Genomic DNA, 57,671 nt, shown 5'->3' with positions numbered 1-57,671 from the left:
TTTTTTATCTCATCTTTTAACTCTTTTTTTAAAAATCCTTTTTTACTAATTGGTAAAAATGGTCTTGCTGGTATGGTTGTGTTTTTGCCACGACCAGCTTTGTTTGTGCCAAATTGATGAACTAAACCATAAACATAGCCTTTGCTTTTTAAAGCGTTAAATACTCTAACACTTGTATTGGTTGTTTTTATCTCCCATTTATCAGCTAAATCTCCGCTTTTTCTTAATACATTTGAACTATAGCCTTTTTTATCTTTATATTTTTTAGTGCTCTCTTTTAAGGCTTTCCATTGTTTGCCAAAAGGCGAGCTTTGTTTTTCAAAACTATCCTCTATTTCATTTCTTAAAATTTCACCAGTATCTGCTAAAAATGGTTCAATGTCTCCACCTAAATGGCTTAATTTATGTAGTTTGTCTTGAACCTCTTTAAGTCCTTTTACTTTTATAGACATCTTATCTCCTTTTGACAAAATAAAGGTTATTTGGTATAATATGGGTAAATTCGTTAGTTGATGATCGCAATGTAGTAGCGATAGCTGGCAGTCATTAACTGCTTGCTATATTGTAGGTGCAACTCCTACCGCTAACGGATTTTAATATATTCACTTTTATCATTTTCTATTCTTCCAACTTTCCCAACTGTAACCATATAATTAGTTAAACTCATTTTTTTGACTTTAAACTCTGTTTTTGGTAAAATAATAAAAACAATGAATGAAGATGTGAACCCTTTGCAAAAAGGGAGAGTAACCACAGAGGGCAAATGTCGTCGATGTTGTGGGTTCAAATCCCACCCATTCATTGTTTTATTTTTTGTATTTTTTTTCCTTTTATAAAACCAAAAATATCTTCTTTATCAGCTTTATCCAATGTTATAACATAGTTTTTCATCTTAAACTTTTTATGAAATTTGCTTATTTCAATCGGTATTAAATTTAGCTTTGTTTTATCTTTTTTATCTTCAAAAATAAATACTATATTTTTATGTTTATCTCTTAAATCCACATATGCTCTATTTTCATCATTTAAAACATCTACTATTTCCTTCATCTCTTCAACTCTAAAGGCATGATTATATGCCTCTTTTCTTTGTGGTCTAGCGTGTGAGAGTTCTTTTTTGGTTAGTATCATTCCACCACTTTTAACCTCTTTGTTTAGTAGCTTACTTGCTGTCTCACTTATAAATTTAGATAAAAGCCCAACTTGAACTACATTAAGTGGTGTTTTTTGGTTGTTTTTTACTATAACTTCATCAACCATATCATTAAGTCCTTTTTTCCAAACATACAAATCTTTTTGTTTTGTGAAATTTCCTAAGTCTTTTAAGATAGCATTTACTTCTTTACTAGTTAGCTTTGTATTTAGTTTAAATCTATCTTTTTTCTTGGCTAAAATTTCATCTAATTTATCTGTTTTTCCTGGATTGTAAGCAAAGTCAATATCTGCTATACCATTTATACCATTGCTATCTTCTCTTACCTTTAAACCTCTTCTTTTAGCTTCACTTAAAGTTATAGCCTCCACTTGACATCTACAATTCCAACCATTTGGTGGGTAGTTTGTATCCCAAAAAGGATCCGTTTTTGGCAATACTAGATTATGCATACCTCTATGCTTTGCTCTTGTTAGATTGTCCATAACTGCTGTGTATCTAAAATGAGTTGCACTGCTTAGCATTTGCCCTGTATATCTACTTTTAGCATAGATTGTTCTCATATTTGTATTGTAGATAGTTTTAAGTCTACGAGAGCCTACATATATCTCTTTTTCTTCGCCTGTTTCTCTTTTTACAACTTTTGTTTTACCAAACCAGCCTTTTTTCTTTAAGGTTGGGTTTATTTAGGTATTCTTTATTTTTTCTTAAATCACTAGAAGTAGCCATATATCGTTCCTGCAAAGCAATTTTTCTAGAAATAAATTTAAGCTTAAAGTAAGTGTTTTTAGAAGTTAAAATGTCCTATTTAGGGGAGTTTCGTATAGAAGTGGTGTCCCGTGTTGGATTCGAACCAACGGCCCCCTCCTTAAAAGGGAGATGCTCTACCTGCTGAGCTAACGAGACACTTTAAAAAGATGGCGCGGCGGACGAGACTTGAACTCGCGACCCCCGGCGTGACAGGCCGGTATTCTAACCAACTAAACTACCGCCGCACCAAAAAATGGTGGTCGCTATAAGACTCGAACTTATGACATCCACCTTGTAAGGGTGGCGCTCTACCAACTGAGCTAAGCGACCTTTATCTTTAAAAGAATTAGAATTATACATTATAAAAAATAAAATATTACTTAAATATAGAATAAAAAATGAATTTTTTAATTTTTTTGTATTTACTTAAGAAATATATGTTAAAATTAAATAAAACTAGGAAGAATTTATATGAAATTTAAAATTATTTTTCTGTTAATGTTATTTGTAAAAACAATTTATGCCTATACCTATGAAGAAATCATATATACTATAGCAGATGTAGCAAAAAAACAAGCAGTTTCTTCTGGAATTTTATATACGATTGTCAAAATAGAAAGTAATTTTAATCCTTTTGCTATAAGCTTTTTAACAAATAAAGAAAATGCCATATATTTCAAAAATCTTGAAACAAAAAATATATCAATTAAAGCAAGTCCATATAGTCTAAATAAAAACAAATGGATAGTATCTATAAGCCCTATAAATGAAGAATATGCAAAAGAGATAACAAAACTTTTGGTTAAAAATGGTTTTAATATTGATGTTGGGCTTGGGCAGCTAAATTCTTTTAATTTTAAAGATAATGAAATAGATATGGTCTTTAATCCAACATATAATTTGACAAAATGTGCAAAAGTGCTAAGAAAATGCTACAAAGCAAAAAATAAAGATATTCAAAAAACAATAGAATGCTATAACTATGGTATGAGAAATCGCAACTCAAACCCATACTATAAGAGATTTTATAAACACTATATGGAAGAATTTAAAAAAAGAGCAAAATAAATATAAATTTATTTTGATTTTAAAATATTAATAAGTTCAAAATTTTATTTGATTTTTATTTAATAAAATGTAGAATTAACGCAAGAAATCAGTTTGATTTTACTTTTACTTAGGATTTTTTATGAATAATTTTAAATGGCAAATAATTGCCGGTGGTTCTCTTGGCTTGTTGGCTACTATTTTAGTATATTTTGGAAACCCTGGCAATATGGGAATTTGTGCAGCCTGCTTTTTGCGTGATACAACAGGAGCTTTAGGCTTTCATAGTGCTAGCATTGTTCAATATATAAGACCAGAAATTATAGGTTTAATATTTGGAGGCTTTATAGCTAGTATTTTTTGGACTAAAGAATTTTCAAGCTCAACGGGTTCATCTCCTTTTATACGATTTTTATTAGGTATTTTTGCGATGATTGGATGTCTAGTATTTTTAGGTTGTCCATGGAGGGCTTTTTTAAGGCTTGGAGGTGGAGATATGACTGCTATAGCTGGTTTTTTAGGTATTGCTGCTGGAGTTGGTGTTGGTATGTTTTTTAAAAAAAATGGATATAGCACGACAACAACCATAAAACTACCAGTATCTATAGGGCTTTTGCCGGTATTAATAACCATCTTATTGCTTTTAGCATTAATATTTAATTTAAAACTTGGAGAAAATGCAGCTATATTTACATCTATTAAAGGACCCGGTGCTCAGCATGCTCCTATTTTAATATCACTTGTTTTAAGCATTGCAGTAGGAATGCTTATGCAAAAAAGCAAATTTTGTAGTGTTGGTGCATTTAACAAGCTTTATAGAGGTGATTTTTCTATGTTCGCTGGTATAATTAGCTTAATAGTATTTGCTTCTATTTCAAATTTTGCACTAGATCAATATAAATTTGGTTTTACAGATCAACCAATAGCTCATAATAACTATATTTGGAATTTTTTAGGAATGATGCTTGCTGGACTTTGCTTTAGTTTAAGTGAAGGGTGTCCTGGAAAACATTTAGTTCAAATGGGGTCAGGAAATTTAAACTCCGCAATCTTTATATTAGGTATGATGGCAGGAAGTGCTATAGCACATAACTTTTTACTAGCTAGCTCTCCAAAAGGAATAACTCAGTTTGCACCATATGCAATTTTACTTGGCTTTATATTTGTAATATATATAGGGTTGTTTTATAAACAATATAGATAGTTTTTAAATATGCAGAATTTACTCTGCATATTCTCTCACCACTTTATTTAAAGTAAATTTAATGTATTATTAATATAAAATTAAGAAATATGTTATTATCATAAGATATTTCCAAGATATACTTAGATATTTTAAGTTAAGGGAAGGTCATGAAATTATGCAAACTAAGCTTAATTATAATTTTAAATATCAGTATATGTTCCACTTTGACTGCTAAAGATTCTCTAGCTGAAGCTTTTCAAAATGGAGAGTTAAAAGGTGAATTAAAAGCATGGTATTGGCATAGGGATAATAGTCAAAAATACAATGCCAATGTAACCAATTTTGCAATAGAACTTGGTTATAAAACAGACAATTTTTATGGTTTTTATTTAGGTGCAACATTTCAAGCAAACTCTACTCCTTGGATAAACAACAAAGCAAAAGAACTATTTATTAAAGAACAATACGCCTCTGGAGCTATTCTTTCTGAAGCATATATAGGATATAATTTTTATAAAACAGATATTAAAATAGGTAGACAATACATAGATACCCCTATTGCCTCAGGAAGCCTTACGAGAATTTTCAAAGAGTCTTTTCAAGGAGTTACAATTCAAAGTAACTACTTAGAAAATACTTTATTATATGCTGGTTATATTGATAAATTTCAAGGAAGAACAAGTGCTACATATGATATAACCGATACCGGCGATGCTCCTAAGTTTCATAACTCAATGACTCTTGGTGGCGCTTCAGACAAAACCTATAAATTTAACAATGCTTGGTATGCTGGTATGTCTAATTCTTCACTTCAAAATTTAAAAATTTCAGCTGCATATGGTCGGATTAATAATGTTAAATTTGGAGTAAACAAAAAGTATGATTTAGGGATTTACTATACAGAATTAAACTATGATTTAGCTATAAATGATGTAAAACTTGGCTTTGATTTTTCTTATAGGGGTTCTAATAGCGATTATGAACAATACGATGGTAGTTTATTTGATATAAGAGCTAGATTTAGTTTTTTAAATGGCATTAGTGGTTTAGTGGCTACTACAACAGTTAGCGATAAAGCTTCTGTTATTACAGGCATGGGGCTTGGAGTAAGCACATATACATTTTTACCTATAAGAGGTCCCTTTATATTTTCAACTCAAGCCGGCACAGACACTTATAAATTCCAACTAAATTATGATTTTTCAAAAATTGGTGTTCAAAACTTAAAAACTTCAGCCCAATACGTAACAGCAAAAAGAAAAGATAATTGGAAAAATAATATAGATTATGATGGTTACGCGCTTACAGCGTCATATAAAATACCTAAAGTACAAGGACTAAATTTAAATCTTGTTTTGTCATCTCTTGATATAAAAAATAAAAATCTTCAAAAAAAGACTGAAATTGATGAAATTTGGTTTAAGCTCGGCTATAAATTTTAATTAATGTAGTTTTTTACATAGGCAAATCTTGCCTATGTAAATTTAAATAATATTTTCTAATGCTGTTTTTAAGCGTCTTAGTGCTTTTTTTAAATCTCTTGTAGGGCAAGCTATGTTTAATCTAATAAAACCTTCTCCATTTTTTCCAAACATTAATCCTTTGTTTGCAAAAATTTGAGCTTTGTTTATTAAGATATTTTCGATCTCTTCTTCTGATAAATTTAAATTTCTTAAATTTATCCACATAAGATATGTCCCTTCAAGCTTGCAAGCACTAATTTGTGGTATATATTTTTTAAAAAATCTATGCACTTTTTTTTCATTTTTTCCTATGATTTCTATAGCATCATTAAGCCAATCTTCACACTTATTATATGCTGTTTTTGTTGCTATGTAGGCAAATGAATTTAATCCTGTTAAGCCTTGTTTTTTTAATTCATTACTAAATTTTTCTCTTAATTTTTTATTTTTAATAATTAAATTTGAAGCTTGAAGCCCTGCTATATTAAAACTTTTGCTTGGAGCTGTGCATGTTACCGAAATATCAGCAAATTCTTTTGAAATACTACTAAATACAGTATGCTTGTAGTCTTTCATAATCAAATCACAATGAATTTCATCACTAACTACAACAATACCATTTTGCAAACAAATTTTGCCTATCTTTATTAATTCTTCTTTGCTCCAAACTCTTCCTACTGGGTTATGCGGACTACAAAGAATGAGCATTTTATTATTTTTATCCTTTGCTTTTTCTTCTAAATCCTTAAAATCAATTTCATATCTATTATTTTTAAAAATTAATTTGTTTTCAATTATTTTTCTTTCATTCATAGAAATAGAATTATAAAAAGGTGGATATACAGGAGTCATAATAATAACACCATCTCCTTTTTTAGTGTAAGCTCTAACTGCTGAAAAAAGTGCTATAACAATACCTGGGCTTATAAGTATCCACTCTTTTTTTATTTGAAATTCATGTCTTTTTTTAAACCATTTTATAATTGATTTAAAATATTTTTCATCAGGTTTTGTATACCCTAGATGTGGCTTATCTAGGGTATCTTTTAAACTTTTTATTATTTGAGGGGCTATTTTAAACTCCATATCAGCAACAGAAAAGGGAATTATCCCTTTTTCTATATTTTTACCTTTGAGCCTCATTAAATTCCACTTGAAAGAACCTGTATTCGTTTTATCTATATAATTTTTAAAATCATATTTCATCTCTTAACCCATTTCTATAATATCTATTTTGTCTTTAATATCATGCTTATCTGCATATCCTGTCATAGCAAGCGTCAAAGCACCATCTCCTGTAATGTTACAAGCAGTTCCAAAGCTATCTTGAAGTGCAAAAATTGTAAGCATTAAAGCAACCCCTGTCTCATCAAAACCTAAAAATCCTGATATTAATCCAAGCGAAGCCATAACAGTACCTCCTGGAACTCCTGGAGCACCTATGGCAAACACAGCAAGTAAAAAACAAAAAATAATCATCATTGAAAGCGGTGGAATAGCACCATATAAAATTTGAGATACTGCCATTACAAAAAACACCTCTGTTAAAACCGAACCGCACAAATGTATATTAGCAAAAAGTGGAATTCCAAAACTTACCATATCTTTTCTTAAAACTGATGATTTGTTTGCAGAATCAAGTGCAACTGCTAAAGTTGCAGCTGATGACATTGTTCCAACTGCAGTTAAGTAAGCTGGAAGATAATGTTTTATAACCTCTATAGGATTTTTACCTGAATAAACTCCTGCCATGCTATACAATACAAAAAGCCATATAAAATGCCCTATTAGAACTATTGCAATTATCTTTAAAAAGACAAAAAATTGTGTTGTTATGCTTCCCTCATATGAAAGAACCATAAATGTAAGACCTATAAAAAATGGTAATAGTGGTATGATAACTTTAACAACTATTTTTAAAACCATTGCTTGAAATTCATCAAGAAGTTTAGTCATAGCTTCAGCTTTTGTCCAAGCAGCTGAAAGCCCAACTAATATAGATAAAAAAAGTGCACTCATAACAGGCATAATCTGCGGTATACTTAGCTTAAATACCAAATCAGGTAGTTCTTGTAAACCTGCTGGATTTGTTACTATTGAAAGCATTGGAATTATTATATAACCTGCAGTCATTGACAATACAGCTGCTCCAACAGATGATACATAAGCTATACTAACGGCTATAAATAAAACTTTTGAAGCATTTTTACCAAGTTTGGTAATAGATGGTGCTATAAAACCTATAATGATAAGTGGAACACAAAATATAATAATTTGTCCTAAGATATACTTTAATGTGATAGCCACTTTCATCACGGGCTCATCAACAGCCTGCCCTAAAAATATACCCAAAGTTATTGCCAATATTAGCTTAAATGGCAAACTTGTTAAAATTCTACTCATAATTTCTCCTCTAGTGTTATCAAATTATTAAAATCATTATATCAAATCGATAATGAATATAAAATAACTGTTATAAATTTAATTTAAAAATTCATTTTTAATAAAGCTAGCCTGTATTAAATCCCTAAATCTCTAAATCCTAAAGGCATTATATTTAATAAAATATTTTTTCTTGATTATAAATTATAGTTTCAAATTTAATATTTATTTGTTGTTAAAAAATTAAAACAAAATAGTATAAAAATCACTTATATACTTGTAATTTAAAGTAAAATAATTAATTTTAATGTAGAAAAATACGGGAATATTAATTTCCCGTATTGATAAGCTAATCTTTTTTGATTGCGTATTTTCCACTTCCTGCAAAAAAAATGCAAAGCGCACTAGAAAGATATAAATATGCTTCTGCTATAACAAGACCGCCTGTTTTAGGGCTAATCATAAATGTACCATTGCCCCATCTTACCATAAATATGAATATGCAAGTTCCAATGATAAATGCACTAGCTGCTCTACTAAAAAGTCCAATTAATAGCATAATTGGAGCCACAATTTCACCAAGATATGCTAAATAAGCTATAACACCAGGAATTCCAAGAGCTATAAGATCTTCTTGAAGATGACCAACACCATGAGTAAGTTTATGATAGCCATGAAACAAAATAGTAATGGCTAAACCAAGTCTTACAAAAAGCAAAGCCAAATCCTTGTTATCTATCTTTTCAAATAACGCCTCTATTGCTTGCATCCACTCTCCTTTAATATTTTTTAGAAAAAAATTATACTCCTTCTAAAATAAATAAATTTAAAACAAAAAATAAATATATAATTTTTTATATAATACTTATATATTTATATATATGTAATTTCAAAAAAGTATAAAATTGAATATATTTCTAATATAAAATATAAACCTGATTACAAAAATTTTAATGAAATTAATATATTAGATTGCTAACTTATTAAACAGTATTTTGCAATAATCTAAATTTACTATAAATTATTGCAATTATAATGGAGAATATATAGTCTTTTAGATTATTTATAATCTTATGGATTTCTTTTTATAATATATTTTCACTTCCACTAAATGGATATAAAAATATAAATAATTTCTGTCTTAAAACCACCATCGCTAGTAGATTCCAACGAGCTAGATAAAGCATAACTGCACAAATATCAAAAATAGATATATTAGCCATTCTAGTATAATAATTTAAAATCAATGAGGTTAAGGCAGCTAAACTCTTATGCAGATAATAATGGCTTAACAAATATAACTCATAGTGATATAAAAAACAACCAAGATATGATGCAAATTGTTATGAATGGATGGGAGAGTTAGATAGTTTGGCTATAACAAACAACACACTAAAATACTAAGTCTTAATTAGGCTTAATTTCATTCTAATATAAAAGGATATATTATGGAAAAGATAGTTGAAGAAATAAAAGTATTAAATCAAAACATTTGTAAAAATATAGAAAATACTAAATTTTAATTAGTTTGGTGTTGTAGTAAATTTAAATAAAACATCAAGGAATTCTAAACTAAAACTACTTGATAAAACAATTAAATAAATCATATTTTTATATAGTTTTAGCTATAAATCAACTAGCATAAATTTATTATTTATAAGAGATTTTAAGAATATATTTTTATACTTTTTTTATTTAAAACTAAATTTATAATTAATAACCAATCTCAAAACAATACAATTAATTTATAAAAATTTAAAATATACTTATGTAAAATAATCACTAAAATATAATGTGCTAAATTTGTATTTTACTAGGAGATAAAACAATGAAACAAATTTTAACTTTAATTTTTACATTTTTTATATTTGCAAATTTTACTTTTGCAAATGATGTAAATAAAAGCTTAAATAATGAGCAAATTTCTGGTATAAACAAAAACTTAAATCAAGATATAAATTTAACTAAGCAATTTAACGAGCTAAGTAAAGCTATAAATTCAAATGATTATAAAAAGGTAAAAAATATACTTGATAAAAATCCACAATTAATGGATTTAAAAAATAATGAAAATATGAAATTAGTACATTTAGAAGTGGTAAACTCTGAGAATGCAACAAATGAAATACTTAAGCTTATTTTATCTTATGAAAAAGAGCTTGATGTATATTATGGAATAGCAATGTTTGTACCTATTAAAACTCATTTTGGAGACACAGCAGGAGTAGAAATTTCAAAAATGCTTTTTTCTATCCATAGTGATTTGCCAAATGAAATAGATGAAACCTTTAAAGAAAAATATGCATTCTCAGTTTTATTTATTATTTATTTACAAAATAATTTTGAATTATTTAAGCTTTATCTTGAAAGTGGATTTAAAATTTCAAATGAAGATAGCACCATAAATGATATAAGTCATGATATGTTAAAGTTTATCCAAGAAGATAAAGGATATAAACTAGATGTACATTTTATTCCTAGTGAAACTAAAAAGTTTTTACAATCAAGCGAATATCAAACATATAAAAAAGAGAAATTAAAATGGATAAAAGAGATATTAAAGTATAAAAAAATATCGGAATTTAGAAAATTTAACATTGGTTTTTTATATATACTTTTTGATGTTACACAAGATGATGAAATAAAACAATTACTTGATGGAGGTAAGTAATGAAAGATAAATATGGAGATAGTTGTAATAATTTAGCAGCTTTATATAAATATGGCTATGGTGTAAAACAAGATGATAAAAAAGCATTTGAATTGCTTAAAAAAGCTTGTGATAATGGTTCTTTAATTGGTTGTGATAATCTTGGTAATTTATACTATACAAAGCAAGATTATATAAAAGCAGCCACTTCTTATAAAAAAGCTTGCAATAGCAATAATGCATTATCTTGCTTTAATTTAGGTGATTTGTATATGGAAGGGAAAGGTGTAAAACAAGACTTACAAAAAGCAAAAGAATACTTTAATAAAGCTTGTGAATATGGCTATAAAGATAGTTGTAATTTTGATGAAAAATCTTTGGAAAGCAATGCTACAAAATAAATTCAAAAATATCAGATGGTATGATAATTTTTAAAAAGTAAAAAGGAGTTTTGTGAAAAATTTTAAGTGCGTAGAGTGTCAAAATGATATTAGCAAAAAGGACTTTTTTAAAGAAGCCTTTGATATAGATGATTTTTTCTTAAATAAAAATAAAAATTTCATTTGTAAAAATTGTGGTGCTGAGTATGAAATAACTACTTTTTATAAGGTTTTGACAGTTGCTCTTAGGCTTTTTATTTTACTCCCATTTTCATTTTTTTGCAGTTTTATTTGCTTTTTTCTTTCTTATAAGCTCAGCTATTTTAGATAAAATAGGTCTAATGGTTTCTGCTGTTGCTTTAGTATCTAGTTTTATAACACTTTTTGTTTATTTATTACTGTTTTTTGTAATTGTTAAAACAAGAAAATTTGTAAAAACTAATAAAAAAAGGATAAAAAAGTTGGACGTTAAAGAAATCATATATCCAAAGCCATCAGAGCATTTATCTAATTTTCAACTTTTTATAAAAAATAAGTTTAGTAAAAATATTACTAAACTTGAGATTAATCTAATGTATTTATATATTATTTTGGCTGGTATTTTTATCTTGATTTTATCAAATAGCTTTGTTGGTAAATCAGCCTTATCTTATAAATTTGTAAATTTAATGAGCTTTATACCGGCAGTAGAATTTTCATATCAATATATTTCATTACAAAAGGCATTTTTTATATCATCATTTTTATGTATGCTAGTATATTTTTTAATAATAATCAAACAAAGTTTAATAAAAAATTTACATGAATATGGACTTTTTAACATTTACGAATTGCAAGATAAAAAGTTTTATGATAGAGTAGCAATAAGGGGCGAATGGCCTATAATTATATTTGGGCTTCCTATTACTTGGCTTGGTTTTTGCTGGATGTTTTATGACTTTTTCTTTATAGGAGTTTATCTAACACAAGAAGATAGCTTTTTTAAACTCTATATTTATTATATTTTATGTTTTTCAGGTTTTTTATATATTGCAATCCCTTTTATGTTTGGAACATATTTAGTATTAAAAAACAAAATTATTTCAGTTAAAAAGGATAAGTAATAAAACAAATTTTAACTTTAATATTTGCATTATTCATATTTGCAAATTTAATAAAAATTAAATAAAACACTATAGGGGAATATTTGAAAAAGATAGTTTTAGCTATGTTTCTGCTTTTAAATTTAACTTATGCTAAGGAATATAGTTTTGAAAATTTACTAGATGCTATAAGTATGTCTTGCTATACTAGAGATTTCAGCGAAATAAAAGAAATTCTTGATTCTAATGAAAGCTTGATAAATGGGGATTATCTAGGATTTAGAGTTTTAGAATACACCCTTACTTTACATAAACTAAAGCCAGATAAAAAAGATTCTAGGCTGATTCCAAAAGAGTTTTATAAAACTTTAAATAGCATAGATTTTCATCTTTGTCAAACCAAAGTTTTGGATGTTTTACTAGATTATGATATAGAAGTTGAGTATTTGATAAAACCTGATGAAATTTATACACCCTTTAGTGCCTTACTTCCAAATACCTCTTTATCAAATAAAGAAAAGATAGATTTTTCTAAAAAAATGCTTAAAAAGGCTAAAAATCACAAAAAATTAGCAACTATAAATTTGTCAAATATGCCTATAAATGTCGTGGAAGCTTCCTATCTGAGCGATAATTTAGAAATGTTTCGTGCATATCTTGATATGGGGCTTGTTTTTGAGGATACTTTGTTTTATATAATGACTCAGCCATATTTTAAATATCCAAAGATTTTAGATTTCTTTTATGGCAAAGAAATAGATAAAAACTTCTTACTAAAAATTCATAAAGACAAAGATTTTCAAGATAAAAAAGCCTTATCACATCAATATATTTTAGAGTTTATTAAATTTCTGAAGTCAAAAAAAATTTATTTTGATAAAGATAAAATGAGTGCTTATGCTAAAGTGTATGAGTTTATGAAAGCTGTGAAAGATAAAGACAATGTGTATTTATTACAAGTTTTTGTGGCTGATTATATTAAATAAAATGATAAAAAATGAAATAAAATACTACGAGAGAGTAATGCATGGAAAAGATAGTTTTAGCTCTATTTTTAGTTTTTGGTTTTTCTTTTGCAAATTTAGAAAAAAATTCACAAAAAGAGTGTGTTGGAAATAAAAAAATAAATGATTTAACTGATACAATTTACAATGGGAATTTTGATGAATTTGTTAAGATTTTAAACAAATTTCCAAATTTAATAAATTGTAGGGATGTAGGAAATTTAAGACCGCTAGATTGCGCATTAGTTTTTTATATTAAGTCAAATGGCGATAAAACAAAACCATTTTTTGAATTTTTAGTGCAAAATGGTGCTGATTTGAATTATGAAATTGATGATACTTCTCTTACTCCTTTTCAGCGTGCAACCGAGATTATGGATGAAAACTATTTAATGGATTTTTTTAATAAGTATAAAGATAAAATAGATATAAATTTAGATTATAATAATTTTAAAGTAACGCTTTTAACGCAGGCACATGACAACAAATAGAAGCAACTTTTTAAACTTTATTTGGAAAATGGTGCCATTGTAAATGATACTCTTTTAGTAAATATAACTTATGAAATTTTAAAACCATTTTATACTAAAACTAAATATTTTAGCCTTAAAAATGGTAGAGCTACCAATGAACATCTTGAGTTTTTTAAATCAAAAGAATATATGGATATATATATGACAATGAGCTTTATTTTTTGGATTTATCTTTAAAATATTTAAAAGATAAAAATGAAAAAATAGATGATATGTTAAATAGGCTTTTAGCTTTTGCAAAATTAATGAATGATGAAAAATTAATAAATATTTTAAAAAAGGATTAAGGATATAAAAAATAAAATGATTATGCAAATAATCAAATTGATAGCAATAGTAGATATAAAATATCAATAGAAGTAATAGAGTTAGACTACTATAGATAGTGGCGGACAGAGAGGGATTTGAACCCTCGAAGCCCTATTAAGACTTGCACCCTTAGCAGGGGTGTGGTTTCAGCCACTCACCCATCTGTCCAAAAATTGAAGAGTTATTATAACTTTTTTAAGCTGATATGGTGCTTAAATTATCTTATTTTGAAATTTCTCCAACTATATCTCCAAAAAACACAACATCTTTTAAAATAGCTTTAGTAGCATACCCTCTCTCATCAAGAGCAAGATGAAGTTCTCCTCTTTTAGATGAAAATATCTTTTGATTTATATATGCAATGTATGGCTGGGTATCAGTGTTTAATGCCTTTTGAAGCCTCATTTTATCTCTATTTTGTGGAATTTTAATATCGACTCTTCCATCTTCTTTGTTAGCACCAACTGCAATCAATGAAAAATATTCTTTATCTGTTTTAATTTTAAAAAAATTAAAGAACAATGTAAGCAAATCATTATGTGCAAAATAGTGTAAATTTTCAACGCTTGGCTCTTTTTTAGGCTCACCTTCATAGCGTGAAGTACTTATGTACTCTATCTTTTGTTTATAATAGTCAAATTTATAAGTTTTTTCACGTGTATAGCGTTTTCCCTTTCTATCTCTTTCAACTATATGTTTATAAACATCGGGAACAAGCAAATCTTTATAAATTTTTCCTTTACTATAAAAATACTCTCTTCTATCTCCACTTAGCCTATTAGCCATACCAAAAGCTTTTGCGTCCATACTAACTTCATAAGTTTTATTTACCTCATCTCTTACAAGCAAGGCATTGGCTTCACCGATTTTTCCAAAAATACCAAATTTTATATCATACTTTACAGCCAAATCATCTCCAAAAAGAAAAACATTAAAAACAAATATTAAAATAAGTTTTTTCATTTATTCTCTTATTTTTTCACCAAAGCGTCTAAAACTCCATTTACAAATTTAGGACTTGTATCATTGCTCATCTCTTTTGCAAGCTCAATAGCTTCATTTATAATAACCGCATTATCTGTATCTGTATGAAGTATTTCATAAGCTCCAAGTCTTAAAATTGCCCTATCAACGGCTGAAACTTCATCAATTTTATATTCACTTAAATTTTCATTTAAAGACTCATCTATTTTTTCTAAGTTATTTAAAATTCCATTTAATAGGCTATTAGTAAAGTCTCTTTGTCTATTTCTTATCTTTCTATCTTCTAAATATTCATCGCAAAATTCCTGCATTTCGCTACCCATTTCATTAGCATAAAGTAATGAGATAACACTTTGCCTTACTTGATGTCTTGTAGCCATTATTTTAACCCTTAATTTTAGAATAAAGGCTTAAAAGCTCTACAATACCTGTCATAGCTTCAAATCCTTTGTTGCCTGCTTTACTTCCAGCTCTTTCTATGGCTTGTTCTATTGTATCAGTTGTAAGAACACCAAAAGTCACAGGGATATCATATTTTAAAGCTGTGTTTGCAACACCTTTTGTAGTTTCAGCTGCAACATAATCAAAATGAGGAGTTGAGCCACGTATAACTGCACCAACACAACAAACCGCATCATATTTTCCACTTTTTAAAGCTAAATTTAAAGCCATTGGAATTTCAAATGCACCTGGAACTAAGATTAAATCTAAATTTTCATCACTTCCACCATGTCTTAAAAAAGCGTCTTTTGCACCCTCAACCAATCTATCTGTAATAATGTGATTAAATCTTGCATTTATTATAGCAACTCTTTCACTACCGTTTAAACTAAGTTTTCCCTCAATTACTTTCATTTTTATCCTTTTAAAATTTCTTCTATTTTTAATGTTTCTTTAATAACTTTTGATAGCTCTTCTATATTTAGCATATTTGGTCCATCGCAAAGTGCTTCGCAAGGATTAATATGTGTTTCATAGAAAAATCCATCAACCCCAACACTAGCAGCTGCCCTTGCAAGATATGGAACATAAAAACTATCTCCTCCACTTTTACCATTTAAAGTTCCTGGCATTTGAACACTATGAGTTGCATCAAAAATCACAGGTGCATACTCTCGCATTATAGGCAAATTTCTCATATCAACCACTAAATTCCCATAACCAAAAGTAGTTCCTCGCTCGGTTAGCCAAACACCATTTTGTTTAGCAATTTCATATCCATCTTCCGATATTCCTCTTGTTTCTAAAACTTTTTTAACACTATATTTCATATTATCAGCTGACAAAAATTGACCTTTTTTTATATTTACAATAGATTTTGTCTTTGCAGCCCCAACTAATAAATCAGTTTGACGACATAAAAATGCTGGAATTTGCAAAACATCAGCAACCTCAGAAACTGGCTTTGCTTGATAACTTTCATGAATATCTGTTAAAATTTTATAGCCAAATTTCTTTTTAACTTTTTCTAAAATTTCACAACCCCTTTCTAAACCTGGTCCTCTAAATGAATGAATGCTAGTTCTATTTGCTTTATCAAAACTTGATTTAAAATAAAAATCAATCCTTTTATCTTCATTAAATTTAGTTAATTTTTCTGCAACTTGCATTACAATCTCTTCGCTTTCTATAACGCAAGGTCCTGATATTAGTATCATCTTTCTCCTTATTTATTGTCCATAGCAACAGCTATACCACTTATAATAATAAGTATTATACCTAAAGCTCCTAACATATTTGGTAAACTATCGCCTAAAAATAATCCTAAAATCATTGTAAATATAATATCGCTATAACTTATAACAGCAACGGGACCTGCTTTTTTACTAGCTGCAAATGCCTTTGTGAGATATGTTTGATACAATATTCCACAAATTCCCATTAAAATTATTAAAGTCCAAGATGATAGCTTAGGCAAAACAAACTTTGCAGCCATAAAATCAAAATAAGCTGGAATCACAAAAAATTCACTAACTATCATCAACATTAAAGGAGTGACACTACCTATAAGAACAAACGAAAGCACTATAACTTTTGTATCATAATACTTTCTTAAATCATGAACACTAAGATATGCAAGTGCAGCAAAAAAACCATTCAATATCCCCATAACATCAGTTTTTTTAAACCCAAGTTCTGGTTGCATAACAAATATAATTCCAATAAATCCACCTAAAATAGCAAACCATGAAATAAAACTTAGCTTCTCCTTTAAAAACAAAGCCGCTATAAAAGATACAAAAATTGGTGCCGTTTTTGAAAATGTAAAAGCTTCTGCAAGTCCCATATTTGCAATATTATAAAAAAAAGCTAAAATTGATATAGCACCTGCAAATCCCCTAAAAAATAAAAGCCAAGGTTTACCACCTTTTTGCCTAACTGGGTTTTTAAAAATTGCAAAACCTATTAATAAAAGCCCTATAAAATTTCTAAAAAATACAACCTCAACAGATGGTATATCGGCACTTACAACCTTTGCAAAAGCCCCTGTAAAAGCAAACGCAATTGAGGCAAGTAGCATATAGTAGACACCTAAATATCTTACAATAAATCTTTTAATACTCAATTTTTTCCTTTTAATGTATAATTGTAGTGAAATTCAGCTAAATTTTTGTATAATAAAAATTTTTAAAGGATAAAAAAATTGCAAAAAGTTATTTTAATAGGCAGACCAAATGTTGGCAAAAGTTCTCTTTTTAATCGCTTAGCTAGAGAAAGAATCGCTATTACAAGCGATGTAAGCGGAACCACAAGAGATACCAACAAAACAGAGATAGAAATTTTTGATAGAAGCTGCATATTGATAGATAGTGGTGGGCTCGATGAAAGCAATGAACTATTTAAAAATGTTCAAGCAAAAACATTAGAAGAGGCACGTAATTCAGATATTATCTTATTTATGGTAGATGGTAAAATGATGCCACAAGATGAAGATAAGAGAATTTTATACTCTTTAATGAAGCTAGATAAACCAATTGCTTTAATTATAAATAAAGTTGATAATGAAAAAGATGAACTAAGAAGCTTTGAATTTAATGAGTTTGGTATACAAGATATGTTTTTAATCTCCGTAAGTCATAACACAGGAATAGAAGATCTTTTAAAATTTATATATCCTCATTTAAAAGATGAGTTAAAACCTGATGAAGAAGAGACACTTGATGATTTTTTAGAAAATTTAAGTGAAGATGGGGAGTTTAAAGATAATGAAGATTATGAAAACAAACCTATAGAAGTTGGGATTATAGGTCGTGTTAATGTTGGAAAAAGCTCTTTACTAAACGCTTTAGTAAAAGAAAAAAGAAGTGTTGTAAGTAGTATAGCTGGAACTACGATAGATCCTGTAAATGAAAGCTATATTTACGAAGATAGAGTATTTGAGTTTGTAGATACTGCTGGCATTAGAAAAAGAGGAAGAATAGAGGGCATTGAGAGATTTGCACTAAATAGAACTGAAAAGGTTTTAGAAAAATCAGATATTACACTACTTGTATTAGATAGTTCTGAACCACTTACGGAGCTTGATGAAAGGATAGCTGGACTTGCTGACAAATTTAAACTTGGAATAATAATAGTTTTAAACAAATGGGAAAATAAAACAGAACAAGATTATAAAGAGGCTTGCAAGGAGATAAGAGATAAATTTAAATTTCTTAGCTATGCACCAATAATTACAGTTTCTGCACTAATGGGAAAAAGAGTTCATAAAATATATTCTCTTATATTAGAAGTTTATAATAACTACACAAAAAAAATTCAAACTTCAAAACTAAATGAATTTATAAAAGAGGTAACTATAACGCACCCTATTCCGCACGATAAAGGAAAACTTGTTAAGATTTATTATGCGGTACAATTTGGAGTGGCGCCTCCAAAGATTGCTTTAATTATGAATAGACCTAAAACTCTTCATTTTAGTTATAAAAGATATTTAATAAATAAGATAAGAGAGAAATTTAATTTAGAAGGAACGCCTATAGTTGTAATCCCAAAAAATAGAGGAAAAGATGAAGAAGAAAAATAATATAGTTTTAATAGGTTTTATGGGTGTTGGCAAAGGTGCAACCGCCAGAGCCTTAAGAGATGAGCTAAATCTTTTTAATCTTGATTGTGATGATATGATAGAAAGTGCTTATAATATGAAAATCAAAAATATATTTAAAGAATTTGGCGAAAAAAAATTTAGACAGATGGAGCAAAATTTAGCAAAATATTTAGAAAAATCTGTAAATAATTCCATCATATCAACAGGTGGTGGTTTCTATAAAGTAAAAAATTTAAAAAACATAGGAACTATAATATACTTAAAATCATCATTTGAAGGCATTATGGATAGAATCAAACAAAGTCCAAATGCTAATAAAAAAATTGAAAAAAGACCACTGTTAAAAGATATTCAAAAAGCCAAAGAGCTTCATAAAAAAAGAGATAAAGAGTATAAAAAAGTTGCTGATATCATAATAGATGTTGAAAATAAAAAGATAAAAAATATAATAAAAGAGATAAACAAAGAACTTAAAAAGGATAAAAGTTGAGAGTATTAACAGGACTTCAACCTTCTGGAAAACTACACATTGGTAACTACTTTGCTAGTATAAAACCTATGGTAGAAAATCAAAATTCAGGCGACAATGAAATGTTTATTTTCATAGCAAACTATCATGCTATGACATCAAATAGTGATGGTCTAAGTTTAAAAGAGAGTACTTTTGAGGCAGCTTGTGCATTTTTAGCACTTGGGATTGATCCACAAAGAAGTATATTTTGGGTTCAAAGTGATGTTAAAGAGGTATTAGAGTTATATTGGATACTTAGCCAGTTTACACCTATGGGACTACTTGAAAGAGCTCATAGTTATAAAGACAAAGTAAGCAAAGGATTTGAACCATATCATGGGCTTTTTAGCTATCCTGTTTTGATGGCTGCTGATATACTGCTTTATGATTCACAAATTGTTCCTGTCGGAAAAGATCAAATTCAACACATTGAAATTGCACGTGATATTGCAGCTAAATTCAACCACACTTATGGTGAGATATTTACTATGCCAGAATCAAAAACAGAGGAGAATATCGCTACAATTCCGGGAACAGATGGTGCTAAGATGAGTAAAAGTTATAAAAATACTATAGATATTTTTGCTACACAAAAAACTTTAAAAAAACAAACAAGTAAAATTATAACTGATTCAACGCCACTTGAAGAACCTAAAGAGTGGAAAGATTGCAATGTTTTTAATATTGCAAAACTATTTTTAGACCAAAGTGGACAAGAAGAACTTATAAAAAGATATAAAAGTGGCGAAGAGGGATATGGGCATTTTAAAATGTATTTAAAAGATTTAATTTGGGAATATTTCAAAGAACAAAGAGAAAAATTTGACTATTATGTAAATAACAAAAGTGAAGTAGATGAAATTTTACAAGAAGGAGCTGTTAAAGCTAGAAGTATTGCTAAAAAAAATATGTTAAAAATTAGAGAGCTTGTTGGGATATACTAAGTTAAATTTATAAAACTTAGATAGAATGTAAGTTAATTTTAATATAAAAGGAATTAAATATGAGTTCAATATACCCTTACACTCAGATAGTTCATCTATTTGCTTCAGTAATCTTTGTCGGTTATCTATTTTTTGATGTAGTTATTTTAACTATGGCTAAAAAAAACCTTTCAAAAGAGTCAATAAACACTACTGATAATGCTATAAATTCAGTTAGTGTCAAGATAATGCCAGCCTGTTTTCTGATACTTGTTTTATCTGGAGGAATGATGATGAGCACATGGGTAGGAAGTAAATCTGGTGGATATTTTACAAGTGACTTACAAACTCTTTTAGTGATTAAAGCAACTTTAGCACTTATTTTGTTGATTGTGATTATTACAAATTTAGTTTCTAAATATATCTTAAAGAAAAAAGGAATATTTGGTAATATACACCTATTTGCATTAATAACATCTGCGATAATAATATTTCTAGCAAAGTATATGTTTATAGCATAAATTTATGGAGAAAATATGATAAATTTAAAACTTATTGAGACAAATTTTGATGAATTTAATGAGAGATTAATGGCTAAAAAAGTAGACCAAAATGCCTTAAAAGAGTTATTAAATACTTACGAAAAACTAAAAGAAAAAAAGCTTGAATTAGAAAATTTACAAGCCATTCAAAACTCAAAAAGCAAAGAAGTTGGCATAAAAGCTAAAAATAAAGAGGACATAACTATACTAAAAAAAGAGCTTGAAGAAAATAAAAAAAGCATTCAAGAGCTTAATGAAAAAGTTACTATTTTAGAAGATGAGCTTAATCATCTAGCAAGTGTTATACCAAATATCTTGGATAAAGATATTCCTGTTGGAAAAGATGAAAATGAAAACATTGAGCTAAAAAAAATACTAAAGATACCTAAATTTGACTTTACACCAAAACCACACTATGAGCTTGGAGAAGAGCTTGGTTGGCTTGATTTTGAAAGAGGTGTTAAACTAAGCGGTAGTAGATTTACGGCTATTAAAGGAGTTGGAGCAAAACTAAATAGAGCTTTGATAAATTTTATGATAGATTTTAATGAATCTCGTGGGTTTGAACTTGTAAATGTTCCATTTTTAGTTAGACCAGAAATATTATATGGCACTGGGCAACTTCCTAAATTTGAAGATGATTTATATAAAGCTGAAGATGATTTATATTTAATTCCAACAAGCGAAGTTCCTGTAACAAATTTATATAACAACGAAATCATTCCTGCTGAAAACTTACCTTTAAAAATGACTTGCTATAGCCACTGTTTTAGAAAAGAAGCTGGAAGTGCAGGAAAAGATACAAGAGGAATGATAAGACAACATCAGTTTGAAAAGGTTGAGCTTGTTTGCATCACAAAACAAGATGAGAGTGATAAAGTTTTTGAAGATATGGTAAGTTGCGCAAGCGATATGCTTAGTGCTTTAAAACTCCCTCATAGACATATGTTACTTTGTAGTGGTGATACTGGTTTTAGTGCAGCAAAAACGATTGATCTTGAAGTTTGGCTTCCTTCACAAAATAAGTACAGAGAGATAAGTTCAATTAGTAATTGTAGAGATTTTCAAGCAAGAAGGGCAAAAATTCGCTATAAAGATGGCAAAAAAAATATTTTAGCACATACATTAAATGGTTCATCTTTAGCCGTTGGAAGAACCTTAATAGCAATTATGGAAAACTATCAACAAGAAGATGGAACTATAAAAATTCCAGAAGTTTTAAAAAAATATATGTAAAAATATAGTAAATTTAGAAATATCTCTAAATTTACTATACCTACTTTTAATAATACTTTAATAGTTAAAAATAGTATTAAACCTACTTACTTCATTCTTGAAAAAATTGAAGCCAAAATCCCACCTGAAATATTGTGCCATACACTAAATAAAGCCCCAGGAACAGTTGCAAGTGGATAGGCTGCAAAATGCAATAATGCTAGTGATGTAGCAAGTCCTGAATTTTGCATACCAACTTCAATTGTGATGGCTTTTACTTTATCCATATCTTTAGTATCTTTAGCTAAAGTTTTGCCCACAAAATAACCAAAAATAAGCCCTAATATATTGTGCAAAATCACAACTAGAAAAATAACACTTAAATTACTTAGTATCTTTTGTGAGTTTATGCCAACAATCACCGTAACAATTATAATAATTGTCAAAGCAGATATAGATGGAAAAATTTCTTTTAAAGTTTTAGTTAATTTTGGCAAAAACATATGTGTTAAAATTCCAAGTATAATAGGTAAAATTACAATTTTTATAACACTTATAAACATTGCTATTAAATTTATGTCAATTTTTTGACCAATTATTAAATTTACTAAAAATGGAGTAGCAAAAGGCGCAAGAAATGTTGTACAACTAGTTATTGCAACTGAAAGGGCAACATCTCCTTTGCTTAAATATGTTATTACATTTGAAGCTGTCCCACCCGGACTTGCACCAAGCAACACCACTCCTATGGCTAAACCCATAGGAAGATTAAACAAGCTTACTAAAGCCCATGCTAGTAGTGGCATAATTATAAATTGAGCTAACACTCCAGCTATAACAAATTTTGGTTTTATAATTAATTCTTTAAAATCAATTAATTTTACGCTAAGGCCCATACCATACATAATAACACCTAGTAAATATGGTATCCAGCTTGTATTATTAATAACTATATTCATTTTTGGAAAAAATAGACCAAAAACTGCACCAGCTACTATTAAAATAGCCATATATTTAACAACTACTTGACTAATTATTTTAAAAATTTTCATATATTAATAGCCCTTAATTTGTTTAAAATTGAACACTTAAATAGCTGTTTAATGCATTTATATATGCTTTTGCACTTGCTTCTATGGTATCCACATCTAAGCCGTGTCCAATTACTGTTTTATCATTATTAAACTCAACTTTAACAATAACCTTAGCAAGGGCATCTGTGCCTTGACTTACTGCTTTTACATCATAATCTTTAAGCAATCCATTAATTTTAGATATTCTATCAATTGTTTTAAATATCGCATCTATCGCACCATTTCCTAATGCAGAATCACTAATTTTTTTATCTTTATGTTTTATTGTAATACTAGCACTTGAATGTCCATTACTACATGAATTTGCAGCTACAATTTCTAGCTCATAAGCTTTGACAATTTTTATTATTTCATTTGCCACAATAGCTCTTATATCTTCGTCAAATATCTCTTTTTTTCTATCTGCTAGAATTTTAAATTTTTCAAATGCACTATTTAAATTTTTATCATCCAAATTAAAACCAAGAGATAACAATTTATCCTTAAATGCGTGTCTTCCTGAATGTTTTCCAAGTATCATTCCATCTATTTCAAGACCAATATCAGATGGCTTAATTATCTCATATGTTTGTGAATTTTTAAGCATTCCATCTTGATGGATTCCACTTTCATGTGTGAATGCATTTTTACCAACTATAGCTTTATTTGCTTGAGGTTCCATACCTATTATTGAAGCAACTAAACGGCTTGTTGAGTAAATTTCCTTATGAACTATATCTGTATATAGTGGAGCAAAAACATCTTTTCTAGTTCTTATAGCCATAACAATCTCTTCAAGTGCTGCATTTCCTGCTCGTTCCCCTATACCATTTACAGTACATTCAACCTGTCTAGCACCAGCTTGTATGCAAGATAGTGTATTTGCTGTAGCTAAGCCCAAATCATTATGGTTATGAACTGAAATTATTGCTCTACCATTTATAATCTTACTAAGCTCGCTTATCATATAAGCCATCTCATTTGGAAGCCTATATCCAACAGTATCAGGAAGATTTATAGTAGTAGCACCTGCTTTTATAGTTGCATCAACTATCTCTTTTAAAAAACTAATCTCACTTCTTCCTGCATCTTCACAACTAAACTCAACATCATCAACAAGGCTTTTAGCATAACTAACTGCATTTACAGCTCTTTTAATTACTTCATCAGGAGTCATTTTTAATTTATACTCCATATGAATAGGACTTGTAGCTATAAAGGTATGAATTCTTCTGTTTTTAGCCTGTATTAGCGCATCTGCAGCTGCTTTTATATCTCTTTCAACAGCTCTTGAAAGTGAGCAAACTGTTATATTATTAACCTCTTTTGATATCTGAGTAATAGCATCAAAATCCCCAGGACTAGCTGCTGCGAAACCAGCTTCCATAACATCAACCCCTAAGCGATCTAATTGTCTTGCTATTTGAATTTTCTCTTCTGTATTCATAGAAGCACCTGGACTTTGTTCTCCATCTCTTAATGTTGTATCAAATATTATTATTTTATTTTTCATTGTTTTTCCTTTTTTTATGGTAAAAAGCTAAAAATTTAGCAAAGAATTTTGTTTGTTTAGAAGTATTTAGTTGAGTAAATTAAGGAGAGATAGTAAATAAATACTTATATATATTTTTTCTTTATAAACATGAATTGTGTTCATTTTCTCTCCTTTTAAATTTTTAATTTAATTAGCTTTATCTATCTTTTTAAATTTTATTGTGTAAAGATTTAAAACTGCTCTAATAATACCATAAAAAATGTAAATAGTTGTAGCAATTACAAAAAACTCAATTGGTCTAAGATATAATATGGAAAGAATCAAGATAGATATTATCAAAAATTGTCTAAATTTTGTTTGGCTAAAATTTATCTTTTTAAAACTTGGGTATCTAATATTACTAACCATTAATAAAGATAAAACGATAACTCCAACTATGTAAATCCACTCAAATTCTTTTGCAAAATCATAATTAATATAAATTTTAATCCAAACTGATAAAGCTATTGCAGCTGTTGGAAGAGGAAGCCCAATAAATACATTAGGTTCATTTGACTGAGTTGTTATATTAAATCTTGCTAACCTTATAGCAGCAAATACTACAAATATCCCTGTTGCTAAAATTCCAAATTTATTGAAACTATTACCCACTACGGAGTAAAATAGTATTGCTGGTGCAGCACCAAAAGCGATTATATCGGCAAGGGAATCAAACTCGATTCCAAATGCCGATGTTGTTTTTGTCATTCTAGCTACTCTTCCATCAAGCCCATCTAATAAAAGAGATATAAATATATAAATAACTGCTTTTTCATAGTTTCCACCAATGGAAGCAACAATACTTAAAATACCAAAAAAACAACTAGATGCTGTAAATAAATTTGGTATTATATACATAATTTGTGGTGGATTTTTATTTTCCTTCAACTGCTTCTCCTTGAATGCTACTCTTGCGTTTCTGATATATGGCTTTTTGCCTTTTCTATGTCCTCATCTTTTTCATCTTTATCCGGGGTAAGTCTCGACTCTAATCCATTTTCTTTTTCAAAATTTCTTATAATTTCACGAACCTGTTTTCCATCTATTGTCTCTTTTTCATAAAGAGCTTTTACCATACTTTCAATTGCCCCACTATATAATTTTAATGTTTCTAAAACATCTTTATATCTTGTATCTAAAAATTCTTTTACATATGTGTCCACTTTTTGAGACATATTATCACTATAATCTTTAACAGTTTGTCCACCTAAGAAATGGTTGGTTTGCTTTTCCAAAACCATAAGTCCAGCGACATCACTCATACCATACATAGATATCATAGCTTTTATAATATCAGTTGCTCTTTCTAAATCATTGCTAGCGCCTGTTGATATCTCTTTTATAAATACCTCTTCTGCTGCTCTACCTGCTAACAATACATCAACTTCGGCTATAAGTTCATGTTTTTGAGCTAGAAATTTATTCTCTTCGGGTGTATTTAAAGTATACCCCAAAGCCGCTAATCCTCTTGGGATTACTGAAACTTTTGTAACTTTGTGAGCCCCTTTTGTAACCTCTGCTATTAGTGCGTGTCCTGATTCATGATATGTAACGATCTTTTTCTCTTTTGGATTGACTCGGCGAGATTTTTTCTCTAATCCTGCAATACTTCTTTCAACAGCCTCTATCAAATCTTTTTGTCCAACCTCTTTTTTAGAAGCTCTGCCTGCAAGAAGTGCCGCTTCATTAACTATATTTTCTAAATCAGCTCCAGCTAATCCTGTTGTAAGATTTGCTATCTCTTCAACGTTGATATTATCAGCAAATTTAACACCTTTCATATGAATTTTAAGTATCTCCATACGACCTTTAAAATCTGGTCTATCAACTAAAACTTGTCTATCAAAACGCCCTGGTCTAAGTAACGCTTTATCTAAAATTTCAGGTCTATTAGTTGCTGCCATTACTATAACAGGCGATTTATCACTACTAAACCCATCCATTTCAGCTAAAAGTTGGTTTAGAGTTTGCTCTCTTTCGTCGTTGCCACCCATAGGGCTACTTGATCTGCTTTTTCCAATAGCGTCAATTTCATCTATAAAAACAATCGATGGTGCCTCTTTTTTAGCTGTTTCAAATAAATCTCTAACTCTACTTGCACCAACACCAACAAACATCTCAATAAAGCTTGAACCTGAAATTGAAAAAAATGGAACACTGGCCTCACCTGCAACAGCTTTTGCAAGAAGTGTTTTACCTGTTCCTGGAGGCCCTACAAGTAAAATTCCTTTTGGAATTTTAGCACCAAGTATCATATATTTTTCAGGATTTTTAAGATAATCAACTATCTCAACAACCTCATCTTTAGCCTCTTCAACACCTGCAACATCATCAAATTTAACATCTGGTTTTTCTGAATTTACAAGTTTTTTACTGCTACCAACTCCTAAAATTCCACCGCCTGCATTTTTTTGCATTCTGCTAACTAAAAATATCCATATACCAAAGAAAAGAACAAGTGGAAGTACCCAGCTAAAAAGTATATCAGCCATTAAATTTGTCTCATCAATTGCCGAATAAGGAATTTTTTTACTCTCCAGATTTTCAACTAGTCTTGGATCATCAACTTTTCTAGTTTTATAAACTACCGCTCCATCACTTGCTTTTGCTTTTATATTGGCTTGACCTATAAAAACTTTTGATACTTTATTAGCTACTATTAAATCTTTTAATTCTGAATAGGCTATATTTTTTGTAGCACTTGAAAGATTAGCTTCACCAGACAAGCCTCCTTCAACAGAAAAAGTTCTAAAAATAGCTATAACTAAAACTGCAAAAATTGCAAAAACTACAATCGGATTTTTATTAAAAAAATTATTATTGTTGTTATTTCCATTATTTTGTTTGTTTTGATTTTTATTCAAAATACTCTCCTATATTTTTTTAAAGACAAAGCTAAGCCATTCATTTTTTTTCTCAATTTTTATAAGGCTTAACTCTTTAAAATTTTCTTTAATTCTCTCAAGATATTTTTCCAAAACTCCTGAAAGAATTAAAGTCCCTTCATTTTTTACACTTCTAATCAAATCCTTTTGAAGCATAATTATAACATCTGCTATTATATTAGCAACCACTAAGTCATATTGTTCATCATTATCAGCAATGCTTCCTGTCCAAACTCTATTTAAAGAGGTTTTATTTTTTTCAGCATTTTCTTTTGTAGCTAAAATGGCTTGTTCATCTGTATCACAAGCATCAACTTTAAAACCAAATTTTGACAAGCATATACTTAAAATTCCACTGCCACAACCAACATCCAAAGCTGTATTATAGCCGTTTTTATAATTTTGTATAAGTTTTAAGCACATATTAGTACTTTCGTGATGTCCCGAGCCAAAAGCAAGTGCTGGATCTATTACTATATTTATTAAACCTTCTTTTGAACTCTCCCAACTTGGGTGAATGTAGACACTGTCAATCTCTATTGGCTTAACTGCTTTTTGATAGCTTTTAATCCAATCTATATTTTTCTTATCAATAAGCTCTGTTTTTAGATCAATTTCTAAACCTAAAATAGCTTCAAGTCTTTTTTTATACTCATTTATAGCATATAAAATGCCATCTAAATTTTCACTATCTCTAACTATAAAACTATCTTGTTTTTCCTCTATTGCTGTTATTCCAAACTCAAAAACAAAATCTTTAAATAGCTCTAAAGCATTATTACTTTTTATGGTTAACTCAAAAAATATATCATTCATATAAAAATTTTACCTTGTAATTGTAAATATAATCAAGCTAATTTATAATTTTACTATAAATTTATACAAATTTAGCTTAGCTTAAATACTTCTTTTAAATCAATTTTACCCTCATAATATGCTTTTCCAACTATAACACCATAAATTTTACCACTATTTTTTAAAGCTACAATATCGTTTATATCTTTTACACCGCCACTTGCAATTGTTTTTATACCACTTGCTAATGCTATCTCTTTTGTAAATTCTACATTTACGCCACTTAACATTCCATCTTTTTCAATATCTGTGCAAATTATAGCATCAACCCCAGCATTAGCATACTCTTTTGCTAAATCAGTTGCTTTTACTTTGCTAACTTCTGCCCAGCCCTCAACTGCGATCATGCCGCCTTTAGCATCGATGCCAACTGCTATTTTATATTTTTTAGCCATTTCTTTTGTAAAATTTAGATTTTTTAGCGCTATTGAACCTAAAATAAATCTTTCTACTCCAATATTTTGATAATCTTTTATTCTCTGTTCATCTCTTATACCACCACCAACTTCAACCTTTAAATTTGTAGAACTTACTATTTTTTCAATAGCTTTGTAATTTACAGCTTTTCCTGCAAAAGCTCCATCTAAATCAACCAAATGTAGCCATCTTGCTCCCATATCCTCAAATTTCTTAGCAATCTCACTTGGATCTTTTGAATAAATTTTCGCACTTTCCATTAAGCCTTTTTTGAGCCTAACAGCATATCCATTCTTTAAATCAATTGCGGGCAGTATCTCCATCTCATATCTCCATAAAATTTTTAACTATTTTAAGCCCAACTTCTCCACTTTTTTCGGGGTGAGGTTGCAAACCAAATACATTATCTTTTTCAATTGCACTAGTAAATTCATAACCATAAAAAGTTTTTGATAATAAAATATCTTTATTACATTCAATATGATATGAATGAACAAAATACATATATGGTTTATCTTTTAAGTTTTTTGTTAGCTGACTAGTTTTTCTTAACTCTAAAGAATTCCATCCTATATGTGGAATTTTTAGATTTTTATCAAATTTACTTTTATCAAATTTAACAACTTTACCTTTTAAAATACCTAGTCCATTGCTAGTTTCAAATTCCTCACTTGTTTCAAAAAGAAGTTGAAGACCAAGACAAATTCCTAAAAATGGCTTTCCTGTTTTTATAAAATCCTTAATTGCTTCATCTAGATTTATTTTTTTTAAAATTTCCATAGCATCTTTAAAAGCTCCAACACCTGGCAAAACTATCCTATCAAATCTAATAAGTTCATCAGGATCTTTTACTAATTTAATCTTTGCACCAACTGATAAAAAGGCATTTTCTATACTTTTAATGTTTCCAGCACCATAGTCAACTATGCCTATCACTCATGTACCTTTTTTAAAATATACATATAAACACTAAGTGAAACCATAAGTACTGCCACACCTATTATTAAATATACTGCATAAACAATGTGTTCTGGCTCTATAATTGCAAATTTAAACACAAGCATTAATGCCTCAATGGCTAAAGCTATTATAATAGAAGCAATAAACCGAACCATAGTGCTTGAGCCCTGAGACTGGCTATGTGTTCCTAAAATTTCTCCCTCTGCAATAGCTTTTACTAAATCAAAAATGGCAAGTGCTAAGGTTAAAAGAATGGTAGCTTCAAACATCTCTGATACATCCATTTCTACAAAATGGACAAAAAACAGACTTCTTATCGCCATAAAAAACAAAACCGCAGCCACCACAAACAAAGCTGCTGCAAAAAATGTATAAACCAGTCTTGTGAATTTACCAAAAACACCTTCAAATGCGGAAGGGTTAACTATCTTTGATACCTCTTTTAGTGAAATATCCACACAAGCTACATACTGTAATTCCTTTTTTTCATTATATAAAGGCAGAGAAATAGTTACACAAAGTTCACCTGTTAAAGATGAAGGGTATGGATCACTTAAGAAACATCTTCTCTCCTTTACTGCTTGATAATAGTATGCCCTAGTACTTCTATCTATACCATCTCCTACGATAAAATCTTTATTTCCACTTCTATTATTGCTAACTTGAAGTCCATTTTTATCCAAAATATACATAGCATCATAATGAACTATTTCATGCTCTAAATTATCAAAACCACTATTTATCTGTTCTTCTGTAATTTGTGGTAAAAAATTTTGTATATTTCTACTAAAAATATAGCATAAATATGCTCTAATCTTATGCCTTACCTCTATAAATTCCTGAATCTCTTTTATAACCATTGTTTACCTTTTTAATTTATATATTTTTGTATGTCTATTTAAAATTACAGGTTCAAAAAGCTCTGAATCGTAATCTTGAAGGAAAAATAGCTTTACATATGTAGAGTTTAAATAATAATCATCCAACAAAATGAAAAATCCATCATTTATTAAAAATATAATATTTAAATCTCCACTGCTATCAATAACTTGTTTATCTGAAATGTATTTACCGTCTTTATCATAACCTACTTGATAAAAATTTTTAACTTTTATCACCTCTTTTTTGGGTGTAATTATTGTTTTAAAATTATTGTTTAGTAGAATATTTCCATTTAGTATTATGCCATCTTTATCTTTACTTGTTGGATACATTGTAAAAAATACTCCACTATTTTTAATCTTTCCTGTATTTAGGTCTAAATTAGAAAAATAATTAACAGTTGTAAAAATATTCATCATTCTTAAAGGCAAGTAGTAATATATCTCTCTAGTTTTTTTAGGCGGATTAAAATCGTTAAATGAGACATTAAGTAAAAAATCATTTACATTTTTAAATCCATAATCTTTCATCATCCATTTTAAATCTTGCGTAGGCAAATTAGCCTTCTTCTCATCTTCCAAGCTTAATCTTTTTTCAAGATATTCCACAGCTAGCCTTGCCATATTGGCTGAGCTAGTCTGATCTTTAGTTAGTGTAAAACTAACAGGAAAATTTACTTCACCTGAATGAATTGCTCCATCTATTAGAGTGTTTGCATTTGTATAATATCTTATAGGATAACCATAATCCCACCATGCTAAAACATAATCATCTCTAGTTGTTAATGTTTTAAGTTTTTCTAAAATCTCAACCTCACTTTTTGAAAAAACTGTTGAGCTTTTATAATTGTATATGTGCTGCAATGCTGGGATTAAAGAGAGGATTGTCAACAGCGAAATAATAGCTATTTTAATGTATTTATCTATTTTAAAAAAATTAATTAGATAAATATATAAAAACCCAAGCCCTAAGCCCATAATAGGAACTGCATAAATTGTAAATCTAAGTCCCCCTTTTAGAGCTAAAAACCCAAGCCCTATCATAGGAAGTGACAGTAGAAATGATCTATTTTTAAAACATAGCACCACATATCCTGCAATTGATAAAGCAAACAAAACTACATGAGAACTAATTCTTTCCATAAAATATGTTTTATCAATTTGACTAAGCTCTGGAATTGTTTTAGTAACATTAAAAAACATTAAATTATCATCACTTAAAGTAGTTGTTCTAAAAACATAGGAATTTAAATACCCTATTATTGGACCCAAACCTCCATTAAAAATAAAATTTGTAAATACAAAAAAAGCTATAATTTGTATGTATAGTAGTTTAATGTTTTTTAAAAATAATATGTATAAAGCTATGATAATTGCAAAATTTATACTTAAATTTAAATTTGTAGTTGCTGCTAACATCATTATACAAAGCTTATAATTTATTATATTTTTTCTATCAAAAATTATTGTGTAAAAAAATATCATAGATATAAATGCTATATTTAAAGAGTAAGATGCTGGATACCACCAAAAATACAAAAGCATAAATATGGGAGCTATTATAATATCTTTTTCATTTTTACTATTTACAACTCTTATCATTCCCCATAAAACAAACATTGGTAGAACTATAGTAAGCATATCAGTATCATAATACCCATACATAGTCCTATTATAATAACTCATAGCAACCACACTTACCAAAGAGCCAATAAATCCAAATTCTAAAGATTTATATTCTTTTGAAATAAGTAGCATAGGAAATACCAACAGAGAACTAAAAAATCCACTAAGATAAAGTAATATATTTTCAAATTTAAATGGCAAAATTTTATATATAAATGCAGTTACTATAGATAAGCCTTGCTTTGAAGCATTTGAATTTGGGTTTTTATCAACAAAATTATCTAAAATATCTTTAGCGCCTTCTGCAAAATAGTATCCATCATTAGTGTTTATCATAACTGAGCCATTAAATATAAAATCCTCATTTCCACCTGCCCAATATATCCAGTAATATCTACTAACTATTCCAAATACAAAAGCCACTAAGGCATATATAATAAATTTTATTCTTAAATTTTCTTGCATATTTTCCCTAATTTAAATTTCATCTCTTATTCTTAAAAAAACGGCAAATCTAGGAATGCCTTTTTTAGTTAAGTTTTGATATTTATATGTTATAATATCCCCTATTTTAGGAGGATTTTCTCTTATCTCATCATTAAATCCTGTGCCTATTTTAAATCTAACTCCATCTTCTTTTTCACAAGTTATAGAACCCATTTTATCTTTATATTTGCCGTTACCTTTATTTATTGCAACAACTTTGCACTCACTATCTTTAAATTTTTTAAGTTTTAAAATTCTATTACTTCTTGCGTTTTCATATATAAGAGATGGTTCTCGAACTACAACGCCCTCACCACCTTTTGATACAACCTCATCTAAAAACTCAAAAACCTCTTCGTTGTTTTTTACAATTTTTTGTTCAATAAAAACTATATTTTTTGAATTTTTAGAAATTTCTTGCATTTTTTTGTATTTTATATCAAAGCTCTCATTTAAATCAGGTATATCAAAAATGTAAAATTTAATTTCGCTCCAGCCATTGTGCGGGATTAACTGAGAGGTTATTGAACTAATGTTTGCAAAATCCCCTCTTTTTGTAAATAATTCTCCATCCAAAGAAAAACTAGGAAAATCTTTTATAAAATCTTTTGGGGCACTAAATTTATTTCCATTTCTAGAAACAAGCTCTTTGCCATTCCATCTTGCCCTAACACCATCAAGTTTTTCACTCATATACCAGCCACTTAAATTTTCATTATTATACTCATTTAAAAGCATAACATTTGGCTTTTGTGCAAAAAGAGTTAAAAAACTAAAAAATATAGAGATGATAAATCTAAACATCTTTACTTAATCTTGCTATTTCATCTTGTGCAAATTTTGAAAAAATATCAGTATAATTAGAATTGGCTCTTTCTTTTCTTATAAAACTTTGCATATAGTCCAAATAAGAGGCATAATCTTCTATAGTAATATTACCTTTTAATACCTCATATTTTAAAAAAAGAAGATATGTATTTAAAACATCACTTTCACAATACTCATTAATTTTTTCAATCTCACCACTATAGTAAAGCTCTAAAACCTGATCTCCGCTTACATCAAATTTACCAGGAAGTCCTAAAGATAAACATAAACTATCTAGAGTAAAACCCTTTACTGAGCGGTATTCACTTATTTGATCAAGCAAATCTATATGAAATTTATCACTATATCTTTGTCTATAATTTTCCCATTTATTTTTGTTTGTAATTTTATCTTCCATATCATAATATGCAGGGCAACTAAGATTGTATTTCATAGCCCTAATCATAAGCATTGGCAAATCAAAACCTCTTCCATTAAAGCTAATAAGCTTTGGATTAAAAGAGTTTAAAAATGTTAAAAATTTACTAATAATTTCTTTTTCACTACTTGCTTCCATAGTGCTAACACGCAAAAATCTTCCAAACTCATCAGCCACAACAGCACTAATTGCTACAACTTTATGAAAACAAACTGGTAAAAAAGAGCTTCCGGTTTTCTCCTCTTGCTCATTTTGAGCCTTAATAGCAACTTCTAAATCACTACCCTCATAACCAAAAACTTTTCTTAAAGTATCACTATCAGGCACTGTTTCACAATCAAATACAAAAATTAAATTCTTATTCATATCATCTCTTTAGCAGAATTTATAAGTTTTAAAAATGCCTTTGCATCCCAGCTAGCAGTTCCAACCAAAACACCGCTACAATTTTTAATTTTAGAAATCGTAGCTATATTTTTTTCATTTACACTACCACCATATAAAAGCGAAGATTTGCTAAAATTTCTAATATAATTTAACACATCATTAATTATCTCACTACTTGCAGTTTTACCTGTCCCAATAGCCCAAATAGGCTCATACGCAATTATTAAATTTTCATAATCTAAATCAATATTTTCAAGTTGAGATTTTAAAAACTCTTTTGTCTTCCCTTTTTCAAAAATTTCTTCATTTTCGCCTATGCAATAAACTATTTTAAAGCCCTCTTTTTTTGCATACTCAAATTTAGCCTTCAGTTGCTCTTCGCTTTCTCCAATTGCTCTTCTTTCACTATGTCCTATAAGAACTGTTTTTATATCAAACTCATCGAGCATATCTTGTCCGATTTCTCCTGTAAAAGAGCCATTTTTAGCTGGATAGAAATTTTGAGCGGCTTGTTTGAATTTAAAACTACCTTCTAAAAATGCACTACTTGGTGGAAATACAAAAACATTTTCATCTTTTAAACTCTCATCTAAAATTTGAGCATACTCTTCAAAGCTTTTTCTTGTATGGTTGCATTTTAAATTCGCCATAAAAATCAATCTAAATCCTTTTTTAATAGCACTCTAACGCCAGGGAGTTCTTTCCCTTCAATAAGTTCCAAACTTGCACCACCGCCAGTTGATATAAAAGTAATCTCTTCTTGATCTCCAGCCCTTGCTACAACATCAGCCGTATCTCCACCTCCAACAACCGTCATAGCATTACTCTCAGCAACTGCGTGACTTATTCTAAAGCTTCCTCTTGCAAATTTTTCCATCTCAAAAACACCCATTGGACCATTCCACCAAATAGTTTGAGCATCATCAATCGCCTCTTTAAAAAGCGTAACAGTTGCAGGTCCAATATCTAATGCCATCCAATCTTTTGGAATCTCTTGAACGGTAACATATTTCATAACACTATCTTCTGAGAAAACAGGAGCTACAATTGCATCAACAGGAAGATAAATTTTAACTCCAAGCTCTTTGCCTTTTCTTAAGATATTTAAAGCCTCTTCTATCAAATCCTCTTCTAAAAGTGAATTTCCTATCTCATAACCAACAGCTTTTAAAAATGTAAAAGCCATACCCCCACCAATAATTAATTTGTCAACTTTTGGAAGTAAATTTTTAAGTGCTTGAAGCTTTCCACTAACCTTGCTTCCCCCAACTATTGCAACAAATGGACGAATTGGTTTTTTAATTAAATTTCTAGCAAATTCAATCTCTTTTTTTAGTAAAAACCCAGCTGCTTTATGCTCTTCATCAAAATACTTAGTTATAGCATGAACAGAGGCATGAGCCCTATGGCAAACTCCAAAGGCATCATTTATAAAATAATCCCCAAAAGAGGCTAATTTTTGTGCAAACTCATCACTATCTTTTGTCTCACCCTTTTCAAATCTTAAATTGTCTAAAAGTAAAATCTCACCTGGTTTTAACTTACTAACTGCATCTTTTGCAAGTTCGCCAACTATATCTTTTACAAATTTAACATCTCTTTTAATTAAACGAGATAGTCTTTTAGAAACAGGCTCTAGTGATAAACTATCTTCATAACCATTTTTAGGTCTTCCCAAATGACTTGTTAAAATTACACTACAACCCTCATCTAAACAATACCTAATGGTAGCAATGGCTGAGCGAATTCTTCTATCATCAGTAATATTTCTAAACTCATCCATAGGAACATTAAAATCACATCTTATAAATACTTTTGAACCTTTTTTAAGCTCTAAATCTTTAATAAATAAAATTTCATTATCCATACCTAACCCCTATTATTAAGTGCATAAACGGTTAAATCAACAAGTCTTGAGCTATAGCCCCATTCATTGTCATACCACGATAACACTTTAACCATATTTTTCTCAATAATCTGAGTCATATCTTGTGCAACTATGCTTGAGTAAGAACTTCCTATAAAATCACTAGAAACCCTTTTATCATAGTCTAGTAGCAAAATTCCCTTCATAGCCCCATCTTCATACTCTTTAAAAGCAAGGTTAATCTCTTCAAGACTAACATCTTTTTTGAAAGTAGCTGTTAAATCCACCATTGAGACATTTGGCACAGGAACTCTAAGCGCTAATCCATTCATCTTTCCTTTTAAACTAGGAATTACTAAGCTAATCGCCTTTGCTGCACCTGTTGTTGTTGGAATTATATTTTGAGCAGCAGCTCTGCTTTTCCTAAAGTCTTTTGCCTTTACATCTAGTAAATTTTGTGATGCAGTGTATGCATGAACTGTCGTAACAAGTCCTTTTTCTATGCCAAATTTATCATTTAAAACTTTAGCTACTGGAGCAAGACAGTTTGTAGTGCAACTTGCGTTTGAAATAATGTTTTGACCCTTATACTCAGTGTGATTTACCCCAACTACAAAAGTAGGAGTATCATCTTTTGCAGGTGCACTCATTACAACCAAATCAATACCCATATCAATATATGGCTTGCATGCTTCTTGTGTTAAAAATGCTCCGGTGCATTCTATAACCGCTTGTGCTCCACACTCTTTAAATTTCAGCTCTTTTGGATCTCTTGTAGAAAAAACTGGAATTTGTTTGCCATCTATGCTTATATTATTTTCATCAATAACTTCAACTTTTTTATTAAACTCACCATGGACTGTGTCGTATTGCAACAAATATCTAGTTATATCTCTTTTTGCTGTATCATTTATAGCAACAATCTCTATGTCGTCTCTGTTTGAAATAATTCTTGCCACACATCTTCCAATGCGTCCAAAACCATTAATAGCAACTTTTAGTGCCATATTAATCTCCTTTTGGGTATAATTTACTAATTCTACTAAAATTAAGGTTAAAAAAGATTAAAATGAATATAGCGATATTTGGTGGCAGTTTTGACCCACCACACAATGGACACAATGAAATTATAAAAAAGGTTTTAAATACATTGGATATTGATAGACTTTTTATAGTTCCAACTTTTATAAATCCTTTTAAAAATAGCTTTTTTGCTCCACCAAATTTGAGGCTAGAATGGATTAAAACTCTTTGGGCAAATTTAGAAAAAGTTGAAATTTTTGATTATGAAATTAGACAAAATAGAGCAGTTGCTACAATAGAAACAGTTTTACAAATTCATAAGACATATGAAATTTCAAATTTGTTTTTAATAATAGGTGCTGATAATTTGGAAAATTTAGAAAAATGGCATAGGTTTGATGAGTTAAAAAAACTTGTAAAATTTGTTGTAGCAACAAGAGATGCCATAAAAGTTCCATTAAATTTGCAAAAAATAAATTTAAATGTTAATATCTCATCTACAAAAATTAGAAATGGAAATTTTACAGGGATTCCAAATTTAATAAAAAATGATGTAATACAATTTTACAAAAGGAAAAAAATGAACAATAGAGTTGAAAATATAGCTAAAATTTTAGAAGATAAAAAATCTGAAAATGTTGAAGTTATAGATATGAGCGGTGGTGAATATATAGCAAAATTTGTGGTTATTGCTACAACACTTACAGGAAGGCATGCACTTTCATTGGTAGATGATTTAAAAAAATCCTTAAAAGGCGAGGAGTTTTTAAGTATAGAAAATAGCGATGACTGGACTGTTATAGATTTAGGAGATATAATAATTCATCTAATGAGCCAAAGCTATAGAGATAGATATAATATAGAAGATTTTCTATCAAAACTTAAAAAAATATATTAATTTAAAAATTTTAGTAAAAAAGACACTGCTAAATACCCACCAACAAAAAGCCATATAGCAAGCACTAATGCTAGTATAAATGGCTTTTTACCTGCATTCATTAAAACTTTTTTCCTAATTCCCAAACCAAGTGCCAACATTGCCACACTTAATAAAAGCATATCTATGAAATTCATAATTGGTAAAATGCTTTTTCTAATGTATTCTGGTAAAAATGAGCCAAAAACCACAACAACTAAAAACCATATAGCAAAATATGGAATGCTGTTTTTTATCTTTTTACTATGATGTTTACCATCTGCAACCAAAGAGCCGCTAAAAATTGTAAGCATTAATAAAAATGGAACTAACATTAAAACTCTAATCATCTTTATAATTACAGATGTATCTGCTGCATCGCCTCCAACACCAGAACCAGCAGCAACCACATGTGCTACCTCATGAAGTGTTCCGCCTATTAAAAACCCCATCTCAACTCCACTAAAGTCTAAAATACCCCATTTGTAAATCATCGGATATGCAAACATTCCAAAGGTTCCAAAAATTACAACGGTGCAAACTGCAATAGCCGTTTTTTCACCGCCCCCTTTAACTATGCTTTCTGTAGCCAAAACCGCAGCTGCACCACAAATTGAACTTCCAGAGCTAATTAAAATCGAGCTTTTTTTATCAAGCCCTATGAGTTGTCCTATAAATTGTCCTATAAAAAATGTTGAAAAAACCATAAAACAAGCAAAAATTAATCCTGTAATGCCAACATGTGCTATATCATTTAAAGTTATTTTAAAACCATAAAGTACTATCCCTAATCTAAGAATTTCTTTAGTTGCAAATTTAGATATTTTTGTTTTTTCAATAATCTTTGTCTGTTTATGTGCAATATTCCCAAAAAAAGATCCTAAAACTACAGCAATAATTAATGGAGAAATATGTAAAGCTAAAAATGGCTTTACATATGATAAAAAAATGGAAAATAACGCCATTAATATTAAAATTGTCCACGCCTGAAGCCTAATTTTGGTAGATATGGGCTTTTTCTTAAATAATTTTTTTCTAACTTTTGATTTTAATTTTTTCATAAATATCTCTTCTCTTATATGCTTTTTTATATTAAAAATCCGTATTATATCAAAAAGTTTAATAAAAAAGTATAAAAAAATTTTGATATAATTATAAATATAATAAAAATTTATTAAGGAAACAAGATGACATTAAAACAAATAGAATATTTTCTAAAGGTTTGTGAGCTAAAGCAAATCAGTGAATGCTCTGAACATTTTGGAATATCTCAATCAGCAATGTCTATCGCCATAAAAAATCTTGAAAAATCCCTAGGTGGGAATTTATTTGATAGAAAAGGTAAAAGTATCATTATAAACGAAAGAGGAAAAGCATTTTTAAACTCGATTACCCCTATTTACAATAGAGTTTTAGAGATACAAAGGAATATGAGAAATGCCAGCATGTATGATATTTTTATAGCTTCAAGTCAAAATATAGGCAACTACTTGCTTCCTTGGCTTCTTAGTGACTTAATTAAAAATAGCCCTGATACAAATTTAAATGTTAAGATTCAAAATACAGAGGAGATTATTCAATGTATTAAAAATAATGTTTGTGATATAGGTCTTGTAGAAGATGATATCATAGACAAAGATGTAACTTTTACAAAAATTTGCAAAGATGAACTAATCATAGTAACAGGAAACAAAGAGCTTGAAGGAAAAACTTTTAACGTAGAAGAAATTGCTAAAAAAGATTGGATAATTAGAGAAAAAGGCTCTGGAACAAGAAATATACTATTTAAAAATTTACCGAAAAACACACATCTTAATATTGTTTTAGAACTTAGTTCTACTGAGGCTATAAAAAGAAGTGTCAGAAATAACGATCTTTTTACATGTTTACCAAAATTTGCACTAAAATGTGAGCTTGGAAATGGCCTTTATGAAGTTAAACTTAAAGATGTGAGTTTTACTAGAAATTTATATCTTGCACATGCTAAAGATAAAGATAAAAATAGCCGGTTTATGGATATAACAGAAAGTTTATTAAATAAAATAAAAACAAGGTATGACGAACTTACACTATAAGACTTTATAAATTTTATTATATAAACTTAATATTTCTTCTCTTTTAATGATAAAGCTATTTTTATTTGATATTAAATAGGCTGAACTTTCCATGATTGTTTCAGCCACTTTTAATCCATTTTGCTTCATTGTAGCTCCAGTTTCAACTACATCTACTATAGCATCGCTTAGCCCTATTAGAGGAGCTAATTCTATCGAACCATACAACTTTATAACGCTTACAGCTATAGCCTTTGAAGAGAAATAATCTCTTGTTATATTTGGCATTTTAGTTGCTATTTTTAGATCTGGATTTGTGCAATTAAGGCTATCCTCATTCCTAACCCCAACACATACTTTGCATCTTCCTATTTGTAAATCCAAAAGCCTTAAGACATCTGGTCTGTTTTCTTCAAGAACATCAAGTCCAACCACGCCTAAATCAGCAGCACCATTTTTAACATATGTTGGAATATCTTGATTTCTTACAGCTAAAAATTTAAACCCATTCTTTTCCATAACTAATTTTCTATTTTCAAACTCAAAATCTGTTTGAAATATCTTGCCAAAAATCTCAAGAGTATCATCTGCTATCCTACCCTTTGGAAGAGCAATTGTTATCATAATAATTCCTTTTCTTTAATAGCTTTAAGCATTCCTCTAAAAATTAAATTTTTATCATATATACTATTTGTAAAAAATTTTGCAAAAAAACTGCCATCTCCTCCAGTAAAATATAAATTTTTATCTTTTGAAATATTTTGTATAGATAGTATAATTGGTGAAATTATCCCATAATTGATTGCGTCTGAAGTTTTTTGTGGCATTTTATCTAAATTTATTTGTGAGTTAAAATAGGTTTTTAAAATAGGTGAAATATCTTCATAATTTTTTAAAAGCTTACTTATGCCTGGCACTATATAGCCACCTAAATGCATGCCATCTTTCATTATGTCAATAGTTATTGCACTTCCAGCATCAACTACCACACCATCTTTAATTGTGTAACATCCTGCTATTCTATCTACTCCTAATCCTATATAGTTGGTATCAAAATTAAAATAGCTCTCTATATTGATAAATTTTCTACTATTAGGATAAAAATTTTTATTTACATTGATAAAATAAACTTTCTTATCAAAAGCAAGATTATTAAGCTTTTCAAAATCCATACTATAAGCTTTACCATTATCATAAAACTTAGCACTGAAATTTCCTATATCACATAGAAGCATATATAACCCATCCATTTTCTTTTAAAAAATCATAACTTTTTGAACATATTTCAGAAGTAGAAAAAAAGATTTTTCTTCTGCAAATTACTTTAATATCATTTAAAACTACATTAGCCAATCCATCTAAGCTTTCTGCATCTTTTTTAAGAAATTTTGTCTTTGCCTCTCTTGAAAAAACAATTGTATTTCTAGAGTTTAAATCAACTCCAACAATAGAACTTAAACTTCTAGATTTAGTATATCTTTTAAGCTCTATTGTTTGGCTTTTTTTAAAAATTATCTTATTTTTTACTAAAAGCTCTGTTATACTCATTTAAGTTCTAAAGATTTGTTATCGTAGTAAAATCTATCTTTTGTTACAAAACTCTTTTTTGATATTTCATCACTTAATTTAAAAATTTCTGGATTTTGCAAATTTAAATCTGTTTTTATAACATAGCCCATTTTTTCAAAAATATATAAACTATTGCCACTTATAGCAGCATTTGTATAGATTGCAAATTTAAATTTGTTATTAGCTATTTCGTTTAAATCAAGGTCAAATACCTTTATAACACCATCTTTTCTAAATAGGTAAATTCTATCTTGGTACCTAAAGATAATTTTTATATCTTCTAAAATTCTTTTGTTTCCAGATGTTGTTATAAGAACTAAATTTGTATTTGTAGCGACAAATATCTTATGATTTATAGAATCAAGATAGATTATATTGTTAAAAAATGGCTCGGTACTTATAAAAGAGTCTTGTATAACTCTATTTGCATCCTTGTGTACTATCATTAGCCTTCCATTTAATGATGGATATATTATAATATCTTCTATAAATAGAGGTGCTGCAATTCTAGAATCTATAGCGTAAACATCTTCGAGTTTTTCATAAAGTATAATATTTTTTGAGCTTAATGAAATTCTATAAAAAGAATTGTCTGCACAAACAAGAGCCAAATCATTCCCGCTTATGCTAGCTGAAACAATTTGAAAAGGAAATTTTTTCTCAAAAACTAAATTACCATTTGTATCAATTATCTTAAGCTCGCCATTTAAATTAGAATATACTATTTTATCACCATATCTACCTAAAAATTTTTCATTTTTTTCAAGTTTTATACCATTTAAAAAACCATCATTTGTTAAAACCGTACCATCTTTTAGCGTAATGCCATTCAATGTTATGTATTCTATGCTTTGCGGTAGTTTTTCTTCATAAGCTACTTTTGATTTTATATCCTCTTTTTTTGGTGAAAAATACTCTCTTTTAGAGCATCCTGCTAAAATAATAGAAAATATAACAATTCCAATTAAATTAATTTTTTTCATTTTTTATCCCATTATAATGTCTTAAATTTTTTACTATACTTGCAAGTTCTGAATCTGGCGGTATTTTTATAAACTCGCTATTTGCCTCTTTTATCTTGCCCGCTTTTAATAGTTCATATCCATCTAGCAAGGTTTTGTAAGACTCCATTATCTCTCCGCTATCTTTATTTGCGGTAAAACTTATAATGTCTTTTAAAATAGGATCTATTTTACCATTGTTAGATAGTTCGTTTATTTTATTCATATCTTTATTATCAAGAGCTTGCCTAAATTCATACAAAGAAAAAAGATTTTCATTTTTCGAACGCAAAATATCTTTGGCATTTTCATTTTTTGGATTAAGAATTAACTCACTATAAGCTTCATTTGCACTATTAAATTTACTCTCCTTAACATATCCTAAAATTGTATTTAATATAATAAAAACAATTACAGCAAAAACAATAACAATAAGTGGTTTTTTATATTTTTTTATAAAAATTTCACTTTTTATTATACTTTCTAAAAACTGCTCCTCTGAGCTTGCACTATTTTTTATATTTTTTATGTCATCTTTTAAAGCCAAAAAATATCCTTCAAAAATAAATTTTATATGAATTGTAACATAAAATATTTTAAATAACTCCTAATACTAAGATTTTTTGTGTTATAATGCACTAATATTTATTAAAATCTAAAAAGGAACTGCATATGTTGATTGATGACAAACTACTAAATAGCCTCGAAAAACTTAGTGCTTTAAAAATTAATGACAACAAAAAAGATACTATAAAAAAACAGCTTAGTGAAATAGTTAGCTTTGTAGAAATATTAAATGATCTTGATTTTGAAAAAAATAATATAACTTTAAATAGCACAAAAAATGGAGTTACGCCTCTTAGAGAAGATATTCCTAGCCAAAATAAAGAGGTAGTGGAAATAATTTTGAAAAATACACCCTATAAAGAAAATCACTCTTTTGTTGTTCCAAAAATCATAGAGTAAGGACTAATCATGGAAGAAAATAATTTTAAAAATGTAAGTATACAATCTCTTTTAAAAGCAGTTGTTCAAAATGATGCTAGTGACTTACATCTAGTCTCTAGAAGTGCGCCTCAAGTTAGAATAGATGGAAAACTTAGACCGCTTGCTATGAAATCCCTTACCGGAAAAGACATAGAGTCTCTTTGTTATACAATTATTACCGATTCACAAAAAAAGGATTTAGAAGAAAATCTTGAACTTGACTTTGCTATGGAAGTTCCTAACGTAGGTAGATTTAGAGGCAACTATTACTATACAATGAATGGTGATTTAGCCGCAGCATTTAGGGTTGTTCCTATAAATGTTCCATCTTTAGACGACCTAAAAGCTCCTAAAATTTTTAAAGAACTTGTAAAAAAAGAGAAAGGATTAATTTTAGTTACAGGTCCTACTGGTAGTGGTAAATCAACAACTCTAGCTGCCATGCTAAATGAAATTAATGAAAATGAAAGAAAACACATTATAACAGTTGAGGATCCAGTTGAGTTTGTTCACCAAAACAAAAAAGCTCTTTTTTCACATAGAAATATTGGTACCGATACAAAATCATATGCAAGAGCACTTAAGTATTCACTTAGAGAGGACCCCGATATTATACTAATTGGAGAAATGAGGGATAAAGAGACAATTTCTATTGCAATTACAGCAGCTGAAACAGGTCACCTTGTTTTTGGAACACTTCATACAAACTCAGCTATGCAAACAATTAGCCGTATGATTGATAGCTTTGATGCTGGGGAACAAGCCCAAATTAGAAATATGCTCTCAGTATCATTACATGCAATAATATCACAATCTTTGCTTCCAAGGGTTCGTAGCGGAAGAATTGCTATACACGAAATACTTATAAATAACAATGCTATAGCAAACCTTATAAGAGAGGATAAAAACCATCAAATTTACTCTCAAATGCAATTAAACCAAGCAGCAACTGGAATGATGACTCAAACGCAAGCTATGGTTAAAGCCTTAAATGCAAATTTGATATCCAAAGAAACTGCTTTACGATACTCTACAAACATACAAGAGCTTAAAAATATATTAGGAGAAAAATAAAATGTCTGGAGCTAATTGGATAGATATAATCATTATAGTTTTAATACTAATTTTTGCGCTAAAAGGACTAAAAAGCGGTATTGTTAGGGAAATTTTTGGGATAATTGGAATAATTGGTGGATTTATAGTCGCAATGAAATGCAAGGCCGAAGTTGGAGCTTGGATTAGCAGAAACATATATGACTTAAATCAAATAAACATTATGAGCGGAAATGGCATGGAGGTAATTGTAGGTTTTATAGCTACAATTTTTGGAATATGGATCGCCTCATTAATTCTTGGAGAAATAATATCAAAATTATTTGAAGTTAGCGGACTTGGGTTTATAGATAGACTAGGTGGATTTGTATTTGGTGGTACAAAGATATTTTTAGTATTTGCTCTACTTGCATCTTTCATACATTCATCGATATTTTTAAACTCTCAAGTAAAACCTTTTTTTGAAAAAAGCATAGCATACCCTAACCTTGTTAAGGCTGGAGATTACTTACTTAATTTAAAAAAAGAGGATATTAAAATAGAAATATCCACAAAACCAGAAAATAATGAAGCAAATATAGTCTATGAAACAAGCGATTACGATGAACCAAATACATCTAAAGTAAACAAGGAATAAATAATGAATCAAACTATTGAAAATTTAGAATTTGATGCTCTTTTATATGAATTTAAAAGAGTATTAAGAGAAAACAAACTTAAATACACAAAACAAAGAGAAGTTATTTTAGAGACTCTATACCATGGCACTTGCCATTATACTCCAGAACAACTTTATTTAAAAATGAAGGATAAATATCCTGAATTAAATGTGGGTATAGCAACAGTCTATAGAACTCTAAATCTACTTGAAGAATCAGAACTAGCAACATCAATTTCTTTTGGCTCGCAAGGTAAAAAATTTGAGCTTGCAAACAAACCACACCATGACCATTTAATTTGTAAAAGTTGTGGTAAGATTGTTGAGTTTACAGATAATTCAATAGAAAAAAAGCAATTAAGCATTGCAAAAGAAAATGGCTTTGTGCTTACAGGTCATTTAATGCAACTTTATGGGCTTTGTAAAGATTGTAATACAGATAAAATTTAATGAAGGTGAAAATTAGTGATATTTGAAAATCAATTAGAACAGCAAAGAATAGAAAAAGCAAATGAATTAAGAGAAGTAGGTATTAATCCATATCCTCATTTTTTAAAAAAAGAGATGAGTATAGGTGAATTTAGAGATAGATTCAAGTATGTAAAAGATCTAGAAGAGAGAAAAGATACTAGCAAAATAGCAACTTTAGCAGGTAGACTAAAACTAAAAAGAGTTGCTGGAAAATCAACCTTTGCCAACATAGAAGATGGAAGTGGCAATATCCAAATTTACTACTCGCGTGACTCTATAGGCGAAGAGATTTATAAGATATTTAGAAAAAATCTTGAAGTTGGAGATGTAGTACTAGTTAGTGGTTTTCCATTCGTAACAAAAACTGGTGAGTTTTCAATTCATGTCTCAAATATAGTTTTAGCCTCTAAAGCCATATCTTTACTACCAGAAAAATTTCACGGTCTTGTTGATATGGAACTAAGATATAGACAAAGATATCTTGATATGATAATGAATCCCGAAGTTAGAGAGGATTTTATAAAAAGATCACTTATAGTTAGCACGATTAGAAGATTTTTTGAAGATAGAAGTTTTTTAGAGGTTGAAACTCCTATGATGCATGAAATTGCAGGTGGCGCTAACGCAAAACCATTTATAACTCATCACAATGCACTAGGCATTAATAGATTCCTTAGAATTGCACCAGAGCTATATTTAAAAAGACTTGTTGTTGGTGGAATGGAAGCTGTTTTTGAGATAAATAGAAACTTTAGAAATGAAGGTATGGATTTAACTCATAATCCTGAGTTTACATCAATTGAATTTTACTGGGCATATCATGATTATAATGATTTAATGGATCTAACAGAAGAGCTATTTGCAACTTTATTAAAGAGATTAAACCTACCAAATATAATTAACTATGATGATAAAAAAATTGATTTTAGTAAAAAATTTGATAGGATAAGCTATCTAGATTCCATCGTTAATATTGGAGGAATAGATAAAAATATCATTAATAATAAATCTAAAATTTTAGAAAAATTAAAAAATGATGGGTTTGAAGCAAATGAAAAACTTGATCTAGGACATTTGCAAGCTGAACTTTTTGATAATTATGTTGAAGAAAAGCTTATAAATCCAACTTTTATAGTTGATTATCCAATCTCCATAAGCCCTCTTTCAAGAAGAAGCGAAAAAGATGAAAAAATAGCTGAAAGATTTGAACTTTTCATAGGCGGAAAAGAGCTAGCAAATGGCTTTAATGAACTAAATGATCCTCTTGATCAATATGAGAGATTTAAAGCGCAAATTAATTCTAAAAATGCTGGAAATGATGAAGCACATGAGATGGATGAAGACTACATAAAAGCACTAGGTTATGCTATGCCTCCAACAGCTGGAGAAGGCATTGGCATTGATAGACTTGTTATGCTTTTAACAAATAAAAAATCAATAAGAGATGTTATATTGTTCCCTGCAATGAAACCAATAAAAATAAAAAATAATGAGGAGTAGTGATGTCATTAGAAAATTTTGATAGAGAAATTTATGATTTAACAAATAGCGAATTAAAAAGACAAACAAATTACCTAGAAATGATAGCAAGTGAAAACTTTACATATCCAGAAGTGCTAGAAGTTATGGGCTCAATTCTTACAAACAAATATGCTGAAGGATATCCTGGTAAAAGATACTATGGCGGTTGTGAATTTGTAGATGAGATAGAAACATTAGCAATTGAAAGGTGTAAAAAACTTTTTAATTGTAATTTTGCCAATGTTCAACCAAACTCAGGATCACAAGCAAATCAAGGAGTTTATGGAGCACTTTTAAATCCGGGTGATAAAATTTTAGGAATGGATTTAAGCCATGGTGGACATTTAACACATGGTGCAAAAGTTAGTAGTTCTGGAAAAATGTATGAGAGCTTCTTTTATGGAGTTGAGCTTGATGGAAGAATTAACTATGACAAAGTAGCTGATATAGCAAATATAGTTAAACCAAAACTAATAGTTTGCGGTGCAAGTGCGTATGCAAGAGAGATTGATTTTGCTAAATTTAGAGAAATAGCTGATAGCGTTGGAGCATATCTGTTTGCAGATGTAGCACATATCGCAGGCCTTGTTGTTGCGGGTGAACACAAAAGCCCATTTCCTCATTGTGATATAGTAAGTTCTACAACTCACAAAACACTAAGAGGTCCAAGAGGCGGTATTATTATGACAAATGATGAAGTAATTGCCAAAAAAGTAAATTCATCGATTTTTCCTGGAATCCAAGGAGGACCTTTAATGCATGTAATTGCTGCAAAAGCTGTTGGTTTTAAACACAACCTTAGTGATGAATGGAAAGTATATGCAAAACAGGTAAAAGCAAATGCGAAAAAACTTGCTGAAGTGCTAATATCTAGAAAATACAATCTAGTAAGCAATGGCACTGATAATCATTTGGTATTAATGAGTTTTTTAGATAAAGAATTTAGTGGTAAAGATGCTGATATGGCCTTGGAAAACTCTGGAATAACTTGTAATAAAAATACAGTTCCAGGTGAAACAAGAAGTCCTTTTATAACAAGTGGTATAAGGCTGGGAAGTCCAGCACTAACATCAAGAGGAATGAAAGAGGCAGAATTTGAAATTATAGGTAATAAAATTGCAGATATATTAGATGATATTAACAATAAAGATTTACAAATAAGTGTAAAAAATGAACTAAAAGAGCTAGCTAGTAAATTTATAATTTACGATAAAGCTATGTATTAATAAAACAGGAGTTCTTATGGAAGATAAATTTAACATAGATGATAGCATTGTACTAAACCCCAAAGGGGGCAAGATAAATAATATCAAAAAAATACTAACTGCTATTGCGATATTAGTTGTTCTTTTCTTAATTATTTTAATTCTAATGAGATTTATAAACAGTGAAGATGTTAACACAGATGTTGATCTAATGCTTCCAGCTGAGCAAAAAATAGATGAAAATTTAAATCTTTTAAACAAAGAAGCTAAAAAGGTAACTATTAAAAATACATCATCTATCAAAAATGATGAAAAAGCCATAAAAGACACTGAGAACAAGCCCGCAGAACACAAAGTTAAAGATACTCCGTCCGTTGCCAAGCAAGAGATTGTTATAGTTTCTTCAAAAAAAGCAGAGGAAGAGGCAAGAAAAGCAGCTGAGGCTAAAAAGGCTGAAGAGTTAAAAAAACTTGAAGAAGCTAAAAAAGCTGAAGAGGCAAGAAAAGCAGCTGAAGCTAAAAAAATAGCAGAAGCAAAAAAGGCTGAAGAGTTAAAAAAACTTGAAGAAGCTAAAAAAGCTGAAGAGGCAAGAAAAGCAGCTGAAGCTAAAAAAATAAAAAAAGGCTTACTGTTGAAATCCTCGATGCCTAAAGGTGATTATATACAAGTACTTGCAGTTAGTACATATAAGCCCGATGCAAACTACATTAAAAAGCTAACTGGTGCTGGATATGATTATAGATTACATAAAGTTCAAGTATCTGGCAAAGAGTTTACTAAAATTTTAGTAGGTCCTTATAGCTCTAACCAGCTTCAAAGAGAACTATCTAATATTAGGGCAACAATTAATAAAAATGCTTTTAAATATACGGTTAAATAGATGAAAAAATTTGCAGTTTTTGGAAATCCTATAAAACACTCTATATCTCCTAGATTACACAATTATGCAATCAAGGAGTTAGGATTAGATGCTTTTTATAGTAGGATTTTACTAGAAGACAATATAAAATTAAAAGAAAAATTTAATACATTAAATCTAGATGGTGCAAATATAACTATACCTTTTAAGGAAGATGCCTTTAAGGTTTGTGACCATCTTGATAGATATGCAAACCATATAGGCTCCATAAATACACTAGTTAAAAAAAACAATACTCTATATGGATACAATACAGATGCACCTGGATTTTTAAAAGCTATTGAAGAATTTGGAAAGATAAACTCTGCACTTATACTTGGAGCTGGTGGCACCGCAAAGGCATTAGCCTACGCCTTATATACTAAAAATATTAAAGCTGATATTTTAAATAGAAGCGAAAAAAGAAAAAGTAATTTTAAGCAATCTAACTTTTATCTTTGGGATGATTTTAAGATCGAACAATATGATTTAGTTATAAACTCAACTTCAGCAGGCCTAGTAGATGAAGAGTATCCTGTTCCAAAAGAATTACTAGAAGATATATTTAAAAACTCAAGTTTTGCCTTTGATGTTATATATAATAAGAATACACCATTTTTAAGATTAGCAAATAGTTTTAAAATTCCAAATAAAGATGGCAAAGATATGCTAGTTTATCAAGCCGTTTTAGCTCTAAATTTTTTTTATAACTCTAACTTGGATGAGAAAAAAATAGAGATAGCTATGAAAAAAGCTATCTCTTTATAAGACTATTTTAATCTTCTCATATCTTGACAACTAGGTTTATCGCCCGAAAAGCAAGCTCTTTCATATATGTCTAGAGCTGCTGCTTTGTTTACAGGAACACCTTCACCCTTTTCAAACATTCTTCCCATCTGCAAGCAAGATGGCAAGTATTGATACATGGCACAACCTACATCAAAAGTATTTATAGCGGTTTTAAAATCGCCCTTTCTATAGTAACTAACGCCTAAATCATAACATGATTTTGCACCTACGCTTTGACATTGTCTCTCTATGATTATCCTATCTTGTTCAGCTAGTGGATTATCAACAACTTCGCCCATATTTATATCATACTCTTGTTTTTGGGTCTTCGGTACCTGTTTTGTGGTAGTAGCACATCCAAAAAATGTGAATGGAATAACTAAAGCAAAAGCTATAATATTTTTTTTCATTGCTTTTATCCTTTTTAAATTCTTCCCACTATATAGTAAGTTTCCCTGTCTGCAACTTTTTCTAATTCAAATTTATACTTATCAGCCCATGTAAATATCATATCTCTAACAACCTCTTTTTCAGATTCTTGTTTAGGCTCATTTTTAATTTTAAAATAATCATTTGAATTTGACATAGCAATATATGCACCATATGTTTTTAGTCTATCGTTTAAAGTTACAATTCTATCAAGCTCATTGCTATCAAAATCACATTTTGATAGTATTGCTCTAACTTGTTTTAAAGTTGAGTCATTCATAACATACCCTAAAGATACTAAAATTCCTTCTTCATTCACTACTTCTCTCCTTGTAAAAATTTATTTTTTTGTTTGTGAAACCAATACATCTTCAATTATATTTTTTATATCTCCGTCTAAAATATTACTAACTTGTGAATAACTTAAATTTGATCTATTGTCTTTTACGCTTTGATATGGAAACAAAACATAAGATCTTATTTGATGTCCCCAGCCTATATCGCTTTTATCAACACTATTACTTGCCTCATTTTGCTTGTATAATTCTAATTCATATAGTCTTGATTTTAACATTTTTATAGCCGTTGCTTTGTTTTTGTGTTGGCTTCTATCATTTTGACATTGAACTACAATACCTGTTGGAATATGTGTAATTCTAACAGCACTCTCTGTTTTATTTACATGTTGCCCACCAGCCCCACTTGCTCTATAATAATCAAACCTTAAATCTTTATCATCAAGCTCAATATTTATATCATCATCAATCTCAGGACTTACCATAACGCTTGAAAAGCTAGTATGGCGTCTACCTGCGCTATCGAATGGGCTTACTCTAACAAGTCTATGAATTCCATTTTCAGCCTTTAAATACCCATAAGCATTTTCACCACTAACTATAAAACTAACATCTTTTAGTCCCGCTTCATCACCCTCTTGGAAATCCAGAACCTCTACCTTATAGCCCTCTCTCTCACAAAACCTAAGATACATTCTATAAAGCATGCTAGCCCAATCATTGCTCTCAGTTCCACCAGCTCCTGGATGGATTGAAACGATTGCATTCTTTGAGTCATCTTCTCCACTTAAAAGCATAGAAACTTCTAACTCTAAAACAAGTTTTTCTAAACTGTCTGCCTCTTCAAGTATTAAATTTAAAGTTTCTAAATCCTCTTCTTCATTAGCTAATTCATAAATATCTCTAGCATCATCAACCGCCATTTTAGATGAATTATATTTTTTTAAAATAGATGAGATTTTAGTCTTTTCTTGGGTAATTATAGTTGCTTTTTTTGTATCTTCCCAAAATTTAGGGTCATTTTGCGCCTCTTCTATCTCACCTAATCTTTTTTTTAGCTCTTCTGGTTTTATAATGATAGCTATATTTTCTACTTTGCTTGTAAGCGTTTTTAAAAGCTCAGTATATTGATAACTTTCCAAATTTAATTCCTACTTTTTATTTTAATTATATCATTTTATTTCTTTTAATTATTTTAGTTATTTTAAAATACAAATAAAGGCTAATTTATTTTTTTTAGTTATAATGAAAAAAAATAAATTAGGAAGATTCATGACAGTTGTTTACACAAAAGAGGATTTAAAAGCAGAGCTTTTAAAATTAAATAAAAATATAGGTTTTGTCCCTACTATGGGATATTTGCATAATGGACATAAAAGTCTTATAGAAAAGTCAAAAAGTGAGAACGAGTATACAGTAGTGTCGATTTTTGTTAATCCAGCACAATTTTTACCAAATGAAGATCTAGATAAATACCCAAGAAATAAAGAGGGAGATATTAAATTTTGTGAAGACTTAGGCGTTGATATTTTATTTATGCCAAAAGATGTGTATTTTGACTATGAACCAAAAGTTATAGCACCAAAAGAACTTGCAAGTATTTTAGAAGGAGCTACCAGACCTGGGCATTTTGATGGCGTCTTAACAGTTCTTAACAAATTTTTTAATTTGGTTAAGCCAAAAAATGCATATTTTGGGAAAAAAGATACCCAGCAACTAATGGTAATAAACAATATGATTAAGTCATTTTTTATGAATATAAACATAGTTCCTTGTGAGATCATAAGAGAGGAAGATGGGCTAGCGCTTAGTTCTAGAAACTCATACTTGGATGAAGAGCAAAGGGTTATGGCTTTAAAAATTTTTAGATCCCTTACTAAAGCTAAAAATATGATAGAAAATGGTGAGCTAGATTCTAATCTAATACAAAAAGAGATGCGAGGAATTTTAGAGCCTTTAAAGATTGATTATATTGAATTTGTTGATAAGGAATTTAACAAAATTGATAAAATTAAACTTGGAGAAAGCATTATATTAATCGCTGTATATGTAGGGCCTACAAGACTTATAGATAACATTTGGATATAAGATGAAAAAACTATATCTTTTATCATTAGGCTGTAATAAAAATCTTGTTGATAGCCAAATTATGCTTGGAAGGCTTGGTAACTACCAAGTTGTAGATAAGCCAGATGATGCTGATGTTATGATTGTAAATACTTGTGGATTTATAGCCTCTGCAAAAGAGGAGAGCATTAATGCCATTTTAGAACTTGCTCAATACAAAAAAGATGATGGGGTTTTGGTTGTAACTGGTTGCTTGATGCAAAGATATAAAGATGAACTTATTAAAGAACTCCCAGAGGTTGATATATTTAGTGGTGTTGGGGATTATGATAAAATTGATGAGATGATTTTAAAAAAACAAAATCTTTTCAGCCCTCAAACATATTTACAAAAAAGCGAAAAAAGAGTTATAACTGGCTCAAACTACCACGCCTATATAAAGCTTTCAGAAGGATGTAATCAAAAATGCAGTTTTTGTGCGATTCCAACTTTTAAGGGAAAATTGCGAAGTAGAAGCATAGATGATATAGTAGATGAAATTTCAAATTTAGTAAATCAAGGTTATTATGATTTTAGTTTTATATCTCAAGATAGCAGTAGCTATGGAAGAGATTTAGGAAAAAAAGATGGACTTTGTGAGTTAATAGATAGAGTTGAAAAAATAGATGGGGTTAAATTTGCTAGAATTTTGTATCTTTATCCTACCACAACATCAGATGAATTAGTTCAAAAAATAATAGACTCAAAAGTATTTTTAAACTACTTTGATATGCCAATTCAACATATAAGCAACAATATGTTAAAAATTATGAAAAGGGGTGCAAATAAAGAGCGAATTATAGAGCTTTTAGCAAAAATGCGAGAGGCAAAAGATTCGTTTGTAAGAAGTGGTTTTATAGTAGGACATCCAGGGGAAAGCGAAAAAGATTTTGATGAGCTTTGTGAGTTTTTAAAGTCATTTAGCTTTGATAGAGTTTCTATATTTGCCTATTCAAAAGAAGAAGATACAGCAAGTTTCAATATGGAACAAATTCCTCAAAAAATAGTTACAAAACGGCTAAATATGATAGAAAAAATCACAAACCAAACCACAAAAGAGAGTTTTGAAAAAGAGCTTGGCAAAACTTCAACTTGCGTAGTCGAAGGCTATAGCAGTGAAGGTGAGATGTTTTTTGGAGCTAAAAAATATATTTGGGATAAAGACATTGATGGAGAAATTTTAATAAATGACTCAAATTTGCAAAATCTTGAAGTTGGTAAAACATATACTTGTAAATTTACAGATTTTATAGGGGATAAATTAGTTGCAGAAATTATCTCTTGATGATGAAATTTTACAGATTGCTAGACAAAACAGATCCATTTTAGCTTTTTCATATGGAGTTGATAGCACTGCTCTTTTTTATATATTAGTAAATTTAAAAATTGATTTTGATTTAGCTTTTGTAAACTACAACACAAGACCAAGTAGCAATACAGAAGAAGAAAGTGCAAGAGAATTAGCCAAAGAATTTAACAAAAAAATCTATGTAAAAAATGTCCAACTAGTTTTAGAAGACTCATCAAATTTTGAACAAAAAGCAAGAGATGTGAGATATAAATTTTTTGATGAAATTTGCACTGAATTTAACTATAAATACCTAATAACAGCACATAATTTAAATGATTTGTTTGAATGGTTTTTAATGAGATTTAGTAAAGGTGCTGGAGTTTGTAACCTTATTGGTATGAGTAAAATTGACCCAAAACAAAACTATACAATTCTAAGACCACTTTTAGATACAAGTAAAAATGAAATTTTAAATTTTTTAGATACAAATGAGATTAAATACTTTTTTGATAAATCAAACCTAGATACTAATTTTGAAAGAAATTATATAAGATCAAAATTTAGCAATCAGTTTATTCAAGAATTTCATCCAGGAGTTAAAAAAAGTTTTGAGTTTTTAAATGAAGATAAAAAGCATTTACAGGGCAAATTTATATATGAAGATGAGAAATTTTTTATAATACAAAATACTCCTTTTTCGATGAATTTAATTGATAAAGCGGTAAAAAAACTAGGAATTTCAATGAGTCAAAAACAAAGGCTAGAAGCAAGCAAAGACTCTGTTATAAGTGGTAAAATAGCTATAGGATATAATGAAAAACTAGTTTGCGTATCTCCATTTAAAATAAACAAAATGGACAAAAAATTCAAAGAAATTTGTAGAATCAAAAAGGTGCCTAAGCATAATAGAGGCTTTATTTATGAAAATAGGCACCTTCTAGATAAATTTTAAAAATGCTCTTTTATGTTGATTTTGTTAATATACTCAACTATATCAAGCGGAAAAACATTTGTCTTTATGAATAGTTTTGTAAAGATGTAGTACCCTAGCTCTCTATTAGAACTACAGGTATCATAAACAAAAATTTCATCTACAAAGCTACTATTTGTTTCATAAAATTTATTTAAAAAGTTTTGTAAAATACTTACAAAAATTTCATCATCATCTTCGAGGGAAAAACTATCTGGATCTTTTTTAAATGCATCAAAACCCTCATCAATAAAATTTATCATTTTTGAAAAAATCACTTTTTCACTATTTGCAACCATTACAGCGGCACTTTGACTAAATTTCAGTATAAAAAGAGATGTTCCTTTAAAGTTTTCATTTTTCATTAAAAAATATAACACTTTAAAAGGGTTTATATATTCAATATATTCTACATTATATAAATTTTTAATGTCTTCTATTTCACTTTTTAAAGAATACGATATAACATCTTTATCAATTTCTTGCATTATAAAATCTTTGTCATTATATATCGCATCATCAACCAAGCCTTGATTTAACGATGTGTGCATAAAGGATAAAAAGCTTTTTTTACTGCCCGTACTTTTTAAAAAAAAATTAATTTTTTCTACATGCTCTTTATTGACTAATATATCTTTCTCGTTAAATTCTTGTTTTAGAGTGTTTTTCTTATCAAATTCCCTAAAGAAAATTTCAAAAACATTATTATCTACACATACACTATAAAACATTTTTGGACTATTTCCAAAAAGCCTCATCTGCTACCTTTTATTCTATTTTAAATATATTCTATCAAATTTACTCTTAAATATATATCTATACTAAAAAATTATATCCTATTAAAATGAGCTTGATATAATATAAATCAACCTATTATAAAAAGGAGTATTATGAAAAGAAGATTTTTTTTAAAATCAACAGCAATTTTTGCAACCCTAGGATGTACATCAAGTTTTTTCTTGTCAACAGGTCTGTTCGCTAATGATAAAAAAATGGATTTTAGAGTTGTTTCTTTAGAAAAGGTAACTATTTTACAAGATGGAGAATCTAAAAATTTCTGTTCAGTTTGTGGAATGAGCTTAAATATGTTTTATAAAACAAATCACGCTGTAAATATTAATGGCAAAACACACCAATACTGCTCTATCCACTGTATGCATCAAGAGGCTATGTTAAAAAAAATACTTCCAGATAATCCTAAAGTAGTTGATACAGCTTCTTTAAAATTTATTGATGCTACTACTGCTATTTATGTATATAGCTCCAGTATGCCAGCTACCATGTCTTCTATTAGCTCATATGCTTTTAAAAACAAAGAAGACGCAAAAAAATTTCAAAAAAAATTTGGAGGATCTCTTTTAACCTATGAAGAGGTTTCAAATGCTACTCAAAAAACCTTAGAAGATGATATAAAACTTATAGATAGAAGACAATCTATGGCAGCAAGAAGAGGTGAAAAAATCTATAAAGCAACCTGCATAAAGATAGATAAGAAATTCTCTACTCCAGCAGAGGCAAAAGCATATATCTTAAAAAACAACGTATGTCCAAATTTAACTCAAAAAGAGTTATCTCAAGTTGCACACTATCTAACTAAAAAATAGTCTAACCACCACAAAAAGTGGTTAGATTTTTGAAATCTTTGCCTTTATATTTCCAATACCACTTAGATACATTGCACTTGTAACTACTGCATCAATTCCACAACTAGCATAATCTTTTACATTATTTACATTAATTCCACCAGCTGAGATTATCTTAACATTTTTATAATTTTTATCTCTAAGTTCAACTATCTTTTTAGTATCTTCCAAACTCATTTTATCAAGTTGAATCACATCTGCAATCTCTAAAAGTTTTATTGCATCATCTAAATTTAGAGCTTCAACTACTACTTTTTTCTCTGGCACTTTATGTTTAATGGCTCTCAAGTCTGCAAAAAACTCATCGCTGTTTTTATAGACAATTCTATGTTTATCAAAAAATAAAATGCTATCACTTAAATTTAGCCGATGAACTTCTCCTCCACCATCGAGCAAAGCTTGCACACAAAACTTT

General features: G+C 29.1%; 64 protein-coding genes and 4 tRNA genes (2 of these 68 only partly in view). 29 read left to right on the top strand and 39 right to left on the bottom strand.

Annotated elements, in window-relative coordinates:
• From CBLAS_RS01865 to CBLAS_RS01845, 5 genes are all read right to left on the bottom strand, one after another.
• A protein-coding gene (locus tag CBLAS_RS01865; protein ID WP_106905684.1) for a phage virion morphogenesis protein crosses the window boundary here: on the bottom strand, nucleotides 1-452 show its 5' portion. The gene continues 37 nt to the left of window position 1, outside the view; the window shows 452 of its 489 coding nt (coding positions 1-452); its start codon is at nucleotides 450-452; the stop codon falls past the left edge of the window.
• A gap of 346 nt (nucleotides 453-798) precedes the next feature.
• Nucleotides 799-1,716, bottom strand: a complete 918-nt coding sequence (locus CBLAS_RS01860; RefSeq protein WP_241517586.1) for a phage head morphogenesis protein — start codon at nucleotides 1,714-1,716, stop codon at nucleotides 799-801.
• Between the two features lie 267 nt (nucleotides 1,717-1,983).
• A tRNA-Lys gene (locus CBLAS_RS01855) sits at nucleotides 1,984-2,059 on the bottom strand.
• A gap of 12 nt (nucleotides 2,060-2,071) precedes the next feature.
• Nucleotides 2,072-2,148: transfer RNA gene (locus CBLAS_RS01850), tRNA-Asp, on the bottom strand.
• 9 nt (nucleotides 2,149-2,157) lie between these two features.
• Nucleotides 2,158-2,233, bottom strand: a tRNA-Val gene (locus CBLAS_RS01845).
• 141 nt (nucleotides 2,234-2,374) lie between these two features.
• Here CBLAS_RS01845 and CBLAS_RS01840 point away from each other — a divergent pair.
• The 3 genes from CBLAS_RS01840 (at nucleotide 2,375) to CBLAS_RS01830 (ending at nucleotide 5,578) form a co-directional block, all read left to right on the top strand.
• Nucleotides 2,375-2,971, top strand: coding sequence for a transglycosylase SLT domain-containing protein (locus CBLAS_RS01840; protein WP_106871196.1), 597 nt, complete (start codon nucleotides 2,375-2,377; stop codon nucleotides 2,969-2,971).
• Between the two features lie 121 nt (nucleotides 2,972-3,092).
• Complete coding sequence (yedE, locus tag CBLAS_RS01835; protein WP_106871194.1) at nucleotides 3,093-4,154, top strand: YedE family putative selenium transporter; 1,062 nt, start codon at nucleotides 3,093-3,095, stop codon at nucleotides 4,152-4,154.
• Between the two features lie 149 nt (nucleotides 4,155-4,303).
• Entirely contained in the window at nucleotides 4,304-5,578 is a 1,275-nt protein-coding gene (locus CBLAS_RS01830; RefSeq protein ID WP_106871192.1) for an OprD family outer membrane porin, read from the top strand.
• Nucleotides 5,579-5,620: 42 nt separating this feature from the next.
• Here CBLAS_RS01830 and CBLAS_RS01825 read toward each other — a convergent pair whose 3' ends face one another.
• From CBLAS_RS01825 to CBLAS_RS01815, 3 genes are all read right to left on the bottom strand, one after another.
• Entirely contained in the window at nucleotides 5,621-6,805 is a 1,185-nt protein-coding gene (locus CBLAS_RS01825; protein WP_106871189.1) for a MalY/PatB family protein, read from the bottom strand.
• Between the two features lie 3 nt (nucleotides 6,806-6,808).
• On the bottom strand, nucleotides 6,809-8,002 hold the full coding sequence (locus CBLAS_RS01820) for a dicarboxylate/amino acid:cation symporter (RefSeq protein WP_106871186.1): 1,194 nt from the start codon (nucleotides 8,000-8,002) through the stop codon (nucleotides 6,809-6,811).
• 328 nt (nucleotides 8,003-8,330) lie between these two features.
• Nucleotides 8,331-8,750, bottom strand: a complete 420-nt coding sequence (locus tag CBLAS_RS01815) for a DoxX family protein (protein ID WP_106871183.1) — start codon at nucleotides 8,748-8,750, stop codon at nucleotides 8,331-8,333.
• Between the two features lie 1,059 nt (nucleotides 8,751-9,809).
• On the opposite strand from CBLAS_RS01815, the gene CBLAS_RS01810 reads away from it, so the two are divergent.
• The 7 genes from CBLAS_RS01810 to CBLAS_RS01780 all read left to right on the top strand — a co-directional run bounded on the left by CBLAS_RS01810 (nucleotide 9,810) and on the right by CBLAS_RS01780 (nucleotide 13,807).
• Entirely contained in the window at nucleotides 9,810-10,652 is an 843-nt protein-coding gene (locus CBLAS_RS01810; protein WP_106871179.1) for a hypothetical protein, read from the top strand.
• Complete coding sequence (locus CBLAS_RS01805) at nucleotides 10,652-11,032, top strand: tetratricopeptide repeat protein (RefSeq protein WP_106871176.1); 381 nt, start codon at nucleotides 10,652-10,654, stop codon at nucleotides 11,030-11,032. Before CBLAS_RS01810 ends, CBLAS_RS01805 begins: the two co-directional genes overlap by 1 nt.
• A 52-nt stretch (nucleotides 11,033-11,084) precedes the next feature.
• Nucleotides 11,085-11,342, top strand: coding sequence for a hypothetical protein (locus tag CBLAS_RS01800; RefSeq protein ID WP_106871173.1), 258 nt, complete (start codon nucleotides 11,085-11,087; stop codon nucleotides 11,340-11,342).
• Nucleotides 11,343-11,472: 130 nt separating this feature from the next.
• Complete coding sequence (locus CBLAS_RS01795) at nucleotides 11,473-12,114, top strand: hypothetical protein (RefSeq protein WP_133169611.1); 642 nt, start codon at nucleotides 11,473-11,475, stop codon at nucleotides 12,112-12,114.
• A gap of 83 nt (nucleotides 12,115-12,197) precedes the next feature.
• Complete coding sequence (locus CBLAS_RS01790; protein WP_106871166.1) at nucleotides 12,198-13,079, top strand: hypothetical protein; 882 nt, start codon at nucleotides 12,198-12,200, stop codon at nucleotides 13,077-13,079.
• A 41-nt stretch (nucleotides 13,080-13,120) separates the two neighbouring features.
• Nucleotides 13,121-13,588 (top strand): hypothetical protein, encoded by a 468-nt coding sequence (locus CBLAS_RS01785; protein WP_106871161.1) that lies wholly within the window; start codon nucleotides 13,121-13,123, stop codon nucleotides 13,586-13,588.
• A gap of 21 nt (nucleotides 13,589-13,609) precedes the next feature.
• Nucleotides 13,610-13,807, top strand: a complete 198-nt coding sequence (locus CBLAS_RS01780) for a hypothetical protein (RefSeq protein ID WP_106871156.1) — start codon at nucleotides 13,610-13,612, stop codon at nucleotides 13,805-13,807.
• Nucleotides 13,808-14,016: 209 nt separating this feature from the next.
• On the opposite strand, the gene CBLAS_RS01775 is transcribed toward CBLAS_RS01780, so the two are convergent.
• The 6 genes from CBLAS_RS01775 to CBLAS_RS01750 all read right to left on the bottom strand — a co-directional run bounded on the left by CBLAS_RS01775 (nucleotide 14,017) and on the right by CBLAS_RS01750 (nucleotide 17,489).
• Nucleotides 14,017-14,107 (bottom strand) — tRNA-Ser (locus CBLAS_RS01775).
• Between the two features lie 54 nt (nucleotides 14,108-14,161).
• Nucleotides 14,162-14,902 (bottom strand): DUF3108 domain-containing protein, encoded by a 741-nt coding sequence (locus tag CBLAS_RS01770; RefSeq protein ID WP_106871153.1) that lies wholly within the window; start codon nucleotides 14,900-14,902, stop codon nucleotides 14,162-14,164.
• A gap of 8 nt (nucleotides 14,903-14,910) precedes the next feature.
• Nucleotides 14,911-15,303: a transcription antitermination factor NusB gene (nusB, locus tag CBLAS_RS01765; RefSeq protein WP_106871150.1), complete on the bottom strand. Its 393-nt coding sequence runs from the start codon at nucleotides 15,301-15,303 to the stop codon at nucleotides 14,911-14,913.
• 4 nt (nucleotides 15,304-15,307) lie between these two features.
• Nucleotides 15,308-15,778: a 6,7-dimethyl-8-ribityllumazine synthase gene (gene ribH, locus CBLAS_RS01760; protein ID WP_106871147.1), complete on the bottom strand. Its 471-nt coding sequence runs from the start codon at nucleotides 15,776-15,778 to the stop codon at nucleotides 15,308-15,310.
• A 2-nt stretch (nucleotides 15,779-15,780) separates the two neighbouring features.
• Complete coding sequence (gene kdsA, locus CBLAS_RS01755; protein WP_106871143.1) at nucleotides 15,781-16,581, bottom strand: 3-deoxy-8-phosphooctulonate synthase; 801 nt, start codon at nucleotides 16,579-16,581, stop codon at nucleotides 15,781-15,783.
• A gap of 8 nt (nucleotides 16,582-16,589) precedes the next feature.
• Nucleotides 16,590-17,489 carry a DMT family transporter gene (locus CBLAS_RS01750; RefSeq protein WP_277620691.1) on the bottom strand — a complete coding sequence of 300 codons (900 nt, stop codon included), beginning with the start codon at nucleotides 17,487-17,489 and terminating at the stop codon, nucleotides 16,590-16,592.
• Between the two features lie 78 nt (nucleotides 17,490-17,567).
• Here CBLAS_RS01750 and der point away from each other — a divergent pair, with 78 nt between their 5' ends.
• Genes der through serS form a run of 5 tightly spaced genes read left to right on the top strand, consistent with a single transcriptional unit; the run spans nucleotide 17,568 to nucleotide 22,180 of the window.
• Complete coding sequence (gene der, locus CBLAS_RS01745) at nucleotides 17,568-18,947, top strand: ribosome biogenesis GTPase Der (RefSeq protein WP_106871140.1); 1,380 nt, start codon at nucleotides 17,568-17,570, stop codon at nucleotides 18,945-18,947.
• On the top strand, nucleotides 18,931-19,458 hold the full coding sequence (locus tag CBLAS_RS01740; protein ID WP_106871139.1) for a shikimate kinase: 528 nt from the start codon (nucleotides 18,931-18,933) through the stop codon (nucleotides 19,456-19,458). The genes der and CBLAS_RS01740 overlap by 17 nt, the downstream gene beginning before the upstream one ends.
• Nucleotides 19,455-20,423: a tryptophan--tRNA ligase gene (gene trpS / locus CBLAS_RS01735; protein ID WP_106871137.1), complete on the top strand. Its 969-nt coding sequence runs from the start codon at nucleotides 19,455-19,457 to the stop codon at nucleotides 20,421-20,423. The genes CBLAS_RS01740 and trpS overlap by 4 nt, the downstream gene beginning before the upstream one ends.
• Nucleotides 20,424-20,482: 59 nt before the next feature.
• Complete coding sequence (locus tag CBLAS_RS01730) at nucleotides 20,483-20,923, top strand: copper resistance protein CopD (protein ID WP_106871135.1); 441 nt, start codon at nucleotides 20,483-20,485, stop codon at nucleotides 20,921-20,923.
• 15 nt (nucleotides 20,924-20,938) lie between these two features.
• The gene (serS, locus tag CBLAS_RS01725) at nucleotides 20,939-22,180 is read left to right on the top strand and encodes a serine--tRNA ligase (protein WP_106871133.1); all 1,242 of its coding nucleotides are present in this window, start codon (nucleotides 20,939-20,941) and stop codon (nucleotides 22,178-22,180) included.
• An 86-nt stretch (nucleotides 22,181-22,266) separates the two neighbouring features.
• On the opposite strand, the gene CBLAS_RS01720 is transcribed toward serS, so the two are convergent.
• From CBLAS_RS01720 to gap, 14 genes are all read right to left on the bottom strand, one after another.
• The gene (locus CBLAS_RS01720; RefSeq protein ID WP_106871131.1) at nucleotides 22,267-23,211 is read right to left on the bottom strand and encodes a bile acid:sodium symporter family protein; all 945 of its coding nucleotides are present in this window, start codon (nucleotides 23,209-23,211) and stop codon (nucleotides 22,267-22,269) included.
• Nucleotides 23,212-23,233: 22 nt separating this feature from the next.
• Complete coding sequence (locus CBLAS_RS01715; protein ID WP_106871129.1) at nucleotides 23,234-24,745, bottom strand: 2-isopropylmalate synthase; 1,512 nt, start codon at nucleotides 24,743-24,745, stop codon at nucleotides 23,234-23,236.
• Between the two features lie 168 nt (nucleotides 24,746-24,913).
• Complete coding sequence (pssA, locus tag CBLAS_RS01710; RefSeq protein ID WP_106871223.1) at nucleotides 24,914-25,624, bottom strand: CDP-diacylglycerol--serine O-phosphatidyltransferase; 711 nt, start codon at nucleotides 25,622-25,624, stop codon at nucleotides 24,914-24,916.
• 47 nt (nucleotides 25,625-25,671) lie between these two features.
• Entirely contained in the window at nucleotides 25,672-27,630 is a 1,959-nt protein-coding gene (gene ftsH, locus CBLAS_RS01705) for an ATP-dependent zinc metalloprotease FtsH (RefSeq protein ID WP_106871127.1), read from the bottom strand.
• Between the two features lie 9 nt (nucleotides 27,631-27,639).
• Nucleotides 27,640-28,467, bottom strand: coding sequence for a 50S ribosomal protein L11 methyltransferase (locus tag CBLAS_RS01700; RefSeq protein WP_106871124.1), 828 nt, complete (start codon nucleotides 28,465-28,467; stop codon nucleotides 27,640-27,642).
• 71 nt (nucleotides 28,468-28,538) lie between these two features.
• Nucleotides 28,539-29,246: a 1-(5-phosphoribosyl)-5-[(5-phosphoribosylamino)methylideneamino]imidazole-4-carboxamide isomerase gene (gene hisA, locus CBLAS_RS01695; protein WP_106871120.1), complete on the bottom strand. Its 708-nt coding sequence runs from the start codon at nucleotides 29,244-29,246 to the stop codon at nucleotides 28,539-28,541.
• 1 nt (nucleotide 29,247) lies between these two features.
• A complete protein-coding gene (gene hisH / locus CBLAS_RS01690) occupies nucleotides 29,248-29,859 on the bottom strand; it encodes an imidazole glycerol phosphate synthase subunit HisH (protein WP_106871116.1) in 612 nt (203 codons plus the stop codon).
• The gene (locus CBLAS_RS01685; RefSeq protein ID WP_106871113.1) at nucleotides 29,856-30,743 is read right to left on the bottom strand and encodes a PDC sensor domain-containing protein; all 888 of its coding nucleotides are present in this window, start codon (nucleotides 30,741-30,743) and stop codon (nucleotides 29,856-29,858) included. The genes hisH and CBLAS_RS01685 overlap by 4 nt, the downstream gene beginning before the upstream one ends.
• Nucleotides 30,744-30,746: 3 nt before the next feature.
• Nucleotides 30,747-32,855: an STT3 domain-containing protein gene (locus CBLAS_RS01680; protein ID WP_106871109.1), complete on the bottom strand. Its 2,109-nt coding sequence runs from the start codon at nucleotides 32,853-32,855 to the stop codon at nucleotides 30,747-30,749.
• Between the two features lie 12 nt (nucleotides 32,856-32,867).
• Nucleotides 32,868-33,680: a DNA ligase gene (locus CBLAS_RS01675; protein ID WP_106871104.1), complete on the bottom strand. Its 813-nt coding sequence runs from the start codon at nucleotides 33,678-33,680 to the stop codon at nucleotides 32,868-32,870.
• Entirely contained in the window at nucleotides 33,673-34,488 is an 816-nt protein-coding gene (locus CBLAS_RS01670) for a 3'-5' exonuclease (protein ID WP_106871100.1), read from the bottom strand. The genes CBLAS_RS01675 and CBLAS_RS01670 overlap by 8 nt, the downstream gene beginning before the upstream one ends.
• Nucleotides 34,485-35,168 carry a triose-phosphate isomerase gene (locus CBLAS_RS01665; RefSeq protein ID WP_106871096.1) on the bottom strand — a complete coding sequence of 228 codons (684 nt, stop codon included), beginning with the start codon at nucleotides 35,166-35,168 and terminating at the stop codon, nucleotides 34,485-34,487. Before CBLAS_RS01665 ends, CBLAS_RS01670 begins: the two co-directional genes overlap by 4 nt.
• The gene (locus tag CBLAS_RS01660; protein ID WP_106871092.1) at nucleotides 35,165-36,376 is read right to left on the bottom strand and encodes a phosphoglycerate kinase; all 1,212 of its coding nucleotides are present in this window, start codon (nucleotides 36,374-36,376) and stop codon (nucleotides 35,165-35,167) included. The genes CBLAS_RS01665 and CBLAS_RS01660 overlap by 4 nt, the downstream gene beginning before the upstream one ends.
• A 2-nt stretch (nucleotides 36,377-36,378) precedes the next feature.
• On the bottom strand, nucleotides 36,379-37,383 hold the full coding sequence (gene gap, locus CBLAS_RS01655; RefSeq protein ID WP_106871088.1) for a type I glyceraldehyde-3-phosphate dehydrogenase: 1,005 nt from the start codon (nucleotides 37,381-37,383) through the stop codon (nucleotides 36,379-36,381).
• 62 nt (nucleotides 37,384-37,445) lie between these two features.
• Here gap and nadD point away from each other — a divergent pair, with 62 nt between their 5' ends.
• A complete protein-coding gene (gene nadD / locus CBLAS_RS01650) occupies nucleotides 37,446-38,297 on the top strand; it encodes a nicotinate (nicotinamide) nucleotide adenylyltransferase (RefSeq protein ID WP_106871085.1) in 852 nt (283 codons plus the stop codon).
• Here the strand turns inward: nadD and CBLAS_RS01645 are convergent.
• A complete protein-coding gene (locus CBLAS_RS01645) occupies nucleotides 38,294-39,376 on the bottom strand; it encodes a YeiH family protein (protein ID WP_106871081.1) in 1,083 nt (360 codons plus the stop codon). The two genes, nadD and CBLAS_RS01645, sit on opposite strands and share 4 nt — an antisense overlap.
• Nucleotides 39,377-39,502: 126 nt before the next feature.
• Here CBLAS_RS01645 and CBLAS_RS01640 point away from each other — a divergent pair, with 126 nt between their 5' ends.
• On the top strand, nucleotides 39,503-40,390 hold the full coding sequence (locus CBLAS_RS01640; protein WP_106871077.1) for a LysR substrate-binding domain-containing protein: 888 nt from the start codon (nucleotides 39,503-39,505) through the stop codon (nucleotides 40,388-40,390).
• Here CBLAS_RS01640 and hisG read toward each other — a convergent pair.
• The 5 genes from hisG to CBLAS_RS01615 are packed head-to-tail and all read right to left on the bottom strand — an operon-like array spanning nucleotide 40,385 to nucleotide 43,486.
• Entirely contained in the window at nucleotides 40,385-40,993 is a 609-nt protein-coding gene (hisG, locus tag CBLAS_RS01635; RefSeq protein WP_106871073.1) for an ATP phosphoribosyltransferase, read from the bottom strand. The two genes, CBLAS_RS01640 and hisG, sit on opposite strands and share 6 nt — an antisense overlap.
• Nucleotides 40,990-41,604 carry a type III pantothenate kinase gene (locus tag CBLAS_RS01630; RefSeq protein ID WP_106871069.1) on the bottom strand — a complete coding sequence of 205 codons (615 nt, stop codon included), beginning with the start codon at nucleotides 41,602-41,604 and terminating at the stop codon, nucleotides 40,990-40,992. Before CBLAS_RS01630 ends, hisG begins: the two co-directional genes overlap by 4 nt.
• The gene (locus CBLAS_RS01625) at nucleotides 41,591-41,917 is read right to left on the bottom strand and encodes a hypothetical protein (RefSeq protein ID WP_106871066.1); all 327 of its coding nucleotides are present in this window, start codon (nucleotides 41,915-41,917) and stop codon (nucleotides 41,591-41,593) included. Before CBLAS_RS01625 ends, CBLAS_RS01630 begins: the two co-directional genes overlap by 14 nt.
• Nucleotides 41,914-42,921, bottom strand: coding sequence for a hypothetical protein (locus CBLAS_RS01620; protein WP_106871064.1), 1,008 nt, complete (start codon nucleotides 42,919-42,921; stop codon nucleotides 41,914-41,916). The genes CBLAS_RS01625 and CBLAS_RS01620 overlap by 4 nt, the downstream gene beginning before the upstream one ends.
• Nucleotides 42,908-43,486: a hypothetical protein gene (locus CBLAS_RS01615; protein WP_106871062.1), complete on the bottom strand. Its 579-nt coding sequence runs from the start codon at nucleotides 43,484-43,486 to the stop codon at nucleotides 42,908-42,910. Before CBLAS_RS01615 ends, CBLAS_RS01620 begins: the two co-directional genes overlap by 14 nt.
• Nucleotides 43,487-43,611: 125 nt before the next feature.
• Between CBLAS_RS01615 and gatC the strand changes: the two genes are divergently transcribed.
• From gatC to CBLAS_RS01575, 8 genes are read left to right on the top strand one after another with little or no spacing between them, the layout of a single operon-like run.
• A complete protein-coding gene (gatC, locus tag CBLAS_RS01610) occupies nucleotides 43,612-43,905 on the top strand; it encodes an Asp-tRNA(Asn)/Glu-tRNA(Gln) amidotransferase subunit GatC (RefSeq protein WP_106871060.1) in 294 nt (97 codons plus the stop codon).
• A 9-nt stretch (nucleotides 43,906-43,914) separates the two neighbouring features.
• A complete protein-coding gene (locus CBLAS_RS01605; protein WP_106871058.1) occupies nucleotides 43,915-45,000 on the top strand; it encodes a type IV pilus twitching motility protein PilT in 1,086 nt (361 codons plus the stop codon).
• 1 nt (nucleotide 45,001) lies between these two features.
• A complete protein-coding gene (locus CBLAS_RS01600; protein ID WP_106871056.1) occupies nucleotides 45,002-45,616 on the top strand; it encodes a CvpA family protein in 615 nt (204 codons plus the stop codon).
• 3 nt (nucleotides 45,617-45,619) lie between these two features.
• On the top strand, nucleotides 45,620-46,087 hold the full coding sequence (locus tag CBLAS_RS01595) for a Fur family transcriptional regulator (protein WP_106871054.1): 468 nt from the start codon (nucleotides 45,620-45,622) through the stop codon (nucleotides 46,085-46,087).
• An 18-nt stretch (nucleotides 46,088-46,105) separates the two neighbouring features.
• Nucleotides 46,106-47,608, top strand: a complete 1,503-nt coding sequence (gene lysS / locus CBLAS_RS01590; protein WP_172658224.1) for a lysine--tRNA ligase — start codon at nucleotides 46,106-46,108, stop codon at nucleotides 47,606-47,608.
• 2 nt (nucleotides 47,609-47,610) lie between these two features.
• Entirely contained in the window at nucleotides 47,611-48,855 is a 1,245-nt protein-coding gene (locus CBLAS_RS01585; protein ID WP_106871050.1) for a serine hydroxymethyltransferase, read from the top strand.
• Between the two features lie 16 nt (nucleotides 48,856-48,871).
• Nucleotides 48,872-49,714: an SPOR domain-containing protein gene (locus CBLAS_RS01580; RefSeq protein WP_106871048.1), complete on the top strand. Its 843-nt coding sequence runs from the start codon at nucleotides 48,872-48,874 to the stop codon at nucleotides 49,712-49,714.
• The gene (locus CBLAS_RS01575; RefSeq protein WP_106871046.1) at nucleotides 49,715-50,500 is read left to right on the top strand and encodes a shikimate dehydrogenase; all 786 of its coding nucleotides are present in this window, start codon (nucleotides 49,715-49,717) and stop codon (nucleotides 50,498-50,500) included. It abuts the gene before it with no gap.
• Between the two features lie 2 nt (nucleotides 50,501-50,502).
• On the opposite strand, the gene CBLAS_RS01570 is transcribed toward CBLAS_RS01575, so the two are convergent.
• The 3 genes from CBLAS_RS01570 to prfB are packed head-to-tail and all read right to left on the bottom strand — an operon-like array spanning nucleotide 50,503 to nucleotide 52,388.
• A complete protein-coding gene (locus tag CBLAS_RS01570; RefSeq protein WP_106871044.1) occupies nucleotides 50,503-50,931 on the bottom strand; it encodes an SEL1-like repeat protein in 429 nt (142 codons plus the stop codon).
• Between the two features lie 14 nt (nucleotides 50,932-50,945).
• Nucleotides 50,946-51,269 (bottom strand): type II secretion system protein, encoded by a 324-nt coding sequence (locus tag CBLAS_RS01565; protein ID WP_106871042.1) that lies wholly within the window; start codon nucleotides 51,267-51,269, stop codon nucleotides 50,946-50,948.
• Between the two features lie 21 nt (nucleotides 51,270-51,290).
• Nucleotides 51,291-52,388 carry a peptide chain release factor 2 gene (prfB, locus tag CBLAS_RS01560; protein ID WP_106871040.1) on the bottom strand — a complete coding sequence of 366 codons (1,098 nt, stop codon included), beginning with the start codon at nucleotides 52,386-52,388 and terminating at the stop codon, nucleotides 51,291-51,293.
• 130 nt (nucleotides 52,389-52,518) lie between these two features.
• Between prfB and panC the strand changes: the two genes are divergently transcribed.
• Genes panC through tilS form a run of 3 tightly spaced genes read left to right on the top strand, consistent with a single transcriptional unit; the run spans nucleotide 52,519 to nucleotide 55,595 of the window.
• Complete coding sequence (gene panC, locus CBLAS_RS01555; RefSeq protein WP_106871037.1) at nucleotides 52,519-53,334, top strand: pantoate--beta-alanine ligase; 816 nt, start codon at nucleotides 52,519-52,521, stop codon at nucleotides 53,332-53,334.
• A 1-nt stretch (nucleotide 53,335) separates the two neighbouring features.
• A complete protein-coding gene (gene rimO / locus CBLAS_RS01550) occupies nucleotides 53,336-54,637 on the top strand; it encodes a 30S ribosomal protein S12 methylthiotransferase RimO (RefSeq protein WP_106871035.1) in 1,302 nt (433 codons plus the stop codon).
• Nucleotides 54,618-55,595 (top strand): tRNA lysidine(34) synthetase TilS, encoded by a 978-nt coding sequence (tilS, locus tag CBLAS_RS01545; protein ID WP_172658163.1) that lies wholly within the window; start codon nucleotides 54,618-54,620, stop codon nucleotides 55,593-55,595. The genes rimO and tilS overlap by 20 nt, the downstream gene beginning before the upstream one ends.
• Here tilS and CBLAS_RS01540 read toward each other — a convergent pair.
• A complete protein-coding gene (locus tag CBLAS_RS01540) occupies nucleotides 55,592-56,371 on the bottom strand; it encodes a hypothetical protein (RefSeq protein ID WP_106871033.1) in 780 nt (259 codons plus the stop codon). The genes tilS and CBLAS_RS01540 overlap by 4 nt on opposite strands.
• Before the next feature lie 132 nt (nucleotides 56,372-56,503).
• Between CBLAS_RS01540 and CBLAS_RS01535 the strand changes: the two genes are divergently transcribed.
• On the top strand, nucleotides 56,504-57,217 hold the full coding sequence (locus tag CBLAS_RS01535) for a nitrous oxide reductase accessory protein NosL (RefSeq protein ID WP_106871031.1): 714 nt from the start codon (nucleotides 56,504-56,506) through the stop codon (nucleotides 57,215-57,217).
• 21 nt (nucleotides 57,218-57,238) lie between these two features.
• Here the strand turns inward: CBLAS_RS01535 and modD are convergent, their stop codons facing one another.
• Nucleotides 57,239-57,671 carry the 3' portion of a ModD protein gene (gene modD / locus CBLAS_RS01530; RefSeq protein ID WP_106871029.1) on the bottom strand. Its footprint extends 404 nt past the window's final position, so the window shows 433 of its 837 coding nt (coding positions 405-837); its start codon lies beyond the right edge, outside the window; the stop codon is at nucleotides 57,239-57,241.

Origin of the sequence: Campylobacter blaseri (assembly GCF_013201895.1) — a bacterium.
Classification (GTDB): Bacteria; Campylobacterota; Campylobacteria; order Campylobacterales; family Campylobacteraceae; genus Campylobacter_B; species Campylobacter_B blaseri.
The sequence above is the reverse complement of the archived record's forward strand: the minus strand, read 5'-3'. Positions and strand labels throughout refer to the sequence as shown.

Excerpts from the sequence above, each read along its gene's own strand:
- CBLAS_RS01860 (WP_241517586.1), bottom strand. The coding sequence starts at position 1,716 with ATGAGAACAATCTATGCTAAAAGTAGATATACAGGGCAAATGCTAAGC.
- CBLAS_RS01840 (WP_106871196.1), top strand. The coding sequence starts at position 2,375 with ATGAAATTTAAAATTATTTTTCTGTTAATGTTATTTGTAAAAACAATT.
- yedE (WP_106871194.1), top strand. The coding sequence starts at position 3,093 with ATGAATAATTTTAAATGGCAAATAATTGCCGGTGGTTCTCTTGGCTTG.
- CBLAS_RS01830 (WP_106871192.1), top strand. The coding sequence starts at position 4,304 with ATGAAATTATGCAAACTAAGCTTAATTATAATTTTAAATATCAGTATA.
- CBLAS_RS01825 (WP_106871189.1), bottom strand. The coding sequence starts at position 6,805 with ATGAAATATGATTTTAAAAATTATATAGATAAAACGAATACAGGTTCT.
- CBLAS_RS01820 (WP_106871186.1), bottom strand. The coding sequence starts at position 8,002 with ATGAGTAGAATTTTAACAAGTTTGCCATTTAAGCTAATATTGGCAATA.
- CBLAS_RS01815 (WP_106871183.1), bottom strand. The coding sequence starts at position 8,750 with ATGCAAGCAATAGAGGCGTTATTTGAAAAGATAGATAACAAGGATTTG.
- CBLAS_RS01810 (WP_106871179.1), top strand. The coding sequence starts at position 9,810 with ATGAAACAAATTTTAACTTTAATTTTTACATTTTTTATATTTGCAAAT.
- CBLAS_RS01805 (WP_106871176.1), top strand. The coding sequence starts at position 10,652 with ATGAAAGATAAATATGGAGATAGTTGTAATAATTTAGCAGCTTTATAT.
- CBLAS_RS01785 (WP_106871161.1), top strand. The coding sequence starts at position 13,121 with ATGGAAAAGATAGTTTTAGCTCTATTTTTAGTTTTTGGTTTTTCTTTT.
- CBLAS_RS01770 (WP_106871153.1), bottom strand. The coding sequence starts at position 14,902 with ATGAAAAAACTTATTTTAATATTTGTTTTTAATGTTTTTCTTTTTGGA.
- nusB (WP_106871150.1), bottom strand. The coding sequence starts at position 15,303 with ATGGCTACAAGACATCAAGTAAGGCAAAGTGTTATCTCATTACTTTAT.
- ribH (WP_106871147.1), bottom strand. The coding sequence starts at position 15,778 with ATGAAAGTAATTGAGGGAAAACTTAGTTTAAACGGTAGTGAAAGAGTT.
- kdsA (WP_106871143.1), bottom strand. The coding sequence starts at position 16,581 with ATGATACTAATATCAGGACCTTGCGTTATAGAAAGCGAAGAGATTGTA.
- CBLAS_RS01740 (WP_106871139.1), top strand. The coding sequence starts at position 18,931 with ATGAAGAAGAAAAATAATATAGTTTTAATAGGTTTTATGGGTGTTGGC.
- CBLAS_RS01730 (WP_106871135.1), top strand. The coding sequence starts at position 20,483 with ATGAGTTCAATATACCCTTACACTCAGATAGTTCATCTATTTGCTTCA.
- serS (WP_106871133.1), top strand. The coding sequence starts at position 20,939 with ATGATAAATTTAAAACTTATTGAGACAAATTTTGATGAATTTAATGAG.
- CBLAS_RS01720 (WP_106871131.1), bottom strand. The coding sequence starts at position 23,211 with ATGAAAATTTTTAAAATAATTAGTCAAGTAGTTGTTAAATATATGGCT.
- CBLAS_RS01715 (WP_106871129.1), bottom strand. The coding sequence starts at position 24,745 with ATGAAAAATAAAATAATAATATTTGATACAACATTAAGAGATGGAGAA.
- pssA (WP_106871223.1), bottom strand. The coding sequence starts at position 25,624 with ATGTATATAATACCAAATTTATTTACAGCATCTAGTTGTTTTTTTGGT.
- CBLAS_RS01700 (WP_106871124.1), bottom strand. The coding sequence starts at position 28,467 with ATGAATGATATATTTTTTGAGTTAACCATAAAAAGTAATAATGCTTTA.
- hisA (WP_106871120.1), bottom strand. The coding sequence starts at position 29,246 with ATGGAGATACTGCCCGCAATTGATTTAAAGAATGGATATGCTGTTAGG.
- CBLAS_RS01685 (WP_106871113.1), bottom strand. The coding sequence starts at position 30,743 with ATGGTTATAAAAGAGATTCAGGAATTTATAGAGGTAAGGCATAAGATT.
- CBLAS_RS01680 (WP_106871109.1), bottom strand. The coding sequence starts at position 32,855 with ATGCAAGAAAATTTAAGAATAAAATTTATTATATATGCCTTAGTGGCT.
- CBLAS_RS01675 (WP_106871104.1), bottom strand. The coding sequence starts at position 33,680 with ATGTTTAGATTTATCATCTCTATATTTTTTAGTTTTTTAACTCTTTTT.
- CBLAS_RS01670 (WP_106871100.1), bottom strand. The coding sequence starts at position 34,488 with ATGAATAAGAATTTAATTTTTGTATTTGATTGTGAAACAGTGCCTGAT.
- CBLAS_RS01660 (WP_106871092.1), bottom strand. The coding sequence starts at position 36,376 with ATGGATAATGAAATTTTATTTATTAAAGATTTAGAGCTTAAAAAAGGT.
- gap (WP_106871088.1), bottom strand. The coding sequence starts at position 37,383 with ATGGCACTAAAAGTTGCTATTAATGGTTTTGGACGCATTGGAAGATGT.
- nadD (WP_106871085.1), top strand. The coding sequence starts at position 37,446 with ATGAATATAGCGATATTTGGTGGCAGTTTTGACCCACCACACAATGGA.
- CBLAS_RS01645 (WP_106871081.1), bottom strand. The coding sequence starts at position 39,376 with ATGAAAAAATTAAAATCAAAAGTTAGAAAAAAATTATTTAAGAAAAAG.
- CBLAS_RS01640 (WP_106871077.1), top strand. The coding sequence starts at position 39,503 with ATGACATTAAAACAAATAGAATATTTTCTAAAGGTTTGTGAGCTAAAG.
- hisG (WP_106871073.1), bottom strand. The coding sequence starts at position 40,993 with ATGATAACAATTGCTCTTCCAAAGGGTAGGATAGCAGATGATACTCTT.
- CBLAS_RS01630 (WP_106871069.1), bottom strand. The coding sequence starts at position 41,604 with ATGCTTCTATGTGATATAGGAAATTTCAGTGCTAAGTTTTATGATAAT.
- CBLAS_RS01625 (WP_106871066.1), bottom strand. The coding sequence starts at position 41,917 with ATGAGTATAACAGAGCTTTTAGTAAAAAATAAGATAATTTTTAAAAAA.
- CBLAS_RS01620 (WP_106871064.1), bottom strand. The coding sequence starts at position 42,921 with ATGAAAAAAATTAATTTAATTGGAATTGTTATATTTTCTATTATTTTA.
- gatC (WP_106871060.1), top strand. The coding sequence starts at position 43,612 with ATGTTGATTGATGACAAACTACTAAATAGCCTCGAAAAACTTAGTGCT.
- CBLAS_RS01605 (WP_106871058.1), top strand. The coding sequence starts at position 43,915 with ATGGAAGAAAATAATTTTAAAAATGTAAGTATACAATCTCTTTTAAAA.
- CBLAS_RS01600 (WP_106871056.1), top strand. The coding sequence starts at position 45,002 with ATGTCTGGAGCTAATTGGATAGATATAATCATTATAGTTTTAATACTA.
- CBLAS_RS01595 (WP_106871054.1), top strand. The coding sequence starts at position 45,620 with ATGAATCAAACTATTGAAAATTTAGAATTTGATGCTCTTTTATATGAA.
- CBLAS_RS01585 (WP_106871050.1), top strand. The coding sequence starts at position 47,611 with ATGTCATTAGAAAATTTTGATAGAGAAATTTATGATTTAACAAATAGC.
- CBLAS_RS01580 (WP_106871048.1), top strand. The coding sequence starts at position 48,872 with ATGGAAGATAAATTTAACATAGATGATAGCATTGTACTAAACCCCAAA.
- CBLAS_RS01575 (WP_106871046.1), top strand. The coding sequence starts at position 49,715 with ATGAAAAAATTTGCAGTTTTTGGAAATCCTATAAAACACTCTATATCT.
- CBLAS_RS01570 (WP_106871044.1), bottom strand. The coding sequence starts at position 50,931 with ATGAAAAAAAATATTATAGCTTTTGCTTTAGTTATTCCATTCACATTT.
- panC (WP_106871037.1), top strand. The coding sequence starts at position 52,519 with ATGACAGTTGTTTACACAAAAGAGGATTTAAAAGCAGAGCTTTTAAAA.
- rimO (WP_106871035.1), top strand. The coding sequence starts at position 53,336 with ATGAAAAAACTATATCTTTTATCATTAGGCTGTAATAAAAATCTTGTT.
- CBLAS_RS01540 (WP_106871033.1), bottom strand. The coding sequence starts at position 56,371 with ATGAGGCTTTTTGGAAATAGTCCAAAAATGTTTTATAGTGTATGTGTA.
- CBLAS_RS01535 (WP_106871031.1), top strand. The coding sequence starts at position 56,504 with ATGAAAAGAAGATTTTTTTTAAAATCAACAGCAATTTTTGCAACCCTA.